53 protein-coding genes and 1 tRNA gene (2 of these 54 running past the window's edge) are annotated in these 57,671 nt (G+C 71.5%); 25 read left to right on the top strand and 29 right to left on the bottom strand.

Features of this window, described 5'->3' with window-relative positions:
* The 19 genes from LV79_RS02685 to LV79_RS02775 all read right to left on the bottom strand — a co-directional run.
* Positions 1-9: the beginning of an AfsR/SARP family transcriptional regulator gene (locus tag LV79_RS02685; protein ID WP_253831661.1), read on the bottom strand. Its footprint begins 2,715 nt before the window's first position; 9 of the gene's 2,724 nt are visible here — the first part of the coding sequence; it begins with the start codon at positions 7-9; the stop codon falls past the left edge of the window.
* A 448-nt stretch (positions 10-457) separates the two neighbouring features.
* On the bottom strand, positions 458-1,372 hold the full coding sequence (gene thpD / locus LV79_RS02690) for an ectoine hydroxylase (RefSeq protein ID WP_253831663.1): 915 nt from the start codon (positions 1,370-1,372) through the stop codon (positions 458-460).
* Positions 1,373-1,401: 29 nt separating this feature from the next.
* Positions 1,402-1,797 carry an ectoine synthase gene (locus tag LV79_RS02695; RefSeq protein WP_253831665.1) on the bottom strand — a complete coding sequence of 132 codons (396 nt, stop codon included), beginning with the start codon at positions 1,795-1,797 and terminating at the stop codon, positions 1,402-1,404.
* Positions 1,798-1,833: 36 nt separating this feature from the next.
* Positions 1,834-3,090 carry a diaminobutyrate--2-oxoglutarate transaminase gene (gene ectB / locus LV79_RS02700; RefSeq protein WP_253831667.1) on the bottom strand — a complete coding sequence of 419 codons (1,257 nt, stop codon included), beginning with the start codon at positions 3,088-3,090 and terminating at the stop codon, positions 1,834-1,836.
* A gap of 56 nt (positions 3,091-3,146) precedes the next feature.
* Positions 3,147-3,665 (bottom strand): diaminobutyrate acetyltransferase, encoded by a 519-nt coding sequence (ectA, locus tag LV79_RS02705; RefSeq protein WP_253831669.1) that lies wholly within the window; start codon positions 3,663-3,665, stop codon positions 3,147-3,149.
* 140 nt (positions 3,666-3,805) lie between these two features.
* Positions 3,806-4,849 carry an L-glyceraldehyde 3-phosphate reductase gene (gene mgrA / locus LV79_RS02710; protein WP_253831671.1) on the bottom strand — a complete coding sequence of 348 codons (1,044 nt, stop codon included), beginning with the start codon at positions 4,847-4,849 and terminating at the stop codon, positions 3,806-3,808.
* Positions 4,850-4,891: 42 nt separating this feature from the next.
* Positions 4,892-5,503 carry a hypothetical protein gene (locus LV79_RS02715; RefSeq protein ID WP_253831673.1) on the bottom strand — a complete coding sequence of 204 codons (612 nt, stop codon included), beginning with the start codon at positions 5,501-5,503 and terminating at the stop codon, positions 4,892-4,894.
* 60 nt (positions 5,504-5,563) lie between these two features.
* Positions 5,564-6,379 (bottom strand): PIG-L family deacetylase, encoded by an 816-nt coding sequence (locus LV79_RS02720; RefSeq protein WP_253831675.1) that lies wholly within the window; start codon positions 6,377-6,379, stop codon positions 5,564-5,566.
* A 52-nt stretch (positions 6,380-6,431) separates the two neighbouring features.
* Positions 6,432-7,796 carry a lysine N(6)-hydroxylase/L-ornithine N(5)-oxygenase family protein gene (locus LV79_RS02725; protein WP_253831677.1) on the bottom strand — a complete coding sequence of 455 codons (1,365 nt, stop codon included), beginning with the start codon at positions 7,794-7,796 and terminating at the stop codon, positions 6,432-6,434.
* 30 nt (positions 7,797-7,826) lie between these two features.
* Positions 7,827-8,666 (bottom strand): condensation domain-containing protein, encoded by an 840-nt coding sequence (locus LV79_RS02730; RefSeq protein WP_253831679.1) that lies wholly within the window; start codon positions 8,664-8,666, stop codon positions 7,827-7,829.
* A gap of 63 nt (positions 8,667-8,729) precedes the next feature.
* Positions 8,730-9,677 carry a methionyl-tRNA formyltransferase gene (locus LV79_RS02735; protein WP_253831681.1) on the bottom strand — a complete coding sequence of 316 codons (948 nt, stop codon included), beginning with the start codon at positions 9,675-9,677 and terminating at the stop codon, positions 8,730-8,732.
* A gap of 27 nt (positions 9,678-9,704) precedes the next feature.
* Entirely contained in the window at positions 9,705-10,247 is a 543-nt protein-coding gene (locus LV79_RS02740; protein WP_253831683.1) for a hypothetical protein, read from the bottom strand.
* Positions 10,248-10,427: 180 nt separating this feature from the next.
* The gene (locus LV79_RS02745) at positions 10,428-12,707 is read right to left on the bottom strand and encodes a transglutaminase TgpA family protein (RefSeq protein ID WP_253831685.1); all 2,280 of its coding nucleotides are present in this window, start codon (positions 12,705-12,707) and stop codon (positions 10,428-10,430) included.
* Positions 12,704-13,888, bottom strand: a complete 1,185-nt coding sequence (locus tag LV79_RS34325) for a DUF58 domain-containing protein (protein WP_253831687.1) — start codon at positions 13,886-13,888, stop codon at positions 12,704-12,706. The genes LV79_RS02745 and LV79_RS34325 overlap by 4 nt, the downstream gene beginning before the upstream one ends.
* 3 nt (positions 13,889-13,891) lie before the next feature.
* Positions 13,892-14,857, bottom strand: a complete 966-nt coding sequence (locus LV79_RS02755; RefSeq protein WP_092779390.1) for an AAA family ATPase — start codon at positions 14,855-14,857, stop codon at positions 13,892-13,894.
* A 67-nt stretch (positions 14,858-14,924) separates the two neighbouring features.
* The gene (locus LV79_RS02760) at positions 14,925-21,116 is read right to left on the bottom strand and encodes an Ig-like domain-containing protein (RefSeq protein ID WP_253831689.1); all 6,192 of its coding nucleotides are present in this window, start codon (positions 21,114-21,116) and stop codon (positions 14,925-14,927) included.
* Between the two features lie 493 nt (positions 21,117-21,609).
* Positions 21,610-22,383: a PP2C family protein-serine/threonine phosphatase gene (locus tag LV79_RS02765; protein WP_253831691.1), complete on the bottom strand. Its 774-nt coding sequence runs from the start codon at positions 22,381-22,383 to the stop codon at positions 21,610-21,612.
* A 92-nt stretch (positions 22,384-22,475) separates the two neighbouring features.
* The gene (locus LV79_RS02770) at positions 22,476-22,949 is read right to left on the bottom strand and encodes a DUF4265 domain-containing protein (RefSeq protein ID WP_253831693.1); all 474 of its coding nucleotides are present in this window, start codon (positions 22,947-22,949) and stop codon (positions 22,476-22,478) included.
* Positions 22,950-23,236: 287 nt separating this feature from the next.
* Positions 23,237-23,312 (bottom strand) — tRNA-Thr (locus tag LV79_RS02775).
* A 111-nt stretch (positions 23,313-23,423) separates the two neighbouring features.
* On the opposite strand from LV79_RS02775, the gene LV79_RS02780 reads away from it, so the two are divergent.
* From LV79_RS02780 to LV79_RS02830, 11 genes are all read left to right on the top strand, one after another.
* Positions 23,424-24,854, top strand: a complete 1,431-nt coding sequence (locus LV79_RS02780; RefSeq protein WP_372495254.1) for a threonine/serine exporter family protein — start codon at positions 23,424-23,426, stop codon at positions 24,852-24,854.
* A gap of 116 nt (positions 24,855-24,970) precedes the next feature.
* On the top strand, positions 24,971-26,401 hold the full coding sequence (locus tag LV79_RS02785; protein WP_253831695.1) for an alpha,alpha-trehalose-phosphate synthase (UDP-forming): 1,431 nt from the start codon (positions 24,971-24,973) through the stop codon (positions 26,399-26,401).
* 35 nt (positions 26,402-26,436) lie between these two features.
* Positions 26,437-28,965, top strand: coding sequence for a trehalose-phosphatase (otsB, locus tag LV79_RS02790; protein ID WP_253831697.1), 2,529 nt, complete (start codon positions 26,437-26,439; stop codon positions 28,963-28,965).
* A 194-nt stretch (positions 28,966-29,159) separates the two neighbouring features.
* Complete coding sequence (locus LV79_RS02795) at positions 29,160-29,585, top strand: hypothetical protein (protein WP_253831699.1); 426 nt, start codon at positions 29,160-29,162, stop codon at positions 29,583-29,585.
* A 1-nt stretch (position 29,586) separates the two neighbouring features.
* Positions 29,587-30,162, top strand: a complete 576-nt coding sequence (locus LV79_RS02800; protein ID WP_253831701.1) for a DUF3558 domain-containing protein — start codon at positions 29,587-29,589, stop codon at positions 30,160-30,162.
* A 3-nt stretch (positions 30,163-30,165) separates the two neighbouring features.
* Positions 30,166-31,176, top strand: a complete 1,011-nt coding sequence (locus LV79_RS02805; RefSeq protein WP_253831703.1) for a hypothetical protein — start codon at positions 30,166-30,168, stop codon at positions 31,174-31,176.
* 328 nt (positions 31,177-31,504) lie between these two features.
* Positions 31,505-32,188 carry an ESX secretion-associated protein EspG gene (locus LV79_RS02810; protein ID WP_253831705.1) on the top strand — a complete coding sequence of 228 codons (684 nt, stop codon included), beginning with the start codon at positions 31,505-31,507 and terminating at the stop codon, positions 32,186-32,188.
* Positions 32,189-32,293: 105 nt separating this feature from the next.
* Entirely contained in the window at positions 32,294-33,379 is a 1,086-nt protein-coding gene (locus tag LV79_RS02815; protein ID WP_253831707.1) for a hypothetical protein, read from the top strand.
* On the top strand, positions 33,376-34,524 hold the full coding sequence (locus LV79_RS02820; RefSeq protein WP_253831709.1) for a toxic anion resistance protein: 1,149 nt from the start codon (positions 33,376-33,378) through the stop codon (positions 34,522-34,524). The genes LV79_RS02815 and LV79_RS02820 overlap by 4 nt, the downstream gene beginning before the upstream one ends.
* Positions 34,521-36,131 (top strand): VWA domain-containing protein, encoded by a 1,611-nt coding sequence (locus LV79_RS02825; RefSeq protein WP_253831711.1) that lies wholly within the window; start codon positions 34,521-34,523, stop codon positions 36,129-36,131. Before LV79_RS02820 ends, LV79_RS02825 begins: the two co-directional genes overlap by 4 nt.
* Entirely contained in the window at positions 36,118-36,723 is a 606-nt protein-coding gene (locus LV79_RS02830; RefSeq protein ID WP_253831713.1) for a hypothetical protein, read from the top strand. The genes LV79_RS02825 and LV79_RS02830 overlap by 14 nt, the downstream gene beginning before the upstream one ends.
* Positions 36,724-36,729: 6 nt before the next feature.
* Here the strand turns inward: LV79_RS02830 and radA are convergent, their stop codons facing one another.
* Complete coding sequence (gene radA, locus LV79_RS02835; RefSeq protein WP_253831715.1) at positions 36,730-38,088, bottom strand: DNA repair protein RadA; 1,359 nt, start codon at positions 38,086-38,088, stop codon at positions 36,730-36,732.
* A gap of 90 nt (positions 38,089-38,178) precedes the next feature.
* Entirely contained in the window at positions 38,179-38,895 is a 717-nt protein-coding gene (locus tag LV79_RS02840; protein WP_253831717.1) for a copper chaperone PCu(A)C domain-containing protein, read from the bottom strand.
* 329 nt (positions 38,896-39,224) lie between these two features.
* Between LV79_RS02840 and LV79_RS02845 the strand changes: the two genes are divergently transcribed.
* The 7 genes from LV79_RS02845 (at position 39,225) to rlmB (ending at position 44,636) form a co-directional block, all read left to right on the top strand.
* Positions 39,225-39,716: a CarD family transcriptional regulator gene (locus LV79_RS02845; protein ID WP_018682461.1), complete on the top strand. Its 492-nt coding sequence runs from the start codon at positions 39,225-39,227 to the stop codon at positions 39,714-39,716.
* A 69-nt stretch (positions 39,717-39,785) separates the two neighbouring features.
* Positions 39,786-40,523, top strand: coding sequence for a 2-C-methyl-D-erythritol 4-phosphate cytidylyltransferase (gene ispD, locus LV79_RS02850; RefSeq protein ID WP_253831719.1), 738 nt, complete (start codon positions 39,786-39,788; stop codon positions 40,521-40,523).
* On the top strand, positions 40,520-41,035 hold the full coding sequence (ispF, locus tag LV79_RS02855) for a 2-C-methyl-D-erythritol 2,4-cyclodiphosphate synthase (RefSeq protein ID WP_253831721.1): 516 nt from the start codon (positions 40,520-40,522) through the stop codon (positions 41,033-41,035). The genes ispD and ispF overlap by 4 nt, the downstream gene beginning before the upstream one ends.
* Positions 41,036-41,069: 34 nt before the next feature.
* Positions 41,070-41,462, top strand: coding sequence for a PPOX class F420-dependent oxidoreductase (locus tag LV79_RS02860; RefSeq protein WP_253831722.1), 393 nt, complete (start codon positions 41,070-41,072; stop codon positions 41,460-41,462).
* Between the two features lie 11 nt (positions 41,463-41,473).
* A complete protein-coding gene (locus LV79_RS02865; RefSeq protein WP_253831724.1) occupies positions 41,474-42,175 on the top strand; it encodes an HAD family hydrolase in 702 nt (233 codons plus the stop codon).
* A 114-nt stretch (positions 42,176-42,289) separates the two neighbouring features.
* Complete coding sequence (cysS, locus tag LV79_RS02870) at positions 42,290-43,681, top strand: cysteine--tRNA ligase (protein ID WP_253831726.1); 1,392 nt, start codon at positions 42,290-42,292, stop codon at positions 43,679-43,681.
* 1 nt (position 43,682) lies between these two features.
* On the top strand, positions 43,683-44,636 hold the full coding sequence (gene rlmB / locus LV79_RS02875) for a 23S rRNA (guanosine(2251)-2'-O)-methyltransferase RlmB (protein ID WP_253831728.1): 954 nt from the start codon (positions 43,683-43,685) through the stop codon (positions 44,634-44,636).
* Positions 44,637-44,808: 172 nt separating this feature from the next.
* Here rlmB and LV79_RS02880 read toward each other — a convergent pair whose 3' ends face one another.
* The 5 genes from LV79_RS02880 to LV79_RS02900 form a co-directional block, all read right to left on the bottom strand.
* Complete coding sequence (locus LV79_RS02880) at positions 44,809-46,044, bottom strand: DUF445 family protein (protein WP_372495255.1); 1,236 nt, start codon at positions 46,042-46,044, stop codon at positions 44,809-44,811.
* A 51-nt stretch (positions 46,045-46,095) separates the two neighbouring features.
* On the bottom strand, positions 46,096-47,325 hold the full coding sequence (locus LV79_RS02885) for a DUF445 family protein (RefSeq protein WP_253831730.1): 1,230 nt from the start codon (positions 47,323-47,325) through the stop codon (positions 46,096-46,098).
* A gap of 149 nt (positions 47,326-47,474) precedes the next feature.
* Positions 47,475-48,320 (bottom strand): metal ABC transporter permease, encoded by an 846-nt coding sequence (locus LV79_RS02890; RefSeq protein ID WP_253831733.1) that lies wholly within the window; start codon positions 48,318-48,320, stop codon positions 47,475-47,477.
* Entirely contained in the window at positions 48,320-49,153 is an 834-nt protein-coding gene (locus LV79_RS02895) for a metal ABC transporter ATP-binding protein (RefSeq protein WP_253831736.1), read from the bottom strand. The genes LV79_RS02890 and LV79_RS02895 overlap by 1 nt, the downstream gene beginning before the upstream one ends.
* Positions 49,150-50,148, bottom strand: a complete 999-nt coding sequence (locus LV79_RS02900; protein WP_253831738.1) for a metal ABC transporter solute-binding protein, Zn/Mn family — start codon at positions 50,146-50,148, stop codon at positions 49,150-49,152. Before LV79_RS02900 ends, LV79_RS02895 begins: the two co-directional genes overlap by 4 nt.
* A gap of 195 nt (positions 50,149-50,343) precedes the next feature.
* On the opposite strand from LV79_RS02900, the gene LV79_RS02905 reads away from it, so the two are divergent.
* Complete coding sequence (locus LV79_RS02905) at positions 50,344-51,444, top strand: LacI family DNA-binding transcriptional regulator (RefSeq protein ID WP_253831740.1); 1,101 nt, start codon at positions 50,344-50,346, stop codon at positions 51,442-51,444.
* A gap of 33 nt (positions 51,445-51,477) precedes the next feature.
* Here the strand turns inward: LV79_RS02905 and LV79_RS02910 are convergent, their stop codons facing one another.
* The gene (locus LV79_RS02910) at positions 51,478-52,164 is read right to left on the bottom strand and encodes a hypothetical protein (protein ID WP_253831742.1); all 687 of its coding nucleotides are present in this window, start codon (positions 52,162-52,164) and stop codon (positions 51,478-51,480) included.
* 173 nt (positions 52,165-52,337) lie between these two features.
* Between LV79_RS02910 and LV79_RS02915 the strand changes: the two genes are divergently transcribed.
* The 3 genes from LV79_RS02915 to LV79_RS02925 are packed head-to-tail and all read left to right on the top strand — an operon-like array spanning position 52,338 to position 54,241.
* Complete coding sequence (locus LV79_RS02915; protein WP_253831744.1) at positions 52,338-52,829, top strand: beta-class carbonic anhydrase; 492 nt, start codon at positions 52,338-52,340, stop codon at positions 52,827-52,829.
* Positions 52,830-52,843: 14 nt separating this feature from the next.
* Positions 52,844-53,713, top strand: coding sequence for an HhH-GPD family protein (locus LV79_RS02920; protein WP_253831746.1), 870 nt, complete (start codon positions 52,844-52,846; stop codon positions 53,711-53,713).
* Positions 53,714-53,734: 21 nt separating this feature from the next.
* Entirely contained in the window at positions 53,735-54,241 is a 507-nt protein-coding gene (locus LV79_RS02925) for a 2'-5' RNA ligase family protein (protein ID WP_253831748.1), read from the top strand.
* Here the strand turns inward: LV79_RS02925 and LV79_RS02930 are convergent.
* A complete protein-coding gene (locus LV79_RS02930; RefSeq protein ID WP_253831750.1) occupies positions 54,203-54,994 on the bottom strand; it encodes an alpha/beta fold hydrolase in 792 nt (263 codons plus the stop codon). The genes LV79_RS02925 and LV79_RS02930 overlap by 39 nt on opposite strands.
* A gap of 82 nt (positions 54,995-55,076) precedes the next feature.
* Here LV79_RS02930 and LV79_RS02935 point away from each other — a divergent pair, with 82 nt between their 5' ends.
* From LV79_RS02935 to LV79_RS02945, 3 genes are read left to right on the top strand one after another with little or no spacing between them, the layout of a single operon-like run.
* Entirely contained in the window at positions 55,077-56,510 is a 1,434-nt protein-coding gene (locus LV79_RS02935) for a M1 family metallopeptidase (protein ID WP_253831752.1), read from the top strand.
* Positions 56,511-56,519: 9 nt separating this feature from the next.
* Entirely contained in the window at positions 56,520-56,834 is a 315-nt protein-coding gene (locus LV79_RS02940) for an antibiotic biosynthesis monooxygenase family protein (RefSeq protein WP_253831754.1), read from the top strand.
* A complete protein-coding gene (locus LV79_RS02945; protein ID WP_253831757.1) occupies positions 56,824-57,621 on the top strand; it encodes an SIR2 family NAD-dependent protein deacylase in 798 nt (265 codons plus the stop codon). The genes LV79_RS02940 and LV79_RS02945 overlap by 11 nt, the downstream gene beginning before the upstream one ends.
* Positions 57,622-57,666: 45 nt before the next feature.
* Here the strand turns inward: LV79_RS02945 and LV79_RS02950 are convergent, their stop codons facing one another.
* A protein-coding gene (locus tag LV79_RS02950) for an ABC transporter permease (RefSeq protein WP_253831759.1) crosses the window boundary here: on the bottom strand, positions 57,667-57,671 show its 3' end. 793 nt of this gene lie beyond the right edge of the window; the window shows 5 of its 798 coding nt (coding positions 794-798); its start codon lies off the right edge, out of view — the gene reads right to left on this strand; it ends in the stop codon at positions 57,667-57,669.

A 57,671-nucleotide genomic window follows, 5' to 3' on the forward strand; every position in this document is an offset into this window, starting at 1 on the left:
CTCCCCCACCAGCGCGCACACCGGGCCCAGTACGCAAAACCGCGGTCCGCCTTGCTCCGGACGCGCGAGCGCGACATGCGCCACTCGGTACCACCCCCCGATCGGACCGACTCCCCTAAAGCCGGTTCCCAGCGCTCCCGGCACAAACCTAGGGCGAAACAGCAGGCGCGGGCGCGGTTGTGGCACTAGTCAACCGGATGGCCTAACCGCGTGTGGGGGTGAAGTGCGCCGGTAGCACCAAAAACGGGCGGGAAAGGACCAGCGACCGGGTGCGGGCATAGGTCGGCCCCGCCGCCACACCGATCCCGACATCGGTGGGCACGGGGCCGTACTCCGCCGCAGTTGGTCCACAGCACGTCGGGTTCACCCCGAGTGGGAACCACGACCAGCTCTTGATCAACCGGTGGCGGAGCGTGCGCTGATGGTAACAGATGGATTACGCATGATCACCGGCGGGTCACCGCACCAGCGGCTCGACCGTGCGCGCGGCGATGAAACCGGGCCGTGGCGCGGCCGCCGCGTACGGGTCGACCAGCGCGTTCTCCACCGAGTTGAACACGACGAAGATGTTCGACCGCGGCAACGGCGTGATGTTGTTCCCCGAGCCGTGCATCAGGTTCGAGTCGAACAGCAGCGCCGACCCGGCCGGGCCGGTGAACTGGTCGATGCCGTGCTCGGCCGCGAGCAGGGAGATCGCGCGCTGGCTCGGGACGCCGATCTCCTGCTCGGTCAGCGAGGCCTTGTAGTGGTCGGCCGGGGTCTCGCCGACGCACGGCACGAAGGTGCGCTGGGAACCGGGCATCACCATCAGCCCGCCGTTGAACGGGTGGTTGTCGGTGAGCGCGATGGACATGCTCACCGCGCGCGGCAGCGGCATCCCGTCCTCGGCGTGCCAGGTCTCGAAGTCGGAGTGCCAGTAGAAGCCCTTGCCCGTGAACCCGGGCATGTAGTTGACCCGGCTCTGGTGCACGTACACCTCGGAGCCGAGCACCTGCCGCGCCCGGTCGAGCACCCTCGGGTCGCGCACGAGCTCGGCGATCAGCTCGCTGCTGCGGTGCACCTCGAAGATCGAGCGCACCTCGGCGGACTCGCGCTCGACGATGGTGCGCTCGTCGGCGCGCACCGCCTCGTCGGTGGCCAGCCGGTCGAGCTCGGCGCGGAAGGCGGCGACCTCGGCCGGGCTGAGCAGGCCGTCGTAGCGGGAGTAGCCGCGGGAGTCGTGCGCGGCCAACGTCGCCGGGTCGATCGGGCCGGTCAGCCCGCCCCAGACGGTCGGCTCGGTGCGGGCGAACGGCGCCAGCGGCTCGGTGGTGCGGGTCGGGTAGCGGTCGGCGCGGGAGACGGTGTTGAGGTGGGTGTCGGTGAGTGTCATCAGCCCTCCTCGGCTGGCCTGCTCGGGGTTCACGACTTGTCTTCGACGACGAGCGGGTAGACCCCGTTCTCGTCGTGCACCTCCCGGCCGGTGACCGGGGGGTTGAACACGCACAGGGTGCGCATGCGGGTGCGCGGGCGCAGCTGGTGGCGCTCGTTGCCGTCGAGCACGTAGATGGACCCCGGCGCGAGCTGGTGGACCTCGCCGGTCTCCTTGTCCAGCAGTTCGCCGTCGCCCTCGACGATGAAGACGGCCTCGATGTGGTTGGCGTACCAGAAGTCGTTGACCGCGCCCGGCTCCAGCACGGTCTCGTGGACGGAGAATCCGACGCCGTCACCGGCGAGCACGATGCGCTTGCTGCGCCAGTGCTCGGTCGTGACGTCGCGGTCGGTGTCGGTGATCTCGGCAAGCGTGCGGACGATCATGGGTCCTCCTCGCGCTCTGGTGGTCAGCGGCAGTGGTCAGCGGCGGGTCAGGGTGGCGGCGACGGCCTCGGTCAGGATGCCCAGGCCCGCGTCCAGCTCGTCGTCGGTGATGGTCAGCGGCGGCATGACCTTGGCGACCTCGCCGTCGGGGCCGGAGGTCTCCACCAGCAGGCCGCGGTCGAAGGCGGCGCGGCACACCGCACCGGCGGTCTCGCCGTCGGCGAAGCGCAGGCCCCTGGCCAGACCACGACCCTTGACCTTGAGCTCGGCGGTCGGGTGCGCCTCGGCGATGCCGTGCATGACCCGCTCCACCTGCTCCCCCTTGGCCAGCGTGCCCTTCTCCAGGGTGTCGTCGGTCCAGTAGGTGCGCAGCGCCTCGGTAGCCGCGACGAACGCCGGGCTGATGCCGCGGAAGGTGCCGTTGTGCTCGCCGGGCTCCCAGACGTCGAGCTCCGGGCGGATCAGGGTGAGCGCGAGCGGCAGGCCGAAGGCGCCGATGGACTTGGACAGGCAGACGATGTCCGGGGTGATGCCCGCGACCTCGAAGCTGAAGAACGGCCCGGTGCGGCCGCAGCCCATCTGCACGTCGTCGACGATGAGCAGGATGCCGTGCCGCTTGCACAGGTCGGCGAGCGCCCGCAGCCACTCCACCCGCGCGGCGTTGATCCCGCCCTCGCCCTGCACGGTCTCGACGATCACCGCGGCGGGCTCGTTGAGGCCGCTGCCGCTGTCGGCGAGCAGCCGCTCGAACCACAGGAAGTCCGGCACCTGGCCGTCGAGGTAGTTGTCGAACGGCATCGGGGTGGCGTGCACCAGCGGGATGCCCGCGCCGCCGCGCTTCATCGAGTTGCCGGTGACCGACAGCGCGCCGAGGGTCATGCCGTGGAAGGCGTTGGTGAAGTTGACCACCGACTGGCGGCCGGTGACCTTGCGGGCCAGCTTCAGCGCCGCCTCGACCGCGTTCGCGCCCGCGGGGCCGGGGAACATCACCTTGTAGTCCAGCTCGCGCGGACCGAGCACGACGTCGCGGAAGGACTCCAGGAAGTCGCGCTTGGCCACGGTGTTCATGTCCAGCGCGTGGGTCACGCCGTCGCGCATGATGTAGTCGACGACGGCCTGTTTGAGCACCGGGTTGTTGTGGCCGTAGTTCAACGCGCCCGCGCCCGCAAAGAAGTCCACATAGGACTTGCCAGACTCGTCGTAGAGGTGGCTGCCGACCGCGCGGTCGAACACGACCGGCCACCCGCGGCTGTAGCTGCGGACCTCGGACTCGAGGGTTTCGAACACACTCATCGTGAAATCTCCCTCCCCAGCGGGAAAGTAGGGCGAACGGGCCAGTGGGACGCGGGTCAGACCCCGACGGCGACGGCAGCCGGGGCGAACGGACCGATGCGGTACAGGTCCTCCGCGGCGTGGTCGTCGGGGAAGTGGTCGGCGGCGAACAGGTCGGCCTGGCGCATCCGCGTCCCCCGCCGCCGGGCCAGTGCGCCGAACAACGCGATGGACGCGGCGTTGTCAGCGGTGATGGTGGTCTCCAGGTGCCGCACACCGCGCGGCGCGAGCCGGTCGAGCAGGTGGTCGAGCAGCCTGCCCGCGAGGCCCTTGCCGCGCTGGCCGCTGTCGACGGCGATCTGCCACACCACAACGGTGTCCGGCTCACTCGGCCGGACGAAACCGATCACGAAGCCGACCGGTCGGCCGTCGACGGTGGCGACGGCGGAGGTGTCGGCGAAGTCGCGGCACCAGAGCAGGTAGGCGTAGGAGGAGTTCAGGTCGAGCGTGCGCGAGTCGCGGGCGATCCGCCACAGCTCGGAGCCGTCCTCTGTGGACGGCTCGGCGATCACCACGTCGTGCGTTTCCCCGGACATACCCAGGGAACGTAACAGCGATGTTTCGACGGTTGTGGACGGGGAGAACCAGCACCCCGCCCGTCACCTTGGGTTTCGGAGGATCACCGGTGAGGAGGACAACACCGGCGTTGTCCTCCGCACCGCGACCGTGTTAAGGATCAGCCCGCCTCGCGCGACTGCGCCCACAGGTCGATCCCGGAATCCACCGCGTACCTGTCGATCTCGGCCAGTTCGGTGTCGGTGAACGGGGGCGCGTCGACGGCGGCCAGGTTGGCCTCCAGCTGGGCGACCGAGCTGGCGCCGATGAGCGCCGAGGTGACCCGCCGGTCGCGCAGCACCCACGCGATCGAGAGCTGGGCCAACGTCTGGCCGCGCTCGCGGGCGACCTGGTTGAGCCCGCGCACCCTGGCCAGGTTCTCCTCGGAGATCAGCTCGGGCGACAGCGACGAGTCGCGGCTGGCCCGGGACCCCTCGGGGATGCCGTCGAGGTACCGGTCGGTGAGCAGGCCCTGCCCGAGCGGGGAGAACGCGATGCAGCCCGCGCCCAGCTCGTCGAGCGTGTCGAGCAGCTCGGGCTCGATCCACCGGTTGAGCAGCGAGTACGACGGCTGGTGGATCAGCAGCGGGACGTTGGCGGCGCGCAGGATCTGCGCGGCCTGCCTGGTCGCCGCCGGGGAGTACGACGACACCCCGACGTAGAGCGCCTTGCCCTGCTGCACCGCCGTGACCAGCGCGCCGATGGTCTCCTCCAGCGGCGTGTCCGGGTCGAAGCGGTGCGAGTAGAAGATGTCGACGTAGTCGAGGCCGAGCCTGGTCAGCGACTGGTCCAAAGAGGACAGCACATACTTGCGGGAACCCCACTCCCCGTACGGACCCGGCCACATGTCGTAGCCCGCCTTGGTGGAGACCACGATCTCGTCGCGGTAGGGCTTGAAGTCGGTGGCCAGCACGCGGCCGAAGTTCTCCTCCGCGCTGCCGTAGGGCGGGCCGTAGTTGTTGGCCAGGTCGAAGTGGGTGACACCGAGGTCGAACGCGCGGCGCAGGATGGCGCGGCCGGTGTCGAGCGGTCGGTCGCCGCCGAAGTTGTGCCACAGGCCGAGCGAGACCGGCGGCAGCCGCAGGCCACTGCGCCCGGACCTGCGGTAGTCGGCGCGGTCGTAGCGGCTCTCCTCGGCGCGGTAGGGCGCGGCTGGGAACGGCATGGGACTCCTCGGGTCGCGGGGGCGCTACCGGGTGATTCTCGCTCAGATCAGCGTGCTGGCGTCCACGTCGGCGCGCCGCGCGTAGAGCACGGCCTCGTTGAGCTCCAGCCCGTTGACCACCCGCAGCGCGGCCACCACGGCGTCCCCGACCAGGTCGGCGGCCACTTCGGGGTAGTCGACGAGCAGCGCGGTCTGGCCGCCGCCGACCGGGGTCCTGGTGATCGTGCCGCGCAAGAAGCCGAACACGGCGACGACCTGGTCGGGCAGCGTCAGGGTGAGCCGGGCGCGGCGGATCGGGGACAGCCCGGTCGGCCCGGTCAGCAGCGTGTGCAGCAGGTCCTTGGCCTCGACGAGCAGCGCCTCGCCGTGCGCGGTGCGCTGGTCGCGGTCGATCAGCTGCCCGGCCGGTGGCGGCGGCCCGACCAGGCAGGCGCTGGTGTCCCAGGCGCCGAACCGGGCGGTGTGCTCGACCAGCCGCTGCTCGTCGAGCTCGACCTGGGTGGGCCGGTACCCGCTGGACGGGGCCACGGTGGCCAGCAGCTGGTCGACCAGCCAGGCCCGCGGCTGGGCCATCAGCTCGGCGCGCAGCACCGCGAGCGCACCCGGCTGCCCCGCCGAGGCCCGGCGGACCATGTCGTCGAAGGCTGCGGACACGCTCGGCAAGGTAAGCCGCCCCGGCGGGCCAGTACCAGCCTCGTCACCCGATGGTGGGCCTCAGAGCCCGGCCATGATGTCGGTCTCGGTGATCCCCGGGCCTGCCCCCTCGCGGATGAACCACTCCACGCCGAACGCCTCGGCGAAGACCGGGTCCGGCATGGACAGGAAGAAGCTCTCCTCGGAGATCTGGCTGGCGTGCGCGCGCATCGCGGCCCGCTTGGCCGCCACATACGCCCGCACGTCCACGCGGGCGGTCAGCTCCTCCAGCGGCTTGCCGATCTCCCACTCCTCCGGCGGGCCGAACGACTCGGGCGCCTCGATGCCCTGCGCGGCGGCTGCCTCGGCGTCAGCGGCCGCGGCGGCGCCCATGTGCTTGCGGACGTCGTCGCGGTTCGCGGTCGCCTGGTACACCCGGGCGGTCCCGGCCAGCTCGGCGGCGCGGCGGCCGACCCGGTGCACCTGGATGTGGTCGGGGTGGCCGTAGCCGCCGTTGTCGTCGTAGGTGGTCAGCACGTCGGCCGACTCCTCGACGAGGATCTTGGCCAGGCGCTCGGCCGCCTCGTCGACCGACGCGGTCCAGAAGGTGCCCGGGGTGTCGTTGGACGGCTCGCCCATCATCCCGGAGTCGGTGTAGCCGAGGAACTCCACACGGGACACACCGAGGATCTCGGCGGCCGCGTGCGTCTCGGCGACCCGGCGGGTGGTCAGGTCCTCGCCGGGGGCCAGGAACCCGTCCTCGACCTCGCCGAGCTCGCCCCTGGTCGCCACCACGAGGACGACGCGGTGGCCCTCGTCGGCGGCTTTGCGCATGACGCCACCGCAGTTGATGCACTCGTCGTCGGGGTGGGCGTGGAAGGTCACCAGTGTTGCCATGGCACCAAAGTACCCACCCCGGCCGACAGACCGGCGGTCGTGGACCGCCGGGTCAGCTGACCGCGACGCGCTCCGGCACGGCGACCTGCTCGACCGGGGTCACCTCGGGGCTGCCGTTGACGATCGAGTCCAGGATCTCGCCGACCCGGACGGCCGTGGTCGACAGGAGTGTCGCGGTGAGACCGTGGCTGTGCTCGGCGCCCTGGAGGTAAACACCAGCCGTCACGTTGGCAGCGGTGCTGACCCGGTAGTCCCGCCCGACGATCGGTAGGCCTGCCTCGTCGCGCTCGCACACAGCGGCAGCGCGGCCGAGGAGGTCGAACAGGTCACCCTGACGGAAGCCGGTGGCGTAAACGACCGCGTCGCACTCAAGAACCTCGGTCTCGCCGGTCGGTAAGAACTCCACGGTCGCGTAGACGGCTTCGTCGGTCTCGCGGGTGTAGGTGACGCGGGAGGCGATGCGGATGTCCAGGCGCTTGCGGCCGGTGACCTTCTCCCGGTACTCGCGGCGGTAGAGCTCCTCGATGAGGTCCATGTCCACCACGGAGTAGTTCGTGTTCCGGTGGTAGTCCAGCAGCATCTGCTTGACCTCGGCCGAGGCCGAGTGGAAGTGGTCGACCGCGCGCGGGTCGAAGATCCGGTTCGCGAACGGGCTGTCGTCGGCGGGGGCGTAGCCGTAGCGGGCGAACACCGCGCACACCTGCGTGTTGGGCAGCGCCGAGTGCAGCTCGGCGACGGTCTCCGCGCCGCTCTGCCCGGACCCGACCACCAGCACCCGGTGCGGCTCGGTCTTGGCCAGGGCGCCGACGCGGTGCATCAGCTCGATGTTGTGCCAGACCCGGTCGGAGGCCACCGCGTCCGCGGGCAGCTTGGGCCGCAGGCCGGTCGCGACGACGACGTTGCGCGCGCGGACCGTGCTGATCAGGCCCTCGGCGTCCTTGGCGATCACGTCGAAGTGGGTGACCTCGCCGTCGACCTCGACCGGGCGCACCGAGACCACCTCGGCGCCGTAGCGGACCTGGTCGTCGACCCTGGCCGCCGCCCACTCGAAGTAGTCGTGGAACTCGGTGCGCAGCGGGAACATCGTCTTGTGGTTGATGAACTCGGCCAGCCGGTCCCGGTCGCGCAGGTAGCACAGGAAGCTGAAGTCGCTGGCCGGGTCGCGCATGGTGACCAGGTCCTTGAGGAAGGACACCTGCATGGTCGCGTCGTCGATCAGCATGCCCCGGTGCCAGCCGAAGGCGGGCTGCCTCTCCAGGAACAGCGCGTCGACCCGCTGCTCGGGGTGGCGCCGGTTGTGCTCGTGCACGGCGATGGCCAGCGCCAGGTTGGACGGCCCGAAGCCGATCCCGACCACATCGCGCACCTCGTGCGGCTGAGCGTCGCTGGTCACCGCGGTCCCTTCGTCGACGAACACGATCCACCCCGGATCAGAGGTAAGGCTAACCTAATTACCGAGCGATGCGGAGTCCATGGCCCGCGGCGAGACGTGGTCTGGATCTCCCGCCAGCTCGGCACGCAGCTCCCGGACCAGGCCGGGCAGGTCGCCGACGAGCAGCGGGTTCGCCGCGATGGTGAGCCGGGTGCGGGCGGCGCCGACGCGGGTGAGTTCGAACTGGACCATGGGCGTCCAGGCCGGGTGGAAGTCGTCCTCGTCAGTGCAGCGCAACGACATGCCCGCGCCCTGGACGGCGAACACAGCACCGTTGACAACGCGTCTACCGGTGGCGAGGTACGGGTACCGGCACGTGACAGCGTCGATCGCCTTGCGCATGGCGTCAGGGCTGACCGAGCCCGGTAAGTCCACCGAGATGCTGTCGCACTCCTGGTCCAGCTCGGTCGGGATCGGACTGATCGTGCGGGCCTGCGCGACCAGCGCGGTCAACGCGTCGGACCACGCGCGCGAGAGCTGGACGACGGCGCGTTCCGTGCGCAGCTCCGCCCGCCACGACCACGTGGACATGACCTGCCCGTCCACCAGTTCGACGACGACGTCCACGACGTTGGTCAGGTCGGGATCGCCCGCCAGGTAGTGGAAGCCGATCGGGGACGGGTCGGTCGCGGCGGTGAGCCTGCGGACGGTGCCCGCCAGCCCGCCACGCGCCTGGACAGTCCCCTGCTCGCCGACGGCGACCACGAGCGCGGCCCGCAGGACGTCGGCGGTGTCGGTGGCGTAGAAGTCGGGGACGTCGGTGAGCAGGGCCGCCGTGAGGTCGGCGGGGAGCAGCCTGCGCAGCTGCGGCCTGGCGACCCGGACCGGTCTCGCCTGCGCTTCCAGGGTGTTCATCGGGTGCGGCCTCCCTCGGCGGTGGGACGGCCACCGGCGGGGTGCCGGTGGCCGTCGACGGGCTCAGGGTCGCGAGGTGAGGTATCCACCCATGTGCTTGAAGTAGTCGTGCGCGGCCAGTTCGGTGCCGTCGGCGGTGCGGACCCGGGTGACCAGCAGCGCGTGGTTGCGGCCGCGGCGCGCCTCGGGACCGGCCACGATCGCCACGCCGTCGCCCTCGCGGTAGAAGATCCGACCGGGGGTGCCGCCGTACTTGGCCTCGGACACCCGGGCCGCGACGATCTCCAGCCGCTTGCCGCGGTGGAAGCAGAACGCGCTCGGGTACGGCGCGGACTGGGCGCGCACCAACCGGTCGAGCTCCTGGGCCGACCAGGTCCAGTCGACCCGCAGGTCCTCCTCGGCGCGCTTGTGGAAGAAGCTGGCGTTGGTGCGGTCCTGCACGGCGAAGTCGGTGCGGCCCGCCTCGATCTCGGCGAGGCCGTCGACGGTGATCGGCCCGAACAGCGCCAGGGTCTTGGCGAACAGGTCGGCCGAGGTGTCGCGCGGGCCGACCGGGACCGCGCGCTGCAGCACGATCGGACCGGCGTCGAGCGTGTCGTCCATCATGTGCGCGGTGACGCCGACCTCGGGCTCGTCGTTGATCAGCGCCCAGATCAGCGGGGAGAAGCCCGCGTAGGCGGGCAGCAGCGAGTCGTGCACGTTGAGGGTGCCGCGCTTGGGCAGGCCGAAGATCCGCGGCGGGATCCAGGTGCGCCAGTTGGTGGCGACGACGACGTCCGGGTCCAGCTCGGTGAGCCGCTCGAACAGCTCGTCGTCGTCGGGGCGCTCGCGGACGATGACCTCGACGCCGTTGGCCTCGGCGAGCTCGGCGACCGAGTCGCTCCAGACCTTCTCGTAGACGCCCTCGCCCGGCGGGTGCGTGACCACCGCGACGACGTCGTGGTGCGACGCCAGCAGCGCCTCAAGGGTGCGGTGCCCCCAGGTCTGGAAACCGAACATCACGACCCGCATGGGTCATCCACCTCCGCTGAACTTTGCTTAGCCTATCCTTATCACGTCGGCCAGCTCGGTTCGAGAGTCCAGGGCCAACACCACGTCCGCGGCCGCGCCGAGCAGGCTCGGGACACTGGCGAACCCGGTCGACACGTGGTGACCGTCCGGCACCGCGAACTCGGTGGCCCCGATGCGGAACGCCGCCACCGGCACGGTGTCGGCGACGGACCGTGACGGTGTGATGTCGGCCATGTGCCGCGGCACGACCAGGTGCAGCAGCGGCTGATCACCCCCGACGAGGTCGGGTCGGCCCGCGATGGCGTGCCGCAGTTCCGGTGCCGCCCAACCGAAGGCGTGCCAGTCCGCGGGGGCCGCGCCGTGCAGCAGGTCGACCACCTGGCGCAGCGGGTCCACCCACGGCTCGACGTCGTCGCCGTCGGGTGTCCACAGGTGCACAGCGTCGCGGTCGACGACGACCTGGGCGAGGCAGCCGGTGGTGAACCACCAGCGGCCGGGTGTGGCCAGGAAGAAGTAGTCCTCCTGAGCAGCGGAGATCAACTCCGCAGGCGTGGTCGAGCAGGTGCGCACGGTACCCCCGATAGGTAAGGCTTACCTAAGTGTAAGGCCTATCCACCGGCGCGCGGTTTATTGCGGCTGGGGACCGCGCTGTCAAGCCGCCATCCGAAGTCGATCTGTACACAGCGTCATCCCCAGCTGGGGATGAACTGGGGTCGAGACCTGTGGACGGACGCGGTTCCTGTGGAGAACTCAGGACCCGCGGACCCGCAGGGTGCTCAGGTTGAGCGCCGCCTTGAGCCTGCGGAACCGGCCGACGCCCGCGCCGAGCTGCTTGCGGACCTCGTCGACCGAGGCCCAGAACCGGGTCGCCGACGCGTCGTTCGGGTCGATCGGGCCGAACACCGTCGCGTCGGCCGCGCGGGCCAACCGCAGCACGCCCTCGTCGCCCAGGACGGTCGCCTGCTCCGGCCGGGTCAGCCCGACCGGGACGGCGGTGCCGAGGTCGCGCGCCCGGTCCATGACCTCCTGCCAACCGGAGGCGACCCGGGTGGCCGGTTCGCCCAACCGGCGGCGCCTGCGCCTGCGCAGCGCCTTGCCACCGATGATCACCGTGCAGACCAGCGCGATCAGCCCGATCGGCGGACCGGCCCAGGTGATGATGGTGAGCAGGTAGCCGGGGATCTCCCAGCCCTCGCCGTCCTTGGCCGAGGCGGAGCGCCCGACGTTCGGGTCGACCCGGCTGGCGTCGGTCAGCGAGCTCGGCGGGTGCACGGTGTTGGGCGGCGGCACGATCGACGCCTCGGTGTTCTCGAACTGCTCCGGCGGGATCTTGTCCGGCTTCTTGGAGCGGTCCGGCATGAACTCGGTGTTCATCACCTTGGCCCACCGGCCGTCGGTGAGGTGGATCTCCACCCAGGCCTGCACGTGTTCGCCGCGCACCACGCCATCGGCGCCCGGCTTGGCGCCGAGCACCACCCTGGCAGGCATGCCGAGCTGGTTGGCCACCAGCGCGAAGACCGCCGCGTACTGCTCGTCGTCGCCGACCGGGCGCTGGGCGTTGAGGAAGCTGGTGAGCCTGCCGACGCTGTGGCCGGGCAGGTACTCGGTCTCCCCCGGCCCGCCGTCGCTGTAGGCGCCGTTGTCGCGCAGGTAGCTCGCGACCGCCTTGAGCTTGCCGCCGAGGTCGGTCGCCTTGCCCGCCCAGGTCCCGGTCTTGGCCGAGACGAACTGGTAGGCCGACTGCTCCAGCGCGGGGCGGCCGAAGGGCTGCGGGTCGGCGGGCACCTCGACGGTGTCGACGATGGTGTCCACCGTGTACCGGTCGCCGGTGCGCAGCCGGTCGGCCACGATGCCGGAGGTGGTGGCCAGGTTGTAGCGGAAGCTGTCGGCGTGACCGGCCGCGGTGTCACCGGCGAAGCGGATCGCGGTCGGCTCGCCGGGGGTCGGCAGCCAGGCGTTCACGTCGTCGGCGGTCGCGTAGGCCGCGCCGATCTCGATCTCGACGGTGGTCCGGTCGCCGGAGGCGGCGGCCGGGATGCGGGACCCGACCCGCTGGAAGCCGTACTTGGGCTGGCCGGGCACGGTCTCCGCGCTGCCGCCGCCCGCGCCCCACACCGTGCCGGTGTAGTCGTCGAGCGTGGCGATGCGCACCAGGCCGCCCTCGGGCAGGCCGGTGACGGTGAACAGCGTCTGGTCGTGGAGCTGGTTGGCATCCTTGGTGTACTTGCGGAACCCGACCAGCGGGCTGGCGTAGGCGTTGAGGTCGAACGGCGGGGTGATGTACTCCCGCAGCACCGTCCGGTCGCCACCGGCGCCGGGCAGGACCGGACCAGCCAGCACGGTGATGGCGGCGATCACGCCGACGAGCCCGGCAGCGGACAGCACCCGGGTCGCTCGCCGAGCGCCGTCGCGCAGCTGGCGGCGCCGACGCCGGGCCCGCACCGAGATCCAGCCGAGGGTGATCGCGGCGAACAGCCCGCCGAGCACCGTCGGCAGCACCGGTGTCGTGGTGCCGAGCAGGATGACCACGATCATCACCAGCGCGGGCGCCGCGACCGGGGCCGCGCTCACGCGCACCCGCCTGGCCAGCGTGAACCCGGCGGCACCGCAGACCAGGCCGAGGATGTACGGGATGACCAGCAGCGGGCCGCTGTCGACCGGCGGCAGCGTGGTCAGCAGCTGCTTCCAGCTGTCCACACTGGACCGGGCGAGGGCGCCGAGCGCGTCGGGTCCGGGCAGGAAACCGGCGACCGCCCGCTCGCGCACCACCACGGCGCCGCCGAGCAGGAAGAACACCGCGACGGTCAGCGCCACCACGGTGATCAGCGGCTGCTTGAGCACGTTGGCCACGTGCCCGACCAGCAGGCCGAGCCCCAGCCCGGCCAACCCGGTCCACAGGAACGACCAACCGGTGTAGCTGGTGGTGAACCCGACCAGGGCCACGGTGAACAGCACCGACAGGTAGGCGGCGTCGGCCAAGTCGGCGCGGGTCGGTAACAACGAGGGCCGGGTAGCGGTCGAACTGGTCATGCCAGCGGCCCTCCAGCGAGCACGGCCCGCAGATCGTCCAGGTCGCGCACGGTCGCGACGGTGAGTCCGACGTTCTCGGTGATCCCCGCGGTCCCCTCGGACGACACGGTGATCGCGGCGCGGCGGATGTCCGACGGGAACTGCCCGCAGGCGCGCAGCAGCTCGGGGAAGGTGCGCGCCGCGCCCGCCACCACCACGACGACGGTGGCGTCGGGGGCGAGCTGGGCGGCGCGGGTGGTCAGGTCGTCGAGGCCCATGCTGACCGGCTTGACCCGGGCCAGCCCGTCCAAAGAGGACTGCGCGTTGGCGTCGAGCACGACCTGGCCGCCTGCGAACAGGGTGAGGTCCAGCTCGTCCTGCACCGCGCGCAGCGCGAGCGAGCCCGCGACCGAGATCGCGGTCTCGAAGTCCTCGTCGCTGGTGTAGGCGGCGCGGTCGCCGTCGACGGCGACCACCAGCCGCGCCCGGCGGGTGTCCAGGTACTGCCGGACCAGGAACTTGCCGTCGGACCCCGAGGCGGCGAGCTTGGCCGACGAGCGCCAGTGGATGTGCCTGCGGTCGTCACCGGGGGCGAACTCGCGCAGCGTGTGGAACGCCAGGTCGCTGGTGGACAGGTCGGTGGTGGTGTAGCCCTCCAGGTCGCGCAGCATGCCCGCGCCCAGCGGGCCGAGCGCCACGGTGACCGGGTGCACGAACAGCTCGCGGGTGCCGCCCCACTCGACCGCGCGGCGCAGCACGCCGAGCGGGTCGCCGCGCACGGTCACCGCAGGACCGACCTCGACGACACCGCGCCGGTCGGTCGGGATCGGGAAGAACTCGCTGTGCACCTGCCCGGACACCAGCCCGGGGACCTCGACCACGTGCACCTCGTCGTCCACCGACAGCTCGAGCTCCATCGCCAGCAGCCGACCACCCGCGCGCTTGCCCGCCACCTCGACGACGCAGGTCGCGGGCTTGCCGCGCACGACCCGCTCCTTGTCCAGGGTGAACCGCACCGCGAGCAGGTTGCGGCCCACGGCCCAGCTCAGGCAGGCCAGGAAGACCAGCACCCCGGCGACCCCGGCGACGACCAGCTCGGTCCAGCCGAGCACGCCGCCCGCGATCCAGGACAGGACCGAGCAGACGGCGACCACCACGCCCATCGGCGTCACCGCGCGGAGCGCCTCCGCAAGGCCGTCCACGGCCTAACCCCTGGCGACGGGCGGTGCGACGTCGGCGAGCAGCTTCTCGACCACGTCGGTCACCGAGACGCCGTCGAACTGGGCCTGGGCGTTGAGCAGCACGCGGTGCCCCAGCACCGGCAGCGCCAGCTCCTTGACGTCCTCGGGGGTGACGAAGTTGCGGCCCTTGGTCATCGCCCAGGTCTTGGCGCACCGCACGTAGGCGAGGCAGCCGCGGACCGAGACACCCAGGCGCACGTGCTCGTGCTCGCGGGACGCCTCGGCGATGCGGGTGACGTAGGACAGCACGGCGGCGTCGACGTGCACCCGGTCGGCGGTCGCGGCCAGCTGGGACACGACCTGCGAGGAGATGACCGGCTGCACGTTGACCGACCGGTCGCGGACCGACGCGGCGGACAGCAGCGCGACGGTCGCGGTGTGGTCGGGGTAGCCGATGCTGGTCTTCATCAGGAACCGGTCGAGCTGCGCCTCGGGCAGCCGGTAGGTGCCCGCCTGCTCGATCGGGTTCTGGGTGGCGATCACCATGAACGGCTTGCCGACCTCGTGGCCGACGCCGTCGACGGTGACCCGGCCCTCCTCCATGACCTCCAGCAGCGCCGACTGGGTCTTGGGCGAGGCGCGGTTGATCTCGTCGGCCAGCACGATCGAGTGGAACACCGGGCCGCGGTGGAACTCGAACTCCTGCTTGCGCTGGTCGTAGATCGTCACACCGGTGACGTCGGAGGGCAGCAGGTCCGGCGTGAACTGGATCCGCGAGTTGGTGCCCTGCACCGACCGCGACAGCGCCTTGGCCAGCATCGTCTTGCCGGTCCCCGGGTAGTCCTCCAGCAGGAGGTGCCCCTCGGAGAGCAGGCAGGTGAGGGCCAGGCGCACGGTGTGCTCCTTGCCCACGATCGCCACGCTCACGTTGGCGACCAACCGGTCGAAGGTCTGCGCGAACAGCTGCGCCTGCTCCGGAGTGGCTGTCATTGCCCGTTCCTGTCCTCTGTGTACCGCATGAGCGGGTGCTGCCTGAGCGTGTGCTGGCGGGGAGCGGTCACCACGTGATCGTCCCGGTGGTGCTCGGTGACCCGGACGACCGGCAGGAGACCGTCACCGTGGTCCCCGGGGAGCCGTAGTAGTTGCGGGTCTGGCGCTCCTCGCCCGAGGTGAAGGTCTCGTTGACGAAGGTGTAGCCCGCGGTCTGCGCGGTGAACGAGCAGGTGATGGTGTTGCCGCGGAAGTTCTCCACCTTCACCTTGATGAAGGCGCAGCTGGCGTCGGTGCACGCCGCGGGCTTGGTGCTGCTGCAGGTCGCCCCGCTGCAGGCCGCGCCCTTGGACACCGCGACCACCGGTGCGGGCGGCTCGGGCCCGGTCGCCTGCGTCGCCTCCTTGGTGAGCGTCGGCCTGCCCTGGCTGGTGACCGTCACGGTGATCTTGACCGTGGTGGCGTAGCCGATGGTCAGGGTGTCCTCGTGGTCCCACACGCCGACCTGGGTGGTCAGGTTCTGGTTGCCGTTCCCCTTGTCGGTCTGGATCCGCACCTGGGCGGGCTTGCCGTTGGGGTTGACGGTGACCTTGTACTCGACCTTGTCCTCGACCGCGGTCGTGGAGATCACCAGGTCCTTCATCGGGCCGTACGCGGTCACCTGCTCGACGGCGGGCGCGTTGCACGCGTCGTTGCCACCGCTGCCGTTGCAGGTCCGCAGGGTGATGCCGACCTGCTGGCCGTTGGGCAGCCCGTTGATCGTGTACTCGTTGTTGTCCTTGCCGTCGACCGGGTACTCCCAGGTGCCGCAGCTGGTGCCGCCGCCCCAGGTGCAGGTGACCGTGTTGGACCGACCGTGCGAGGCGGGCGCGTCGAAGCTGATCTTCGCCTGGCCGTCGACCCCGGTGGCCTCCGCCTTGTACGAGTTGCCGAACGCGTCGGGCTTCGCGCTGGCCTCCATCTCCGCGCCCGGGCTGGGCGGCGAGGTGTGGCCGTCGCCCGGTCCGGAGTTGGTCGCGGTGAGGAAGTAGGTGTAGACGGTGCCGTCGTTGGTGATGCCGTCGTCGGCGCAGCTGAGGTTGCGGACGTTCTCGCAGACGACCTTGTCGCCACCGCCGCCGGTGCGGGTGACCGAGTAGGTCACCGGGCCGGGTCCGTTGGCGTTGACCGGCGGCCACGACACCCGCACCGCACTGCGCCGGGAGTCGGTGGACTGGACCACGGTGAGCGTCGGCGCGGGCGGTCGGTTCGGTGAACCGGCCGACTGCGCGGTCGTGGTCGCCGCCGGGCCGGGGCCGTGCGCGTTCACCGCGATGACGGTGAAGGTGTAGAGGGTGTCGTTGTCCAAATTGGACGGCGTGGCGGTGGTCGCGCCACCGGGCACCGTCATCCGGCCGCCACCGGTCCAGCTGATCTCGTGCCGCTGGATCTCACTGCCCTCGTTGCGGGCGGGGGTCCAGGTCAGCGTCACGCCGCCGTCGCGCGGCTGGGCGGCGGCCAGGCCACCGACCGCGCCGGGTACCTCGTCCGGTGTGGACGTCGACGACGACGGGCTCGGCTTGCTCCAGCCGACCAGGTTGCGCGCCCGGACGGTGAACGAGTACGCGCGGCCGTTGGTGAGCCCGGAGATCGAGCACGGCGACGCGGCGCAGTTCTGCGACCCGCCGTCCCAAGCGACCTCGTAGCCCTCGATCGGCGCGCCGTTGTTGGCCGGGGTGCCCCAGGCCAGCTCCACGACCTTGCTCAGCGTGGTGCGACCGGGGATCGGGATGCTCGGCGCGTCCGGCACGCCCAGCACGCGCAGGGTGATCCGGCCGGGGACCTTGCGGTCGTTGCGGCTGGTGTCGGCCACGTCGGAAACGGTGACCTCGAAGGACATCGTGCCGTGCGACTCGCTGCCCGGCGTGATCCGCACGGACGCGCCCGACGAGCTCGAACTGGCCGACATGCCGTCGATCTGGCGCACCGACACCACCGAGATCACCGGGTCGCGCAGCCGGGACCGGACGTACTGGGCGAGGTTGACCTCCGCGGTCTCCCCCGCCTTGATGCCGTCCACGGCCACCGGCGACACCGACGGCGCGGGCGCGGCGATGACGCGGACCGCGAACGGCGTCGCCGGGGCGGGTGAGCCCTCCACGCCGACCTCGAGCACACCGTTGGCACCCGGCCTGGCCGCACCGGAGGCGGTGAGACGGATGGTGCGCGAGCCGGAGCCCTCGACGTCGACGCCCTGGGCGTCGGTCTTCCAGCGGGCGGTGTACTTCAGGTCGACCGCCGCGCCCGGCTTGGCGGTCCACACGTGGCAGACCGAGGTGATGTCCATGCCGATCGTGGTGCCGCCTGCGATGAGCGTGATGGTGCCGCTCGGGCAGCGCAGGATCGGCACGTCCGGCCCGATCTGCACCGGCACGGTGATGTACGCGGTCTGGCCCTCGGTGACGCTGGGGCCGTTGGTGACCTCGAAGGTGATCGCGGCCGGGCCGTTGTAGCCGGGAACCGCGGTGAGCACCAGCGACTGCTCGCCCTCGTTGCGCACCTGCAGGCCGATCGACGGCGAGGCGAAAATCCGGTCGGACAGGGTCAGCTTCACCGGCTTGGCGGCCGGGTCGACCACGAAGTCGGCGATGGAGACGGTCTTGCTGCCGTCGATCGGCACCTCGATGCTCTGCCCCGGCTTGCCGTACGGGGCGCCGCCGCCGCTGGCGGGCACGTGGATGAGCCCGAGCGCGGTGGCGCCACCGCTGTCCTTGAGCTCGTAGGCCACGGTGCGCGGCTGGTCGAGCACCGGCATGGTGATCTTGCCGCCGGACTCGCTCGCCTTGCTGTCGAACACCTTCGTGATGGTCAGGCCCTCGGACCCGCCGTCGACGTCACCGGCGGCGGCGAGCACGTCGACCTCGACGGTGTCGGCGCCGGGGCGCGGCTCGGCGTAGGTGTCGCCCGCGATGGGCGGCATGTTGTAGTCCTTCTGGCTGCGCACCGTCAGCGTCGCGATCGACGGCTCGCCGAAGCCGCCGATGACGCTGTAGACCACGATCAGCGGCTTGCCGCTGAGGTCCGGCGAGGTCAGCTCGATCAGCCCGTCGGCGTTGAGCGACACGTCGGCTGGCAGGTTCGGGTTGCGCTCCTTGAGCGGCTCCACCTGGGTGGTGTCACCGGGGGCGCGCAGGTCGTTGCCCATCACGTCGATGGCCAGCCGCACCCCGGGCGCGGAGGTGACCACGTCGTCGACCGCGATCGCGGGCTGCGGGTCGCCGGGCGGGGTGATGGCCACCCGGATGTCGGACTCGCTCGTCTTGCCGAACGGGTCGGTGACCAGGTACTTGAAGGTGTCGGTGCCCGCGCTCGACGGGTACGCCTGGTAGGTGATCGAGGTGGCGCCCATGGCGATGATCCGGCCGAGCCCGGCCGCCGAGCCGATGCCGGTGACCGACACCGAGTCACCGTCGGGGTCGAGGCCGCTGGTCGGGATGACGATCTTGATGGTGTCGCCAGCGCTCGCCCTGGCCTCCACCGGCTGCGGGGCGGGCGGCTGGTTGGGCGACTGCGGGGTCGGCGCCGGGGTGACGGTGACGTGCGCCTGCCCGACGGCCTGGTCGCCGTTGGGGTTAACAGCGACGTAGGACACCACGACCTTGACCGGGGCGTCCACTGTGGCCGGTGGGACGTAGCGGACCAGGCTGCCGGTCACGTACGCCTTGCCGACCTGGGTGTCCGGGTCGGTGATGCCGGTGACCGAGAGCTGCCCGCGCGCGGGCGCGCCCTCCACGTTGGCCTGCAACGAGATCGGCGACCCACCGGGGGTGGTGTCGTTGTCCAGCACCGGGATCGCGACCGAGTCACCGGCGCGGACCACGGCGTGGTCGTCCTTGGGCACCGGGGTGTCGTCCTGCGGCGGGCCGAGCTGGGTCACGGTGACCTCACCGGTGACCGCGCCGGTCAGCCCGTTGGTCACGGTGTAGCGCACGACCTGCGGGTTCGGGCTCAGCGTCGGGGTCAGCGCGGTGATCCGCAGCCAGCGGCCCTTGACGATGGCGACCTTGATCTGGTCCTCGACGACCGACTCGGCGGTCTGCACGACCAGCAGCGACCCGGACGGGTCCACGTCGTTGGCCAGCACGTCGACCAGCGTCGGCAGCTGCGCGCGGACCACGGCGCTGTCGGGCACGGCGACCGGCGGCAGCGGCGTGGCGGGCGCGGCGGTGGCGTCCACCCGGATGCCGCCGGTGGCGAACGGGGCGTTGCCGAAGGCGGCCGAGTACTCCAGGAACACCGTGCCCGGCCGGGCGACGGTGACGGTGACCAGGCCGGTCTTGATGTCGGTGACCACGGCGGCACCCGGCGGGGCGGCGAGGTCACCGGCCAGCCGCAGCCGCGCGGCCGGGTCGGTCGGGTCGGAGCCGGGGCGGTCGTTCTCCAGCGGCCGCACGGTGATCGGCTGGCCGACCTGCCCGCGCACCACGTCCGGCTGGGCGATCGCGGCGACGGCGGTGGTCGCCGCCGGGTCCTGCACGGTGACGGTCTCCTTGCCGACGACCTGCTCGCCCCGGCCGTCGGTCACCTCGTACTCGACCACCTGCGGGCCCGCCTTGCGCGGCGCGGTGAAGTCGACGAACCCGGCTGGCGTGGTGGTCACCGAGCCCTCGGCGACCTTCGCGCCCGCCAGCACGATCGGGTCACCGTCGAAGTCGCGCCAGTCGGCGATCGCCGGGATCGACACGAGCCCGGCCGACGGCACGCTCCAGTCGGTGGCCTTGAAGCCCGCGCGCAGCTCCGGCGGCTTGTTCTCGTCGACGGTGCGGCCCTCGACGTTGACCGACGCGGTCGCGCTCAGGCCCTGGCCGTCGTCGATCGTGTACTTGAACCGGGTGTCCACAGCGGACTCCGGCAGGGTGACCTGCACGGTCTGGCCGTCCGGCGCGATCGCCAGCCGCACCGCGGGGTTGTCCGGGGCGGTGACCGCCGAGATGGACAGGATGTTGCCAGCCGGGTCGGAGTCGTTGTCCAGCACGTGCAGCACGGTCGTGCGGCCCGGCCGGGCGCCCAGGGTGTCGTCGACGGCCTTCGGCGGCTTGTCCTTGACCGCGTCGGTGTTCTTGTCGTCCTTGGTCTTGTCGCTGGGGTTCTGCACCGGCGGCGGCTTCACCGCGGACCAGTTGTCGACCTTCTTCTGGGTGCTGAGGTCCCAGACCGCGCCGGTGGCGATGTCGTTGAGCACGATCGAGCCGCGGTTGACCCGGAACACCGGCTTCACCAGGGCGCTCTCGTCGCGCAGGTTGCCGGGGGTCGCCTTGTCGCCGCCGCAGGCGCGCACGTAGCCGGACGGGGTGCCCGCCCACGCGGCGTGGACGCACCCGCCCAAGCGCACCGGGGCCGCCGGGGCGCCGCGACCGGCGTCGGAGAGCAGCGTCGTGCGGCCGTCGGCGATGGAGACGGCGATCAGCGACTTCCGGGTGGCGATGATGACGGCGTCCGAACCGGGACCGGGCTGCTGCAACCGGGTGGTCTCGTCGGCGTCGATGGTGACGTCCTTGCCGTCCGGCAGCACCAGCGTGCCGGTGTCGGTGTCGAGCACGAGCAGGTCGCCGCCGACCGAGGTGACCTGGACGTTGGACAGCGCGTGCGGCAGGTTCGAGTAGTCGGCTTCCTCGAAGGTGTTCTGGCTGACCCGGATCGTGGCGACCTTGCCGCTCTTGGACACCACCCGCACCGTGCCGTCCGGGGCGACGGCGAGCGCGGCGTCCTGGTCGACGGTGGCGATCGGGGCGTTGGCCGGGTCGAGCGTGCCGAGGTTGGTCATGCCGTCGCGGGTGTCGACCCTCGTCGCCCACACCCGGCCGGTCCTGGGCTCCAGCGCGGCGAGCGTGCCGCCCGCCAGCGCGAGCTCGGTGTCCCCGGCGATGGATAAGCCCTGCTCGGGTAAGGCGACCGCGCGGGCGACGTCGACGGGGAAGAGCCTGCCGGTCGCCGAGTCGCGCGCGGCGACCGCGGAGCCGTCCTGGTGCACGTCGAGCTGGTAGGCCTGCTGCGTGCCGCCCGGGGGGTAGAAAGCCGCGTCCAGGGCGCCCGCGGGCTTGTTGAGCCTGCCGAACAGGCCGTCGCGGTCACTGGTGACCCAGATCCCGCCGTCGTCGAGGTCGACCTGCCGCACCGGGTAACCGGTGGATGACAACGCGTACGTGACCAGAGCCGTCGCGCCGATCGCGAGCACGACCGAGGACGCGATGGCGGTCCGGTGTCGCCTGAGAAAACCCACGTGTCCCCTGCCAGAGTCCCCGAGCCGTCAACCGGCCGTATCGTGTCGGGCGGCGACAATGTTGCAGGTTTGTCCGGTCAGCCTCCACACCCGGGTGGCGAGTATGCCGTGGATGCGCTATCGCCGTCAGCCAGAACGACCTATTCCCCTGAGGCGAACTCGGCTGCCCGCGGGGGCGGGATGTCGACCGTGGCGGGGCAGCGGTTCCGGAGCGTGACAGGCCCGAGGTGCGCCGAGCGGAGCCGCCGCTGGCGAACGGCGCCGAGCCGACCACCGCGACGAGGGCTACCGTACCGAGCGTGATCGCCGCCCAGGGCCGCCGAGCGGGCTCGTTCACTGTGTCGGAGGCCACAGTGGGAATTTCCGACACCGGCGGTGGTGTGGACCACGTTGGCGGACTCTTGTCGAGATCCAACCGGTTGGTCCTCGGCGCGGGTCGCCGTAGGCGGTCCGGTAACCGTTACCCATCGTCCTGGACGCGCATTCATCGCGCCTATCTCGGCGCCGTCTCACCGTCAGTGGCGGCAGTGGTCGAGGCGGAGACGTGGTCGACGACGACAGCGGTCACGTTGTCCCGGCCACCGGCGGCCACCGCGTCGCGCACCAGGGAGGCGGCCGCGTCCCTCGGGTCGGGCTGGGCGCCGAGCACGGCGGCGATGGTGTCGTCGTCCAGTTCGCCGGTGAGGCCGTCGGAGCAGACCAGGAACCGGTCGCCCTCGGTCGGCGGGAACACCAGCAGGTCGGGCTCCGGGGCGGTCGGCGACCCGAGCGCCCTCGTCACGACGTTGCGCCGGGGGTCGGTGGCGGCCTCGGCCGGGCTCAGCTTCCCGGCCGCGACCAGCTCGGTGACCTCGGAGTGGTCGACGGTCAGCTGGACCAGCTCGCGCTCGGCGTAGCGGTAGACCCGGGAGTCGCCGACGTTGAACACCACCCAATGCGGTGAGCCCGCGAAGTCGACCAGGCACAGGCCGGTGATGGTGGTGCCCATGCCGAACTGCTCCGGGTTGCGCTCCGCGGCGGCCAGGATGTCGCCGTTGAGCCGCACGATGTGCCTGCGCACGTCGTCGGGGCGCACCACGCCCTCGGTGCCCAGCTGCGCCAGCCCGGCCACCGCCAACCCGCTGGCCACGTCACCCGCGGCGTGCCCGCCCATCCCGTCGGCCACCGCGAACACGGCGGCGGTCACCACGTAGTTGTCCTCGTTGGCCGCTCGGACCAGGCCCACATCGGTTGCGGCCCCAGCCCGAATCGTCGGTTCCCCGGTCACCGGGCACCCCCCACAGCTTCGACACATCGACGACGACATCGTCGCAGCCCAGGCCCGTGTTGCACACCTCGTTCCGGCCGGACAGGGGTCGATCAGGCGGGGTCGGACCTGCGGTGGCCGACCGCGAGGGCCCCCTCCTCCAGCTCGATCCCGGCCTCGGCGCGCAGCCGCAGCAACTCGGCCCGCAACGCCGCGTAGTCGACCTCGGGCGGCACCCCGACCGCCCACAGCAGCCCGGTGTTGTCGATCTCCCACCAGCAGTCCGCCGCGTCGAGCACCGCCTCGACCACCGCCGCGGCCGCGTCGTCGACGATCAGCCGCACCGTCGAGTACCCCGACTCCGCGACCCGCTCGACGAACACCAGCTTCTCCCGCTCCAGGTCCACCTTGATCCGCACGGTGTCCCGGAACGCCACCCCCCGCGCGTAGAACGGCACGTTGCGCAACCGGACCGTGTCCACCCCGACCCGCTCCGCCCACAACCCCTCGGTGGCGTACGGCGGCCACGTCGGCGACCGCTTCGGCAGATCGAAGATCACCTTGAACAGCTGCTCCGGCTCACCCACGCGAACCCCACCAATCACCCAACCCACACCCGGGTCCGAGCGACGGCGGAACACCGCCGACACCCCCATCGTCGCAGCCCAGGACCGGTTCGCGCACCTACCCGAGCCAACCGGGGGACAACACCGGTGACCACTCCCGCACCCACCGCAACAGGGCCCAGGTCACACCGACCCACACCACAACCCCATATTCACCGTATGGCGCCGCCCACACCTCGCGACACCACCACTCCAGGCGGCGTGGGGGCTCCCCGAACAGGGCGATCACAGGCCAGGCTGGTCAGGGGTGGAGCCGGCAGCGGGACTTGAACCCGCAACCTTTCGCTTACAAGGCGAGTGCTCTGCCAATTGAGCTATGCCGGCGTGGCGCCGCGGGGGGCGCCGGGTGCAATGGTACGGCGGTGGGGGCTCGCGGTTGCGGGGCGGCTCATGATCGGCGACGGTCGGTGGACAGGGACTGGTGAGGGGGTTGGGGTGGCGCGGTTCTCGCAGCGGGCCGGGTGGGTGCCGTGGCGTCGGGGGGTGGTGTCCGGGAACGGGCACGCCAACGGGCACGCCGCGGAGCAGCCGGTGCAGGGGCCGCGGTTGCCCGAGGAGCGGACCGTCCACTTGGTGCTCGACCTGGCGCTGCGCATCGGTGAGGTGCAGATGGCCTCGGGTGCCGGTGCCTCGGACGCGACGGCGACGATCATCGCGGTGTCGGCGGCGTACGGGCTGCCGCACTGCGAGGTGGACGTCATCTTCACCTCGATCACCGTGGCCTGCCAGCGCGGGACCGACGAGCCGCCGATCACGTCGTTGCGGGTGGTGCGGTCGCGCGGCCTGGACTACACGCGGTTGGCCGACGTCGAGACGCTGGTCGGGAAGATCACCGCGCACCGGGTCGACGTGCAGGAGGCGCGGGCGGAGTTGGAGCGGATCACCACCGCGCCGCACCCGTACCCGCGCTGGGTGGCCACGCTGGCCTATGCCGGGATGGCGGCCGCGGTGACCGTCCTCATCGGTGGTGCCGCCGACATGGCCGCGTTCGCCGCGATCACCACCGCCGTGGTGGACCGGGTCGGCCGGGTGCTCAACCGCCGGGCGTTGCCGTTCTTCTTCCAGCAGGTGGTCGGCGGGGCGCTGGCGACGGGCGCGGCGCTGGCGCTGTTGGCCAGCCACGTCATCGAGGGCAGGCCGACGGTCCTGGTCGCGGCCGCGATCACCGTGCTGCTGTCCGGTTTGTCGGTCGTTTCCACCGTGCAGGACGCCATCACCGGCTACAACGTGACCGCCGCGGGCCGCACGATGGAGATCTCGCTGATGACCGCGGGGCTGATCGCGGGCGTTGTGCTGGCGCTCAACATCGCCACCGCGCTCGGCATGGCGTACACGCCGCTCGCGGACCCGTTGCCGCCCAACGCTTTCCGACTACCGGTCCAAGCGGTCGCCGGTGCCGTGGGTGCCGCCCTGTTCGCACTGGCCAGCTACGCGAAGCCCCGCGCGCTGCTCGTCGCCGCCGCGGCAGGTGGCGCGGGCACGGCCGTCTACGGCGCCCTCACCCTCACCGGCACCAGCCCGATCTCCGCGTCCGGCGTCGCGGCCGTGGTGATCGGCTTCGCTGGCGGGGTGGTCTCCCGGCGGCTGCGGATGCCGCCGCTGGTGGTCGCCGTGTCCGGTCTCGTCCCGCTGCTGCCCGGCCTGACGACCTACCGCGGGCTCTACGAACTGGCGGCCGAGCGCAGCACGAGCGGCCTGCCGACGTTGATGCTGGCGGCGGCGATCGCACTGGCACTCGCCGCGGGCGTCGTCCTGGGCGAGTACCTCGCGCAGCCCGTCCGGACCGGTCTGAGCAGGTTGGAGCGGCGGCTGTCCGGGCCGAGGATGTCGGGGCCGCTGCGGCCCACCGAGCGCAGGCTGGAGTAAACCCCCCGGTGGCGTGAGAGTCGCCACGCGCGCTCACCCTGGTCGCAGGACGCGGGGAGTGCCCGCAGTGGTTAGCCTCAAACCGGGTATCCCCTGTCTGAGGAGGCACGTCCGGCGTGAGCAGCGAAGACGGTGCGGATTTCATCGTGGCCGCCAACCGGCTGCCGGTCGACCTCGAGCGCCTGCCGGACGGCTCCCAGCGCTGGAAGCACAGCCCCGGTGGTCTGGTCAGCGCGCTGGAGCCGTTCCTGCGCAGCCACAGCGGCGCCTGGGTCGGCTGGCCCGGGGTCCCCGACGTGGACGTGGAGGAGTTCACCGAGGACGGTCTGCGGCTGCACCCGGTGTCGCTGACCGCCGACGAGGTGCGCGACTACTACGAGGGCTTCTCCAACGCGACGCTCTGGCCGCTCTACCACGACGTGGTGGCGTCGCCGGTGTTCGACCGCGGCTGGTGGGACAGCTACGTCAAGGTCAACCACCGCTTCGCCGAGGCGTGCGCGAAGGTGGCCGCGCCGGGTGCGACGGTGTGGATCCAGGACTACCAGCTGCAGCTGGCGCCCGCGATCCTGCGCGAACTCCGGCCCGACCTGCGGATCGGCTTCTTCCTGCACATCCCGTTCCCGCCGACCGAGCTGTTCATGCAGCTGCCCTGGCGCGCGGAGATCGTGCGCGGCCTGCTCGGCGCCGACCTGGTCGGGTTCCACCGGCCCGGCGGCGCGCAGAACTTCCTGTGGCTGGCGCGGCGACTGCTCGGCCTGGAGCCGACCAGGGGCGCGGTCGGCGTGCGCACCAGACCGGGCGTCATCCAGCTCGGCGACCGCGCGGTCCGGGTCGGCGCGTTCCCCATCTCCATCGACTCCGCGGGCCTGGACGCCTTGTCGCGCAAGCGGGAAACGGTCGCGCGCACCCAGCAGATCCGCGCGGACCTGGGCAACCCCAAGAAGGTCATCCTCGGGGTGGACCGGCTGGACTACACCAAGGGCATCGACGTGCGGCTCTACGCGCTGCAGGAGCTGCTCGCCGAGGGCCGGGTCGACCCGACCGAGGTGGCGATGGTGCAGCTGGCCACGCCGAGCCGGGAGCGGGTCGAGCACTACCAGCGGATGCGCGGCGACATCGAGCAGGTGGTGAGCCGGATCAACGGCGAGTTCGGCCGGGTCGGGCGGCCGATCGTGCACTACCTGCACCAGTCGATCGGCCGGGCCGAGCTCTCCGCGTTCTTCTCCGCCGCCGACGTCATGCTGGTGACGCCGCTGCGCGACGGGATGAACCTGGTGTGCAAGGAGTACGTCGCGTGCCGCCACGACCTCGGCGGCGCCCTGGTGCTCTCGGAGTTCGCAGGCGCTGCCGCGGAGCTGACGAGCGCGTTCCTGGTGAACCCGCACGATCTCGACGGTGTCAAGAACGCCATGCACGCGGCCCTCACGATCGATCCAGCAGAAGGTCGCCGTAGGATGCGCGCGCTGCGGCGACAAGTGTTGACCCACGACGTCGACCGGTGGGCGCGCTCGTTCCTCGACGCGCTGGACCCCGAGCACGCCCACTGAGCAGACCCGCCCCGAACCAAGCCAAGGAGAAGGCGTTGACCGCCGAGGCCCTCCCTGCCGAGCTGCGCCGCGCCATCGTGCAGGTAGCCCGCACCCCCCGACTGCTGGTGGCCTGCGACTACGACGGGACACTCGCCCCGATCGTCGAGAACCCCGAGAACGCCCGCCCGCACACCGAGTCGGTCGGCGCGCTGCGCTCGCTGGCCGGGCTGCACGAGACGACCGCGGCGGTGATCTCCGGCCGGGCGCTGCGCGACCTGGCGACGCTGTCGCGGTTGCCCGCGGAGGTGCACCTGGTCGGCAGCCACGGTTCCGAGTTCGACGTGGGCTTCGTGCACGCGCTCGACGCGGACGCCCGCGACCTGCACCGCCGGATCGAGGCGGAGCTGGAGAAGCTGACCGAGGGCGCCGAGGGCGTGCACCTGGAGGTCAAGCCCGCCAGCATCGCGGTGCACGTGCGCCGCGCGCCCGACCACGTGGCCGACGACGTGCTCGGCAAGGTCCGGTCCGGACCGTCCACGTGGACCGGGGTCCAGGTGACCGAGGGCAAGGCGGTGATCGAGCTCGCGGTGGTCCAGACCGACAAGGGCCACGCGCTCGACGTGCTGCGCCACCAGGCAGGTGCCACGGCGGCGATCTTCGTCGGCGACGACGTCACCGACGAGAAGGCGTTCACCCGGCTCGCGGGCCCCGACGTCGGGGTCAAGGTCGGCGACGGCGCGACGCTGGCCGGGTACCGCATCGACGACCCGGGATCGGTCGCCACCATGCTCGCGCTGCTGCTCGAGGAGCGGCGCAACTGGCTCTACGGCGGGCAGGCGCCGCCCATCGAGCGGCTCTCCATGCTGGCCAACGAGCGGTCGGTGGCGCTGGTGACCCCGGACGCGCGGCTGACCTGGCTATGCCACCCGGAACCGGACTCGGCCGCGGTGTTCGCCGACCTGCTCGGCGGGCCGACCGCTGGCCACTTCAGCGTGTCCCCGGAACGCGGCGGATTGCCGCTGGGGCAACGGTATCTGCCCGGCACGATGGCGGTGGAGACGCGCTGGTCGGGTCTGCTGGTGACCGACTACCTCGACCACGACGTGCCCGCGCACCGCACGGACATGACGCGGGTGCTGTCCGGGTCCTCGGCCGCCGTGGTGGAGTTCGCGCCGCGACCGGAGTTCGGGCAGGTGCAGGTCCGGCTGGAAGCCACTGACGACGGCCTGCTGGTGCTGGGCACCTCGGACCCGATCGCGCTGCGCGCGCCCGGCGTCGTCTGGGAGATCACCAGCGACGGCCAGGTCGACTCGGCGCGCGCGGTCGTGCAGCCGACGCCGGAGCAGCCGGTGGTGTTCGAACTGCGCTGCGGCACCAGGGACCTCTCGGCGCACCCGGTCGCGGAGCCCGAGCGCAAGGCGCAGGCGGCGGCGTACTGGACCACCTGGCTCGACACGCTCGTGCTGCCGCCGGTGGAGAAGGACCTGGTCGCCCGCTCGGCGCTGACGCTGCGCGGCCTGTGCCACAGCGAGACCGGCGCGATCATGGCGGCGGCGACCACCTCGCTGCCGGAGGAGATCGGCGGCATCCGCAACTGGGACTACCGCTACTGCTGGCTGCGCGACGCGTCCATGACGGCGAAGGCGCTGGTGTCGCTGGGGTCCACTGTGGAGGCTGAGGCGTTCCTGCGCTGGGTGCACGGCGTGCTGGCCACCATCCCCGGCCCGGAGCGGCTGCACCCGCTCTACACCATCGCGGGCACCACGCTGGGCCCGGAAGCCGTGATCGACACGCTGCCCGGGTACGCCGGGTCGCGGCCGGTGCGGGTCGGCAACCTCGCCAACCAGCAGGTCCAGCTCGACGTGTTCGGCCCGGTCGTCGACCTGGTCGCCGCGCTCGCCGAGGCCAAGGGCTCGCTGTCGGACAGCGACTGGGCGATGGTCGAGGCGATGGCCGAGGCGGTCACCCGGCGCTGGCACGAACCCGACCACGGCATCTGGGAGGAGCGGCACCGCCCGCGCCACCACGTGTACTCGAAGGTCATGTGCTGGTTGACCATCGACCGCGCCATCACCCTGGCCACCGAGCACGGCCGCGCCGTGCACGCCGACTGGCCCGGCCTGCGCGACACCATCGCCACCGACGTGCTGACCAACGGCTGGAACGACGAGGTCCGCTCGTTCACCACCGCCTACGACGGCACCGACCTCGACGCCGCCACCCTGCTGATCGGCATGGTCGGCCTCATCGACCCCACCGACGAGCGCTTCCAGGCCACCGTCACCGCCACCGAGGCCGAACTCCGCAGCGGCTCCACCGTCTACCGCTACCACCGCGACGACGGCCTCCCCGGCGACGAGGGCGGCTTCCACATCTGCGCCGCCTGGATGATCGAGGCCTACCTGCTCACCGGCCGCCGCCCCGAAGCCGAAGACCTCTTCGCCCAGATAGTCAACGCCGCGGGCCCCACCGGCCTGCTCCCCGAGGAATACGACCCCGTCGCGGAACGCTCCCTGGGCAACCACCCCCAGGCCTACTCCCACCTCGGCCTCATCCGCTGCGCCCAACTCCTTTCCGCCTGACCCCTTTTTCCCTGAAAGGCCCGCCAGTTCCCCTGGCGGGCCTTTCACGTTTCTCCTCTTCACCCTCCGTCAAACACCACCAATCCCCTGATGCACCGAACGGTCGATCCTGGTCGAAATCTCGCTGAACGAGACCGACCGACCACCCAGCGTTGCTACCCTGCCCACGCACCTGCACGTGAAGGGGGAATCTGGTGCCGGAAGGCAACGACCAAAGACCGACCGGTCGCAACATCAGCGACCAGTTCATGATCGGCGACAGGCTCGTCGGCGCGCCCGCCACGGGTGCACCGACCACCGGGAGCGGTGGCTACTTCCGGTTCGACAGCCTCGTCGTACTCGACTCGCTGATCGCCCAGTGGACGTCGGTCCTCGACCGGATCACCGCGTGCAACTCCCAACTGCAGCAGGCCATCGACATCGTCGAGCAACCGGCGCAGGATCCGGCGAGCGGCTCCCAAACCGATGCGGCCAGGCGGAGCTTCACGAGAGCGGTCGACCACAACCTGGGCATGCGTGACTACGCCCGCGACTACATCCGCAAGCTCACCGCCACCAGGCAGGCCTATGCGGCCGCTGAGTCGGTCAACGCGGCCTCGCTGCGGTCAAGGGAGAGCTGACATGGGCATGAGGCCGCTCATCTGCTTGGTCGCGCTCGCCGCACTCGTCAGTGCGTGCGCAGAGAGCGGGACGCCAGTCCCCGGAACTTCAACCGCGGCACCGACACCGACAACGGGCAAGTACGGCGCTCCCGGAGTCCAGGACCCAGTCGAGCCGGGTGGATTCCTCAAGGACCCCTGCGAAGTTCTCACCAGGTCACAGGCGGGCGAACTCGGCTGGGAAGCAGAGGGAACTCCGCACGACCTCAGTTCCAACGATCCCTACTGCAGTTGGTCGGACAAGAAGAACCTCGAGAGCTTCGACTTCGGCTGGTTGGCGTCCAACAAGGGCGGGCTGGACGACACCTACCGGGTCTTCAAGGACGACGCGGGGTATTTCGACCCGATCGAGGTCGACGGCTACCCCGGTGTCTTCCACTCCGCCACCGACAACCGCCCCCGGGGGCATTGCAACCTGGTGGTCGGGATCAGGGACGAATTGACCTTCCGGGTCGGTGGCACCGGGGACGGGCCCGAGATCTGCGACAAGTTGCGCGAGATGGCGAGCATGGCGATCACCACCATGAAGGCGGGGTAGTCCGTGACCGAGGTTTCCGGCGAGGGGATCTACGAGAACTTCCACAACGGTGCGGGAACCGCGGGATTGGAGCACGCGGCGGACCTGCTCGCCGCGGTCGCGGACGAGTACGAAACCCTCAAGGCCGACATCACGACCATCGCGGGCCAGATGGGGGACGCGTGGCAGGGCGCGGCCAGTGATGCCGCCCAACGCGGCGTGGCGCCGCTGCTCAACGGCCACACCGCCGCCGCGCCCGCACTGGTCTTGGCCAAGGACGTGACCATGCGACAGGTCGCGCTGTTCCACTCAGCCCGCAGCGCGGTGCAACCGGTTCCACCGGCCCCCGACCAGCCGAGCGTGTGGGACAACGTGATCACCTTTGGCGGCGCGTCGGATTCCTACGAAGCCACACTGGCGAGGCGCAACGCCGCGACCGAGGCGAACATCCACGTGATGCGGATGTACGAGGAGCTCTCCAGCACCCACGCCGCCGCATTGCCCGCCTCGTACGGGGATCTCGCCGCCGACGATGCTAACGCCAAGGTGGGGCAGGAAGACCAAACCCGGCCGCAGGAACGCTCGGTGGTGCAGCCGGTGCGGCGGCCAGTCGCAGCCCGGCGGCCGGACACCCGTACGGCCAGCGCCGTTCAGGAGCGCGGTGCCGTCGAGCAGGTGCAGCGGCGGCAGGAGACGGATCCGAACTGGGTGGCGCCGCCACAGCAGGGGCCAGGGGTGCAACCCGGACCCACCCCGACTCCGGGTCCGACGCCGACGCCTGGGCCTCCTGGGCTGGCGGTGCCGCCCATGCGGCCGCTGGGTGGGCAGTGGCCGCCGGGTGGGGTGGGGCAGTGGCAGCGGCCTGGTAGGCAAGGGGGCCAGGGCGGGCAGAGCGGGCAGGGTGGGCAGAGTGGGCAAGGCGGCCAGGGAGAGCGTGGGCAGCAGGGGGGTTGCGCGCGGTGCTGGTGGTCAGGCGGGGGCTCGGCCGGGTGGGGGCGATGCGGCGGCGCGGGCTGGTGGGTTGCATGGGGCTGAGCAGGGACGTGCGGGGGTTGGGCGGGGGCTTGGGGCGGAAGGGATGCGGAGCGGCGCTGGGCCGGTGGCGGAAGGTGGGCGTGGGTTTGGGCCGGAGGGCACCAGAGGCGCTGGCCGGGCGGGGGCGAACGGGCTTCCGATGGGTGGCGGCGGTGGTGGTGGGGGCGCGCGGGGAGAGGATGACCTTGAGCGGTCGGCTCCCGGGTACTTGGTGGTGCCGGACCCAGAGGCGTTGTTCGGGTCCGACGCGGTCACCGCTCCCCCGGTCATCGGTGAGTAGGCCTTGCTAGACCAGCCGTTGGTGGTGTCCGCGCGCGGGTTGGGGCGGGTGGTTCGCGGGGCGGAGTTGGGTGAGCTGCACATCGCCCTAGCGCAGGCCGCGGTGTGGGTGCCGCAGCATGAGGAGCGGGCTGCGGAAGCCGCGGCGATGGCGGAGTTGGCCGGGTTGGGGAAGGTCGACGGGCGTGGGCGTATCGACCCGGACTTGCTGGCCACGGTGAGCCTGTTGTGCAGGCCGCGGACCGAGTTCTACGGGTGGATCACCAGTGGGGACCGGACGATCGGGATCTTGGCCGCCGCGAGCGGGCGGGACGCGGTGCTGGCCGTGCGGGTCGACGGGTCCATCCACTTGCGACAGATCAGCCCGGACCGGTTGCCCGATGCCTTGGTGGAACAGGTGCCGGATGTCCGGCCGGGCCAAGGGCAGGCGTTCACCGTGTCGCCGCCCGAGCCGTCGGTCAGGCAGTACACCAGCAAGGGTGGCGGCTCGCCGGAAATCGCTTTGGCGCAACGGATCGCGGAGTTGCCCACGACCGGCGGGGGTCAGTTGTCCGTCGCCGTGCGGGACCAGTCCAACCGGCGGTCCGCGGCTCCCCACCCGTTGCGGTACGCCGATTCCACGCGCGGCAGGTGGTTGAACCACACCCTGCCCGGGAGCCGGGTGGTGATCGCCCCGGCGGGCAAGGCCGATCTGGTCAAACGGCTCAAAGACCTGCACCGAGCCCTGATCTGATCCGAGAAGTCGTCCGCCGTTCACGCCGACTTCATGTCGAGTGCGCGCGAAACGGCGTCCTACCCGTGGCCGAGCCGGGATCATCGGTCAGGTGGGGAGGGGCGCATGAAACGTCGGATCAGCATCGGTCTTGCCGTCGTGTTGCTCGCGGCGGTGGTGGTGGCGATCATCTTCGGGTCCGGGGGTGACGAGGCGGAGCCGGGGCAGCAGGCCGCGGTGGTGCGGGGTGTCGGCGGGTCGGAGAAGGCCGCGTTCTTCGCCGATCCCCGGGTAGTCGCGGTGTTCGGCAAGCACGGGCTGAAGGTGGAGTTCGACTCCGCCGGGTCGCGGCAGATCGCGACGACGGTGGACCTGGGGCCGTACGACTTCGCGTTCCCCTCGTCGCGCCCAGCGGCCCAACGGATCAAACAGGACAAGAAGGTCAACAAGGTCTACACGCCGTTCCGGTCCCCGATGGCCGTGGCGACCTTCACGCCGATCGTGGACCTGCTGTCCGCGCAGGGCGTCGTGCACAAGGGCCTCGGCGAGTACCAGGTGCTCGACATCGAGAAGTACCTGGCGCTGACCGGTACCCGCTGGGACCAACTGCCCGGCAACACCGCCTACCCGGTGCGCAAGAACGTCCTCATCACGACCACGGACCCCCGCAACTCCAACTCCGCGGCCATGTACCTGGCGCTGGTGTCGCACGTGCTCAACGGCAACCAGGTCGTCGCCACGCCGGAGGCCGAGGCGAAGGTCCTGCCCCCGGTCGTCAAGCTGTTCATCGACCAGGGGTACACGCAGAGCAGCAGCGAGGGCCCGTTCGAGGACTACCTGGCGGCGGGCATGGGCAAGGCTCCGCTGGTGTTCATCTACGAGTCGCAGTTCCTGGACCGCCAGGTGCGCGGTGACGGCTCGATCCGGCCGGACATGCGGCTGCTCTACCCGCAGCCCACGCTGCTGTCCGAGCACACCCTGGTGCCGCTCAAGGGCCAGGGCGGCCGGGTCGGCGAGCTGCTGAGCACCGATCCGGAGCTCAAGCGCCTCGCCGCCGAGTTCGGGTTCCGCACCGACGACCCCCAGGCGTTCCTCGACCTGCTCGCCGACCGCAAGCTCTCCGCGCCCGCCGACCTGCTCGCCCAGGCCGAAGTGCCCAGCTACGAGACGTTGGAGCGGCTGCTCAACGAGATCGCGAAGTACTACCGGTGACCGAGATCGCGTTGACGCCACCGGATCCCGTCGACCCGGTGCCGCTCGACCGCGCCGCCGGGCTGGTCCCGGTCGACGACCCGACCCGCGAGGCCGCCGAGGGCAGGGCCGACCGGTTCGCCACCGAGCTGGCCGCGCTCGACCCGCGTTCCCCCGACTTCGCCGACAAGGTCGACGAGGTGCTGTCGGTCGGCGAGGCGGACATGCGGGTGGCGGCGGGCATCGCGACCGCGTTGCTCGACCGGTCGGTGGACGCGCTGGCCACCGCGCAGGGCAGGCGGTCCGGTCCGGAGCAGCGGATCACCACCAGCCTCGCCGACCTGCGCCACACGATCGCGGAGCTGGACCCCGGTGCCGCGCCGCGCAAGCTGTTCGGCCTGATCCCGTTGAGCGGCAAGCGTTTGCTCCACCGGTACCAGGCCGCGAACACCCCGATCAACCTGCTCGTCGGCGACCTGCGCACCCGCCAGGACCAGTTGCGCCGGGAGAACGCCTCGATCAAGGGCGAGCGCGCCCGGCTCTGGGCGAACATGGGCCGCTTGGCGGAGGTGGCGGTGTTCGCCGAGGCGTTGGACGGCGCCGTGGACCGGCAGGCCGGGGTGCTCGACTACGCCGACCCGGCGGCGGCGACCTCGCTGCGCGCCGACGTCCTTCTCCCCGTGCGGCAACGACATCAGGACGTCCTGACCCAGCTCGCCGTCTGCGCCCAGGGCTACCTCGCGCTGGACCTGTTGCGCCGCAACAACGACGAGCTGATCCGCGGTGTCGAACGCGCCTGCACGACCACCGTCGCCGCGCTGCGGATCGCGCTGATCGTCAGCGGTGGCCTGGCCAACCAGCGCGCGGTGCTCGACGAGATCGACGCGCTGCGCGGCACCACCGACGAGCTGATGCGGGCCAACGGGACCCTGCTCGAGCAGCACACCGGCGAGATCCAGCGGGCCGCGGGCGATCCGGCGGTCGGGGTCGCCACCATCCGCACCTCGTTCGACCAGATCCTGCACGCCATCGACGCGGTGGACGAGTTCCGGGCGGGGGCCACCAAGAACATGGCGACCACCGTCGCCGCGCTCACCGGGGAACTGCACCGCTCGCGGGACCACCTGCGCCGCTCGCACGACACCGAGACCGGGGGAGAATCATGAAGCGGGTCATCGCCACCGTCCTGGCCGTCGCGGCGGTCGTGTCCGGCTGTTCGTCGGACCCGGAGGAGAAACCGGCCAGCCCGGCGGAAGCGGGGAAGCTGCGGGTGCTCGCGGGCAGTGAACTGGCCGACTTGAAGCCGGTGCTCGACAAAGCCGCGCAGGTGACCGGTGTGCGGGTCGAGTTCACCTTCAGCGGCACCATCGAGGGTTCGGAGACCATCGCCAGCGGCAAGGCGGACGGCCGGTACGACGCGGTCTGGTTCTCCGCGAACCGCTACCCGCAGGCGATCCCCGACGCCGCGCGCAGGCTCGGCGCCCAGGCGAAGATCATGACTTCGCCGGTGGTGCTCGGGTTGGCCAAGTCGAAGGCGACCGAACTCGGCTGGGTGGACAAGCCGGTCTCGTGGAGCGACATCGCGAAGGCGGCGGCGGAGAAGCGGTTCAGCTACGGCATGACCGACCCGTCCGCGTCCAACTCGGGCTTCTCCGCCCTGGTCGGCGTCGCGTCCGCGTTGGCTGGCACCGGGTCGGCGATCAGCGCGGCCGAGGTCGGCGCGGTGAAGCCGCAGCTGAAGGGCTTCTTCGCGGCCCAGGCGATGAGCGCGGGGTCCTCGGGCTGGCTCTCGGAGGCCTACCAGCGGCGGGCCACCGGCGAGGACCCGGGCGCCAAGATCGACGGCCTGATCAACTACGAGTCGGTGCTGCTCTCGCTCAACGCGGGCGGCAAGCTGCCCGAGCCGCTGGCGCTGATCTACCCCAGCGACGGCGTCGTCACCGCCGACTACCCGTTGACCGCCCTCAAGGACGCCCCCGAGCACGCGCGCGCCGACCACAAGAAGCTCACCGAGTACCTGCGCACCCCGGACGTCCAGCGCGACATCATGTCCCGAACCCACCGCAGGCCTGCGGTCCCGGGCGTCGAACTCGGCAAGGACTTCACCGCGCAGACCCTGGTCGAGCTCCCGTTCCCGGCCACCGAGCAGGCCTTCGACGCGCTGCTGATGGCCTACTTCGACGAGATCCGCCGCCCGGCGCGCACGGTCTACGTGCTCGACGTGTCCGGCTCGATGGAGGGCGAGCGGATCGAGAAGCTGCGCGGCGCGCTGGTCGGCCTCACAGGTGCGAACAACGACCTGGTCGGCCGGTACCGGCGCTTCCACGGCCGCGAGGAGGTCACGTTCATCCCGTTCAGCGGCGAACCGCAGCAGCCCGTCACCTTCACCCTGCCGGAGACGAACCAGCAGGCCGAGCTCGACCGGATCAAGCAGACCGCCGAGGGCCTGGAGACCGAGGGCGGCACGGCGATCTACTCCAGCCTGGAGCGCGCCTACCAGCACCTGGGCGCCCAGCCGGACGACGGCCGGTTCACCTCGATCGTGCTGATGACCGACGGCGAGAACAACAGCGGGCTCGACCACGCCGGGTTCCAGCGGGCGCAGCAGCAGCGGTCGGGGCGGCTCAAGGGGGTGCCGGTGTTCCCGGTGCTGTTCGGCGAGGGCAACAAGGGCGAGATGGAGGACGTGGCCAAGCGCACCGGCGGCAAGGTGTTCGACGCGCGCGACACCGACCTGCAGAAGGTGTTCCGGGAGATCCGTGGCTATCAGTGACGGTGTCGTCCGCTACCTCGGCTCGACCAAGAACCTGGTCGGCTGCGTCGCTGGGCTCGGCGGGGTCGGCCTGCACCTGACCGGTTTCGCGGGCGCCTACTGGCTGCCGGTCATCGGCGGGCTGTACCTGGTCGGCGCGCTGGCGGCGCCACCGGAACGGGTGCGCCTCGCGGTCGACCCGGCCATCGCGGCGTCACGGCTGCGGTCGGACCTGGCCGCGCTGCTGGCGAAGGTGCGGGCCGAGGCCAAGCGGATGCCCGACGGCGCGCTCGACCGGCTCGACCACATCGGCGAGGTGCTCGACGCCGTGCTCCAGCGGCCGGAGGAGTTGGCGGCCGACCCGGAGACCTCCCACGGGGTGACCCGGCTGGTGCGCGTCGACGTCCCGCTGGCAGTCGAGACGTACCTGAACCTGCCGTGGTGGATCGGCGTGGCCAAGCGGTCCGGCGCACGATCGGCCGCCGGGGAACTGGCGGCGCAACTGGAACTGCTCGAGGTGGACGCCGAGAACGTGGCATCCCGCTTCTTCGCCGACGACCTGCGCAGGCAGTCCGATCACACCCGGTACCTGGAGGACCGCGCGGAGGACTAGCACCGGCTAGCCGCGGAGCACCTGCAGGTTGTTCATCGCCGAGGCGAGGTCGCCGACGACTCGCGCCTCGATCCCCTCCGGTAGCTCGCCGGAGTCGGGTGGGATCAGCGCCTTGGTGAACCCCAGCCGCATCGCCTCGGCCAGTCGGGCGCGGACCCCGGAGACCCGCCGGACCTCCCCGGCCAGCCCGACCTCGCCGAGCACGACCAGGTCGGGTGGCAGCGCCACGTCCCTGGCGGCGGTCGCGACCGACAGGGCGATGGCGAGGTCGGCCGCGGGTTCGGCGATCTTCATGCCGCCGACGGTCGCGGTGAACACGTCCGCGTCGCCGAGCCGGATGCCGCCGCGCCGCTCCAGCACAGCCAGCACCATCGCGACCCGCGCGGAGTCCAACCCGGACACCGCGCGGCGCGGCGTGCCCAGGTGCGACTTGGCCACCAGCGACTGGACCTCGCCGAGCAGCGGCCGCTTGCCCTCGACCGCGACCGTCACCGCGGTACCGGCGACCCCGGTGTCGCGCCGGTTGAGGAACAGCCCCGACGGGTCCGGGACGCCGACGATGCCGCTCTCCACCAGCTCGAAGCAGCCGACCTCGTCGGCGGGTCCGAACCGGTTCTTGACCCCGCGCAGCAGCCGCAGCATGGAGTGCCGGTCGCCCTCGAAGTGCAGCACGACGTCCACCAAGTGCTCCAACACCCGGGGACCGGCGATCGAGCCCTCCTTGGTGACGTGCCCGACCAGCAGCACCGGCAGCCCGCGCTCCTTGGCCAGCGCCACCAGGGCGGCCGTCACCGCGCGCACCTGCGTGACCCCACCTGGCGCGCTGTCCACCGCGGGCGAGGACATCGTCTGCACCGAGTCGACCACCAGCAGCCCCGGCCGAACCGCGTCCACGTGCCCGAGCAGCGCCGAGATGTCGCTCTCGGCGGCCAGGAACATCGACTGGTGCACGTTGCCGGTGCGCTCGGCCCGCAACCGGACCTGACCAGCGGACTCCTCACCGGTCACGTACAGGGTCGGGCCGTACTCGCCGTCACGCGCGGCCCAGCGGTAGGCGACCTCCAGCAGCAGCGTCGACTTGCCGACGCCGGGCTCACCGGCCAGCAGCACCACGGCACCGGGCACCAAGCCGCCACCGAGCACCCGGTCCAACTCCGGGACGCCGGTCTGGCGGGCCTTCGCCGCCTCGATGTCGACCTCGGCGATCGGCCGGGCGGGCGAGCTGGGGGCACCCGCGGCCACCTTGACCCGAGGTGCGCCGACCTCTTCCAGGCTGCCCCAGGTCTGGCACTCCGGGCAGCGGCCGAACCACTTGGCCACCGTGTGCCCGCAGTCGGCACACCGGTAGCTGGACTTGCTCACCACGGGGAGATCACCACGGCCCGCAGGCTAGCGCCGCGCACCGACAAGTACCGCCGCGCACCGACAAACACCGCCGCGCGACAAGCGCCGGGATCAGTGCTCGCCCGCGTGCTCCTCGCGCGGCCCGTTCGGGGCGGCGATGGGCAGGTTGACGGTGACCGGACCGGCCTTCTCGAACACGAAGGTCACCGGCACGTTCTTGCCCGGGTACAGCTTCTCCGACGCGCCCTTGAGCACGATCTCGAGCGTGCCGAGCGCCAGCTTCGTGGTGGTCGTGGTCGGCGTCACCGAGGTGGGCGCGACCGAGGCAGACGTGCTGCTCGGGGCACCGGAGGTGGGCTTGGCCGCCGAGGTGGCCGAGGTCGGCGCGGCCGAGCTGGTCGAGGTCGGCGTCGGGGTGGTCGGCGCGCTGGACTTCTTGCCTGCGGTCTCCTCACCGGCCTTGCCGACGACGAGCGCGAACCCGCCGGGCAGGTTGGTGTCCCCCGCGACCTCGACGTCGGCCGCCAGCGGGCTGGTGACCTCGAGGAGCTTGTCCGCGGTGCCGCCGACGTTGACGATCGTCAGCGACAGCGGCGCGTCGGCGCCCTCGGCGTAGTAGCCGGACTTGGGGTAGGCGAGCACGGCGTCGCGCACCGCGATCTGGCCGGTCTGCGCGAGCGCGCCGTTGACGGCGGGCAGCTGCGAGTCGGTCTGGGTGATCTGGCCCGAGCTGCAGCCCGCGGTCACCAGTACCGCTGCGACGCCGAGGCCCAACACGGCCGGGGCGAGGCGCGGCCTGCCGGTCGGGTTCTGCTGTGCACGGCTCACGGGTGCTCCTGCGTCGCTAGCGGACTTTCACCTACCGGCTCAGGAGCCTAGCCGGGGCGCGGTCCCCGGTTGCGGCGTGGGCGGACAATCACCCCCGGGTGTCACCACCGTCACGTCCGCGCCCCGGTCCACAGTGGAACAGGCGGCCCGCCGAGATCGACTTGCGCGCCCACCGCGCCCCGCCACCCGGCTGAGTACGCGCCACCCGCGCTTGTCAACCCCCGGCCGTTCCCTGATGTGGCCCTTGACCTGCACAGACGTTCAGCGCCTCATCTCCTGGTCAGTGGGACTCGTGTTAAGCTGGGAGCAGCGAAAGGGGCAGAGGACACATGGTTTTCAAGGTCGGAGAGACCGTCGTCTACCCGCACCACGGTGCCGCACTCATCGAAGCGATCGAGACCCGGGTGATCAAGGGCGAGGAGAAGAAGTACCTCGTCCTCAAGGTCGCGCAGGGTGACCTCACCGTCCGCGTCCCCGCAGACAACGCCGAGATCGTCGGTGTGCGGGACGTCGTCGGTCAAGAGGGCCTCAACCGCGTGTTCGACGTGCTGCGCGCACCGCACACCGAGGAGCCGACCAACTGGTCGCGTCGGTACAAGGCCAACCTTGAGAAGCTCGCCTCCGGCGATGTGAACAAGGTGGCCGAAGTGGTGCGAGACCTCTGGCGGCGGGAGAAGGATCGCGGCCTGTCCGCTGGTGAGAAGCGGATGCTGGCCAAGGCGCGGCAGATACTGGTCAGCGAGTTGGCGCTGGCCGAGGGCACCGACGAGGACAAGGCCGAGGTCCTGCTGGACGAGGTTCTGGCCACCGCCACCGTCTAGCCCCCTGGCAGGTTCGACAACAGCACGTCCCGACCGGGCCGTCCGGCGGATCGCCCGACTGAGACATGCATGACACCCCCACCGGACAGCAGCGACCCGACCGCCCTCCCCGAGCAGGCTCGCGCCGTGGCCATCGTGCCCGCCGCGGGTCGAGGCGAACGCCTCGGCTTCGGGGTGCCCAAGGCGTTGGTCCCGGTGCGCGGGACCGCTCTGCTCACCCATGCCGTGCGTGGCCTGCTCAACGCGGGCTGCGTGCGGCATGTCGTGGTCGCGGCCCCGCCGAGCGAGGTCGAGTCGACCGCCGCGCTGCTGCGCACCGAGGGCCTGGCGGCGGACGTAGTGCCTGGTGGGGCCGACCGCACGGAGTCCGTCCGGCTCGCCCTGCGGCACGCTACCAAGGTCATCCCGGACGCCCGCGTGGTGCTGGTGCACGACGCCGCCCGCTCGTTCACCCCGGCCGAGGTCATCCGCGCGGTGGTCGCGGCCGTTGCGGCGGGGGCACCGGCCGTGGTGCCGGTCCTGCCCATGGCCGACACGGTCAAACAGGTTGATTTCGGGGGTACGGTGCTCGCCACCCCTGATCGAGCCGCGCTGCGCGTGGTGCAAACCCCGCAGGGCTTCGACCTGGATACCCTGACCAGGGCGTATGCCGAGGCGGGCGATTCCGCGACGGACGACGCGGGCCTGGTCGAGAAGATCGGCATACCCGTGGCGACCGTCCCGGGACACGCTTATGCGATGAAAATCACAACCCCCTTTGACCTGGCGATTGCCGAATTCATCTTGTCCCGGGAAGAGGCGCAGTGAGGGTCGGGATTGGTACCGATGTTCACCCGATCGACGTAGACCGCGAGTGCTGGATCGCGGGTCTGCACTGGCCCGGTGTGCCCGGCTGCGTCGGTGACTCCGACGGCGACGTCGCCGCGCACGCCCTGTGCGACGCGCTGCTCTCGGCCGCCGGGCTCGGCGACCTGGGCGCGGTGTTCGGCACCGGCGACCCGCGCTGGGCGGGTGCGCACGGGACCACGCTGCTGGCCGAGGTGCGGTCCAGGGTCGAGGCGGCCGGGTGGCGGGTGGGCAACGCGGCGGTCCAGGTGATCGGCACCGAGCCCAAGGTCGGCAAGCGCCGGGCCGAGGCGCAGGACGCGCTGTCGGCGGCCGTCGGCGGGCCGGTGTCGGTGTCGGGCACCACGACCGACGGGCTCGGGCTGACCGGGCGGGGTGAGGGCGTCGCCGCGGTGGCGACCGCGCTGCTCCTGCCCGTCGAGGTCATACCCGCTGAGGCCGTACCCGCTGATCAGGGCGTTCCCGCGGGTTGAGCGGACTTCGGCCACCGCACGTAAGTTCCCTGGCATGGGATCACCTCTGTCCGAGGGCGCCAAGGCCCTCCTCGACGGCGCGAACTTCGCCACCCTCGCCACGCTGAACCCCGACGGCAGCCCGCAGACCTCGGTGCTGTGGATCCGCCGCGACGGCGACGACGTGCTGCTGTCCACGGTGGCGGGCAGGCAGAAGGAGAAGAACCTGCGCCGCGACCCCCGGGTCAGCGTCACGGTCTACGCCAAGGACAACCCGTACAGCTACATCGAGGTCCGCGGCGCCGCCGAGCTCACCACCGAGGGCGGCGACGACCTGATCAACGAGCTGTCCGAGAAGTACACCGGCAAGCCCTACTCCGGGGACAGCCCGGACACCGTGCGGGTCGTGGTGCGCATCACACCGGAGCGGGTGACAGGCCACGCCTAGCGACCTCTAGCGTGGACGCCGTGGTCATCCGCGGCGTCCTGCTGGACTTCTCCGGGACTCTGTTCCGCCTGGAACCGGGTCCCGGCGCTGTCGACGGCCTGCGCACCAGCGACGGCGGCGCGCTGACCGCCGAGCGCTACGCGGACCTGCTCGCGCTGATGACCGTCCCGACCGGCGTCCCCGCGCACCTGCCCGCCGACCTGCACGACTCCTGGCACCGCCGCGACCTCGACCCCGAGGTGCACCGCGCCGCCTACCAGGCCTCCCTCGCGCACCCCGAGCTCGGACTCGCCGAGGGTGTCGCCACCCGGCTCTACGACCTGATGCTCGCGCCGTCGTCGTGGCGGCCGTACCCGGACACCGCCGCCGCGCTGCGCCTGCTGCGCGCGAGGGGCATCCCGGTGGCCGTGGTCAGCAACATCGCCTGGGACCTGCGGGAGACGTTCGCGCACTGGGACCTGGCTGACCTGGTCGACGAGTTCGTGCTGTCCTACGCCGTCGGCGTGGTGAAGCCCGACGCCAAGACCTTCGAGATCGCCTGCGAGCGGCTCTCGGTCACACCCGCCGACGCGCTGATGGTCGGCGACAGCGCGGAGGCCGACGGCGGCGCCGCGCGGACCGGTTGTCGGTTCGAGCGGGTGGAGCCGCAGGCGACCGCGACCCGCCACGACGCGCTGCTCGGCGCGTTGCGCGCACACGGGATCACGGACTAGCGCCAAGCCAGAACACCCCGGTCACCACCGGTGAGGCAAACCGGGCACGGGTGAGCTGTGCGTTACCCGTACCATTTCCCCCAGTCAACGCTGTGCTCCCACCAGGAGATAGTCGTGTCCCTGCACATCTACGACAGCGCGAGTCGCACCTCGCGCCCGTTCGCGCCGCTGGTACCCGGGATCGCCTCGATCTACGTCTGCGGTGCGACGGTGCAGGGCGTCCCGCACATCGGGCACGTGCGCAGCGGCCTCAACTTCGACGTGGTGCGCCGCTGGCTGGCGCACGGCGGTCTCGACGTGCGGCTGGTCCGCAACGTCACCGACATCGACGACAAGGTCCTGACCAAGGCGGGCGACGCGGGCAGGCCGTGGTGGGAGTGGGCGGCCACGCACGAGCGGGCCTTCGACTCCGCCTACGACGCGCTCGGCTGCCTGCCGCCGTCGGTGTCGCCGCGCGCGACCGGGCACGTGACGCAGATGGTCGAGCTCATGCAGCGGCTCATCGACGGTGGTCACGCCTACGCGGCGGGCGGTGACGTGTACTTCTCCGTCGCCTCCTACCCCGCCTACGGCGAGCTGTCCGGCATCAAGGTCGACGAGGTCCAGCAGGGCGAGTCGGCGGCGCAGGGCAAGGCGGACCCGCGCGACTTCACGCTGTGGAAGTCCGCGAAGCCGGGCGAGCCGTCGTGGCCGACGCCGTGGGGTGCCGGGCGGCCGGGCTGGCACCTGGAGTGCTCCGCGATGGCGCACACGTACCTGGGCGCGGCGTTCGACATCCACGGCGGCGGCATCGACCTGGTGTTCCCGCACCACGAGAACGAGCAGGCGCAGTCGCGGGCGGCTGGCGACGGGTTCGCGTCCTACTGGATGCACAACGCGTGGGTCACCATGAGCGGCGAGAAGATGTCGAAGTCGCTGGGCAACGTGGTGTCCATCCCGGAGATGCTCAACCGGGTCCGCGCGCAGGAGCTGCGGTACTACCTGGTCGGCCCGCACTACCGGTCGACCATCGAGTACTCGGAGACCGCGCTGGAGGAGTCGGTGCGCGCCTACCAGCGGGTGGAGACGTTCCTGCGCAAGGTCGCGCAGCGCACCGGTGTCGTGGCGCCCGGCGGGGTGAGCGCGGAGTTCGCTGGCGCGCTCGACGACGACCTGGCCACCCCCGCCGCGCTCGCGGCGGTGCACAACCTGGTGCGGCAGGGCAATACCGCGTTGGACGCGGGCGACGACACCGGGGCGCGCGAGGCCGCGGCGTCGATCCGGGCGATGACCGGGGTGCTCGGGCTCGACCCGCTCTCGCCCCGGTGGGTCGATGGCGCCACGGCCGACACCGGTCTGCGCCAAGCGCTCGACGCGCTGGTGTCGGACCTGCTCGAGGACCGGGCGCGGGCGCGCAGCGAGCGGGACTTCGCGCGCAGCGACGCGATCCGGGACCGCCTGCTGAGCGCGGGCGTCGCCGTCGAGGACACCCCCGGCGGTCCACAATGGACATTGAAGGACGGCTGAGGTGGCTGGCAATTCCCAGCGCAAGGGCGCGATGCGCAAACCGGGCAGCAAGAAGGGCGCTGTGGTCGGTTCCGGCGGGCAGCGGCGCAGGGCGCTCGAGGGCAAGGGTCCGACGCCCAAGGCGGAGAACCGGCCCGGCCACGTCGCCAACCGGCGGGCAGCCGCCATCGCCAAGCGCGCGGCCAAGACCCAGGACAAGGGCGGCAACGAGCTCGTCGCGGGCCGCAACCCGGTGGTGGAGCTGCTGCGGTCGCAGGCCCCGGCGACCGGCCTGTACGTCGCGATCGGCATCGAGGCCGACGACCGGGTCGCCGAGTCGGTCCGCCTCGCGGCCGACCGGGGCATCTCGGTGCTGGAGGTCTCCCGCCCCGAACTCGACCGGCTGACCGCGGGCGCCATGCACCAGGGCCTGGCCCTGCAGGTGCCGCCGTTCGAGTACTCCCACCCGGAGGACCTGCTCGACGCGGCCAGGGCCACCGGCGAGCCCGCGCTCATCGTGGCGCTCGACGGCGTGACCGACCCGCGCAACCTGGGCGCCGTCATCCGCTCCGCCGCCGCCTTCGGCGCCAACGGCGTGCTGCTGCCGCAACGCCGCAGCGCGGGCATGACAGCGGTCGCCTGGCGCACCTCCGCCGGTACCGCCGCCAAGCTCCCGGTCGCCGTCGCGGTCAACCTCACCCGCCAACTGCGCGCGTTCGCCGAAGCAGGCCTGATGATCGTCGGCCTCGACGCCGACGGCACCATGGAACTCGACGAACTCGAACTCGCCACCTCCCCCCTGGTCGTCGTGGTCGGCTCCGAAGGCCGCGGCCTCACCCGCCTGGTCCGCGAAGCCTGCGACGCCACCGTCTCCATCCCGATGGCAGCCGGTGTCGAATCGCTCAACGCCTCGGTGGCCGCGGGGGTCGTGCTGGCCGAGGTGGCGCGCCGCCGCCGCGCGGCAGGCCGGATCTAGCCCTAGCTCTAACCCACAAAGGACCCCGCCCTGCTCTGGGCGGGGTCCTTTGTGTTGGCCTGAGCGTCCAGGGGCCTGCGATCAGCTCAACATCAGCACCGCCTGCAAGTGACCAACCAGAGCACCGATGACAGCGCCGACTGCGAATTGGGCACCGCATTCGTCCTGGCGCTCAGCTCAACATCAGCACCGCCTGCAGGTGACCAACCAGGGCGCCGATTACCGCGCCCACGGCGATCAGCTTCCACTCGTCCTGGCGGAACGCGGGGCGGAGGAGGCCTTCATATTCGACGCGGGTGAGTTGGTTCATCTTGGCGGCGATGGTGTTGCCGATGTCGAGGGCCTTGGTGGCGTAGGGCTCGGCTTGCAGCGCGGTGCTGTCGAGGTAGGCCATGGCCTTGTCGGCGGCGGCGTACTTCATCTCCTGGAACCGGCGGGTGCCGACGGCGACCGCGACGAATGGTTTGGCGATGCTGGCCTGGTCGTCGACCGACTTGCGGACGAGTTGTTGGATCATCTCCAGCAGCCGGTCCGAGCGGGGGCCGCGCAGGACGCCTTCGACGATGTTGGGCACGGTCATCACCTCGCGGGCGATCAGGTCGCCGTACTGGCGGGCGACCTCGGCCCTGCGCCGCTGGAACACGCCCTGGAAGGTGAGCAGTCCGAGGAACCTGGTGGGCTCGCGGGGGAAGAACACCAGTTTGATGGCGAGCCAGTCGGTGAACCAGCCGATGGCCGCGCCGAAGATCGGCAGCACCAGCGGTTCCCTGGTCAGCGCCCACACGATCGTCTGCACGACGCCGAGGGTGAAGCCGAAGTAGATGCCGCAGCGGGCGATGAACGCCATCTCGGGCCGGGAGATGTCGCGCACCAGCCGGACCAGCAGTTCCTTGTCCCGCTCCAGCGCGGTCACCGCGACCTGGCCGACGTCGAGCACGTCGCCGATGTTGGCCCGGACCTCGGCCATGACCTTGCCGACCAGCGCGGGGGCGCCCGCCTGCACCTGCTTGATGATCATGTCCTGGGCCAGCACCGGCAGCAGCTCCCACAGCTGCGGGTGGTGCTTCTCCAGCACCTCGCGGGCGATGCGGTCGATGGTGAGCAGCAGCGGGCCCTGGATCTGGCGGGCCACCTCGTCCGGGTCGAGCCGCTCGACCACCTCGCGCGGGTCGACCAGCCTGCTGGTGATCAGCTCGGCCGAGGTCCTGATCATCCGCGCCGAGTTGCGCGGCACCACGCCCTGCCAGCCCAGCCACGGTTCGGCGACGCCGACGAAGCGCAGCGGGCGGAACATCATCTCGATGGCCACCCGCTTGGTCACGTAGCCGATCACCGCGGCCACGAACGGCATCGACAGGTAGACCGGCCAGTGCCGGGCGAGGTCATCGAGGATGCTGTCGACGCCCACTCCCGGCCCTCCCGTTGTTGACTCGCGAGTAGATTAGCTCCGGAGAGTACGTCAGTGCAGGAGCACCAGGAGCTGCAGTTCGCCGACCAGGAAACCGATCACGGCGCCCACGGTGATCAGCTTCCACTCGTCCTGGCGGAACGCGGGCCGCAGCAGCCCCTCGTACTGCACCGGGTTCAGGCCCTGGATCTGCCGCACGATGGTGGCCCGGATGTCGAGCGCGCCGGTCGCGTAGCCCTCGATGTGGCGCACGGTCTCGGGCACGTGCTCGATCGCCCTGCGCGCGGCGGCCGCCTTCATCTCCTGGTAGCGGCGCGACCCGACGGCGGCCACGACCAGCGGCTTGGCCAGGCTCGCCTGCTCGTCGATGGACCGGCGCACCTCGCGCTCGACCATCCGGTGCAGCCGGTCGGCGCCCGGCCCGGTCAGCACGGCCTCCAGCACGTTGGCCACGGTGAGGATCTCGCCCGCGATCAGCTCGCCGTAGTCGCGGGCCACCGCCATCCGCCTGCGCTGGAACATGCCCTGCCAGGTGACCAGCCCGAGGAACCGCCTCGGCAGCCGCGGGAAGAAGATCATCTTCAGCGCCAGCCAGTCGGTCAGCCAGCCGGTGATGCCGCCGAAGACCGGCAGCACCCACGGGTTCTTGGTCAGCGCCCAGGTCACCAGCTGCACGACCCCGATGACCAGCCCGAACCAGATCCCGGACCGGGCGATGAACCGCATCTCCGGTGCCGCGGTGCCCCGGATCAGCCGGTTGAGCACCGCCTTGTCGCGCACCAGCGCCCGCACCGCCATCGCCTTGACGTCGAGCAGCGCCTCGATGTCCTGGGCGACCTCGCGCATCAGCCGCTCGACCACCGCGGGCGCCTCCCGGCGGATCCGCCCCAGCACCCGGTCCTGCGCCTGCCTGGGCAGCAGCTCCCACAGGTTCGGCTGGTACTCGGCGAGCACGTCGCGGGCGATCTCGTCGACGGCCCGCTCGATCGGCCCGCGCAGCTCGTCGGCCACCCGCTTGGGGTCCAGCCGCCCGAACACCTCGCGCGGCGCGATCAGGTTGGTGGTCATCAACTCCATCGCCACCGTGGCCATCCGCTCGGCGTTGCGCGGGATGACCCCCTGCCAGCCGAGCCGCCACACCCCGACGAACTCCAGCGGTCGGAACATCATCTCGATCGCGGCCCGCTTGGTGACGTACCCGATCACCGCGGCGACCACCGGCATGGACAGGTAGACCAGCCAGTGCTCCCGCAGATCGGCGCCGATCGCCGCCCAGTCCACCCCGTCCACCTCCCCACCGGAGGTGATCCTCCATACAGGACCAGCCGAGTCTCGCACGCCCCCCGGCCGGTGCCCCGCTCACGCGCGACATCTCCCCGAGATCTCCAGAGCGTGAAGAACTGGCGCAGGAGAGCGGGCCGTGCCGGGGCTCAGGCCGGGGCGGTGCTGGTGCGGCGGGTGCGGCTGACGACCCAGCAGACCAGGTAGATCAGGAAGGAGATGGCGGTGACGAAGGCGCTGACCGGGGTGCCGGGTGCCAGCGACAGCACGATGCCGCCGACCGCGGAGATCTCGGCGAAGAGCACCGCGAGCAGGGTCGCCTTGAGCGGGCTGGCGGTGACGCGGCAGGCGGCTGCGGCTGGGGTGACCATCAGCGCCAGCACCAGCAGCGACCCGACCGTGCGCACGCCGAGCGCGGTGGCGGCGCCGACCATGACCGCGAACACCACCGCGAGCCCGGTGACCGGGATGCCGCGCGCCTTGGCGACCTCCGGGTCGACGCTGGCGAACAGCAGCGGCCGGTAGAGCGCGGCGAGCAGGCCGAGCACCACGATCGCGCACCCGCTCAGCAGCGCGACGCTGGCGAAGTCCTGGCCGACGATCTGGCCGGTGAGCAGGCCGAACTTGTTCGACGACCGGCCCTTGTAGAGCCACAGCATGAGCACGCCGAGGCCGAGGCCGAAGGCGAGGACGACGCCGATCACCGAGTCGTAGTCGGAACTGCGCCGGGAGAGCAGGCCGAGCACCAGCGCGGCCACGATCGCCCCGGCCAGCGCGCCGTTGCCGATGTCCCAGCCCAGCAGCAGCGCGGCCGCTCCCCCGGTCAGCGCCAGCTCGGCGGTGCCGTGCACGGAGAAGGCCATGTTGCGGCTGACAATCAGCGGGCCGAGCACGCCCGCGAGCAGGCCGAGCACGGCGGCGACGACCAGCGCGGTCACCACGAACGGCAGCTCGAGGAGCTTGAGGGTCAGCTCGACGTCGAACAGCTTGTCCATCAGCGCTCCGCCAGCTGCTCGGTGTGGTGCGCGCCGTCCTCGCACAGGTCGCTGTGCGCGCCGACGATGTGGATCTGGCCGCGCACCCGGACCACGGCGATCTCGGTGCCGTAGAGCTCCGAGAGCGTCTCCGAGGTCATCACCTGCTCGGGCGGGCCGATCCGGAACCGGCCGTCGACCAGGTAGAGCACCCGGTCGACCAGCGGCAGCACCGGGTTGATCTCGTGCGTGACGAACAGGACCGCGCTGCCAGCGTCCCGGCGGCGGGCGTCGATCAGGGTGCTGACGGCGCGCTGGTGGGCCAGGTCCAGGGAGAGCAGCGGCTCGTCGCAGAGCAGCACCTCGGGGTCGCCGACCAGGGCTTGCGCGACCCGCAGGCGCTGCTGCTCGCCACCGGAGAGCAGGCCGACCGGGCGGTCCGCGTACGCGGTGGCACCGACGGCGGCCAGGGCGGCGTCGACCCGTTGGCGGCGTTCCCGCATGCCGCCGATGCCCAGGCCCCAGCGGTGCCCGTCGTAGCCGAGGCCCACCAGGTCGCGACCACGAACAGCGACCGTCGGGTCCAGCGCGCGCTGCTGCGGGATGTAACCGATGTGCCGGTTCCCCCTACCGGGCGCCGCACCAGCGACGCGCACGGTGCCCGCGCTGAGCTTCTGCTGCCCGAGCAGGACCCGCATCAGGCTGGTCTTGCCGGAGCCGTTCGGCCCCAGCACCGCCACGAACTCACCCGGTTGGACGTCCAGGTCGAGCCCGTCCCAGAGGGTCCGGTCGCCATAGGACAGCCGGGCCCCGGAGAGCGACACCGCCGGGGTGCCGCCACGTGCCTCGGTCATGCCGCCGCCACAGCACCGGCGAGCGCGTCGACCTGCTTGGTCATCCAGTCAAGGTATCCGGTCACGCCCGGTGGCAGCGTCTCGGTCACACCGACGACCGGGACGCCCGCCGCGCCCGCCTGCTCCTTGAGCCGCTTGGTCACCGGGATCTCGGTCTGGCTGTTGTAGACGAGCGCGACGACCTGCTTGCCGGTCACCAGGGCCTCGGCGTCGGCGACCGCGGCGGCGGACGGGTCGGACTCCTCTTCCACGGCCTCGGCGAACTCGGCCGGGGTGACGTCGTCGAGCCCGGCGGTGCGCAACAGGTACGCGGCGACCGGCTCGGTGGACAGGACCTTCGCGCCCGGCTTGCGCTGCCCGATCTCGGCGGCCTTGACGGTCAACTCCTGGACGGACTTGTCGAAGTTCGCGGCGTTCGCGCGGAAGGTCTCGGCCTTGTCCGGCGCGACGGCGGCGAGTTCCTCGGCGACCTTGCCCGCGACCTTGCGGACGGTCTCCATGTCGTACCAGACGTGCTCGTTCTCGGCGTGGCTGTGCTCACCGTGGGAGTGGGCGGTGTCGCCGGGGATGGGCTCGGCGTCGTGGTCGTTGGCGTCCGGGTCGGCGAGGTCGACGGCGACGATGCGCCGGACGTCGACGCCGGAGGAGTCGACCAGGGTGGTGAAGAAGTCGTCGTAGCCGCCGCCGTTGGACAGGACGACGTCAGCGCCCGCGAACGCGGTGGCGTCCGACGGCTTGGCTTCGTAGCCGTGCGGGTCGGCGCTGGGGTCGCTGAGGATCGCGGTGACGGTGACGTCGTCGCCGCCGATGGCCGTGGCCACGCTGGCCCAGACGTTGGTGGAGGCGACCACGGTGACCCGCCCGTCGGCCGCCGGCTGCCCCTGTGAGTCCCCACACGCGGTCGCGGTGAGCGCGACCAGCCCGGCGATGGCGGCGGCGGTGCGCAGCGGTCGGCGTCCGGACCCCGTCGCGGCGGGGGTCAGGCGGTGGGTCATGGAGCACTCCTGGGCCTGTCGGGTGTGCCTTCATCCGACCCCGGGGCGGCGACGACACGAGAATGGAAACCGTTGTCGGTTTGAGCGTACGCCACCACCCGGCCCGGGTGTAACTCGACCGGGTGAGACCCGTTCGGCGGCCTCCCCCCGTTAGTCGGGCTTCTGCAATTGGTTCTGAACCGTTACGGTCAGTCCATGGCGCGGTCAACACATGTGCGACGCCCGGCGACCCTCGCGTCGTTGGCGGCGGAACTGGGGGTCTCCCGGACCACCGTGTCCAACGCGTACAACCGGCCTGACCAGCTCTCACCCGAGCTGCGCAGGCGCGTGCTGGAGACCGCCAGGCGGCTGGGCTACCCCGGCCCGGACCCGGTCGCGCGATCACTGCGCACCCGCAAGGCGGGGGCCGTCGGACTGCTGCTGACAGAGAACCTCTCTTACGCGTTCCGCGACCCCGCGGCCCTCGGTTTCCTGGAGGGCTTGGCGCTGGCGTGCGAGGGCGCGGGGCAGGGTCTGCACCTGGTCCCGGTGAACCCCGAACGCGAGGACGTCGCCGCCGTGCACCGCGCGGGGGTGGACGGTTTCGTCGTCTACTCCGTGCCCGACGACGACCCGCACCTGGCGGCCGTCCTGTCGCGACCGGTGCCGACGGTGGTCGCCGACCAGCCGCACGTGGAGGGCGTCGACCGGGTCGGCATCGACGACCGGGCCGCGATCACCGCACTGGCCAAGCGCCTCATCGCCCTCGGCCACCGCCGCGTCGGCGTCCTGTGCATGCGCCTCACCCGCGACCGCAACGACGGCTTCGTCTCCACCGACCGCGCCGAGACCGCCACCTTCCACGTCCAGCGCGCCCGCCTCGCGGGCCTCACCGACGCCTTCAGCGCCGTCGGCGTCGACTGGGGCCGCGTCCCCGTCGTCGAGCGCTTCGACCACAGCATCTCCAGCGGCGCCTCCGCGGCAGCCCAACTCCTCGACGCCGACCCCCACGTCACCGCGCTGATCTGCACCTCCGACATCCTCGCCCTAGGCGCCCTCGCCGAAGCCCGCCGCCGCGGCCTGCGCGTCCCCCAGGACCTGACCGTCACCGGCTTCGACGGCATCGCCGACGCCGACCGCGCGGGCCTCACCACCGTCCGCCAACCCGTCCTGGAAAAAGGCCGAGCCGCGGGCAAACTCTTACTGGCCTCCGTGGACCCGACCCGCCCCCGCGAGATCACCCTCAACACGGAGCTGGTCCCCGGCGCCACCGCCGCCCCACCCCGCACCGCCGAAGAACGCTGGTTCGGCCCCTGACCGTCTGTCCACAACCCCTGAGCGCCAAGCGGGTCAGGGGTTGATGGTGAAGGTGAGGGGCGGGCCTGCCACGGGGCCTACTCGGGCGGTCAGGGTGTAGGTGCCGGGTTGGACTGTGGTGCGTTGGGTGGGGCAGCCGGGGGCGGAGGTTCGGCCTGCCCATTTGACCTCGAAGGTCGTGCGCTGCCCCGGGGCGAGGATGGTGGGTTCGGCGCCGTCTGATGGGGTGCAGTCGTTGCTGGACCAGAGGCGGGTGGGGCCCGCGGTGATGATGAGTTCGCGTTGGGCTCGGCCGATGTCGCGGGTGCAGGGGACGGGGCCGGTGTTGGTGATGACGACGCGGAGTTCGGGGCGGCTGCCGGGGCGGAACGCGATCGGGTCCATTTCGGCGGCGATGGCGATCACCGGGTCGGGGCAGGGCAGGTTGGGGTCCGGCGGCGGTGGAGGCGGTGGAGGCGGCGGCGCGGCGGGGGCAGCCGGGGCAGCAGCAGCCGCCGAGGAAGTAGCCGGAGCAGCGGAGGACGACGGGGCCGTGGTGCTGGTCGTCGGCGGGGCGCTGGACGGGGGTGCGGCGAGGCCGAGGGGGTCGACGGCGTCGTCGCCGAGCAGGCCGGTGATGAGCCAGGTGAGCAGCAGGACCGAGGCGACCGCCGCGCCCACGGCGATCACCCGTCGGCGCAGGTAGACGGATCGCGGGAGGGGCTCGTCGGTGTCGATCACCCCGGGAACGGTAACGCCGGACGGGTGTCCTCCTCTTCGGACACTCCTGCCCTATCGGGCGATGTCGCGCACGCTGGAAGACACGATCAGTGAGGTTTCTCAAAGTCCCTTGTCTGGCAACTGGGAAACGAGTTCCAATGGGTGGCCTGGAATGTCCGAATCCGGAGGTTGCCGTGACCGCCATCGACGACCTGCTCCAACGCCACATCGACGGACCCGACCACGGTGCCCCCGAGGTGCCGACACCGGTGCCCGGGTTGCACCTGGCGGTCGTGACCTGCATGGACGCCCGCATCAAGGTGTTCGACGTGTTCGGCCTGCGCCACGGCGAGGCGCACATCATGCGCAACGCGGGCGGGATCGTCACCGACGACGTGGTGCGGTCGCTGTCGATCAGCCAGCGCAAGCTGCAGACCCGCGAGGTCATCGTCATGCAGCACACCTCGTGCGGCCTCTCGACCTTCACCGACGACGAGTTCCGCGAGGAGCTCGAGGGCGACACCGGTCTGCGCCCGACCTGGGCGGTCGAGGCGTTCCGCGAGGTCAAGGACTCGGTGCGGCAGTCGGTGGAGCGGGTGCGGCGCAGCCCCTTCATCCCGCACACCGGCAACGTGCGCGGCTTCGTGTACGACGTGCGGACCGCCGCGCTCACCGAGGTGCTCTAACTACACTGCTCGGCGTGATCGACACCCTGCTGGACTGGTTCGACGAGAACGCCCGCGACCTGCCGTGGCGGCACCGGGGCACCACCGGTTGGGGTGTGCTGGTCAGCGAGATCATGCTGCAGCAGACGCCGGTGGCGCGGGTCGAGCCGATCTGGTTGTCCTGGATGGCGCGGTGGCCGGTGCCCTCGGCGCTGGCCGCCGAGACCCAGGGCGAGGTCGTGCGGGCGTGGGGCAAGCTCGGCTACCCGAGGCGGGCGCTGCGGTTGCACGCCGCCGCCGGGGTGATCGCCGACGAGCACGGGGACGTCGTACCGTCCGATGTGGACACCTTGCTCGCGTTGCCCGGCATCGGCGCCTACACCGCCCGCGCGGTGGCCGCGTTCGCCTACGGTCAGCGCTGCCCGGTGGTCGACACGAACGTCCGCAGGGTCGTCGCGCGAGCGGTCAACGGCGCGGGCGACGCGGGTCCGCCGTCGACGACCAGGGACATGGCCGAGACCGAGGTACTCCTACCTGAGCAGCCCGCGCGTGCGGCTAAGGCGTCGGCCGCGTTGATGGAGTTAGGCGCTGTCATCTGCACTGCCCGTGCGCCTCGCTGCGTGGACTGCCCTGTCATCGCCAGTTGTGCGTGGGTGCTCGCCGGTAGGCCTGCCTACGACGGTCCGGCCAAGGCGGTGCAGAAGTTCGCGGGCACCGACCGCCAGGTTCGCGGCCTGCTGCTCGACGTCCTGCGCGGCAGCAGCGAACCCGCCGAGAAGACCCGACTGGACGTCGTGTGGGGTGACGCGGGCCAGCGGGACCGGTGCCTGCACTCGCTGCTGGTGGACGGCCTGGTCGAGCAGACCGCGGACGGCCGGTTCGCCCTGCCCGGCGAGCACCGCTGACCGGGGTGGGAGGCTGACCGCATGGCACAGGCAGTTGTGGTCCTGTTCGACGACCGGGCCAACGCGGCGGTCACCAGGCTGCTCGACCGGCTCGACGCCGCCGGGGTGCCCGGTGCGCGGCGCTTCCCGCCGCACGTCACCTTCGCCATGGCCTCCGACATCCCGGCGAAGACCCGCGCGGCTCTCAAGGCCGACCTGCGGGTCCTGTCGGTGCCGAACCTCTGGCTCTACACGCTGTCCGCCTTCGCCAACACCGAGAACGTCCTGATGCTCGGCGCCGTGGTGGACACCGAACTGCTGGCCGTCCACTCCGCCGTGCACGACGTGTTGGCGGGCAAGGTGAAGAACCCCAACAGCTACTACCTGCCCGGGTCCTGGGTCCCGCATTGCACGCTCGCCAACGGGGTGTCCGACGAGCAGGCCGCGACCGCCTTCCGGACCCTGTTCCCCGTGGAGCCGGTGCAGGCCAAGGTCGCCGGGGTCGCGATCCTAGACACGGTCACCGGTGACCTCGACGTCCTCGTGTAGGACCCACGACAGGAACGCCTCCACCGCGCCCTGGTACGTCCTAGGTGCGGAGTCATGCACCAGGTGGCCCGCGCCTTCGACCACGAGGTGCGTTCCCCCGCCGGGCACGCGAGCCGCGATCTCAGCCTGCTGACCGGCAGGCATGACCGTGTGCTCGGCCTCGATCACCAGCACCGGGCAGCGGACGCGGTCGACGAGGTCCCAGTACGCGTGCTCGCCCCACTCGGCGGCGATGTCGACCAGCTCGTGCGGTCCCGCGACCAGGTGGTACCCGTCGGCGCGTTCCTCGACGCACTCGCTGAAGTAGTCGGCTGCCGGGCCGAAGAACTCCCGCACGTGCCGCATCGACGCGAACGGGACCGGCCAGGCGTCGAACAGGGCGCGCCAGTCGTCGACGGTGCGACCGCGCAGGTCGACACCGACGTCCTCGAGCACGAGGCCGCGCACCAGGTCCGGGTGCTGGGCGGCGAGCGCGATGCCGTGCAGACCGCCCATCGAGTGTCCGATCACGACAGCCGGTGCGCCGAGGCCCGCCACCAGTTCGGCCGCGTCGGCCACGAAGTCCGGTGTGCGCCACTGTCCACCCCGGTGCGGACTGCGACCGTGCCCGCGCGCGTCGACGCCGATCACGCTGCCGTGCCGGGTCAGCCATGGCGCGACCGACCACCAGGTGGCCGCGCGGCCCATGAGCGCGTGCAGCAGCAGGATCGGCGGGCCGTCGCCGCCGAAGGTGACCACGTCAGGCCTGCTCATGCGGGTGAGTCTGCCGGAGTCGACACCGGCGGTGCCCGCGACGGGCCATGATGGAGGCATCCCCCTAGTGCTTGGAGTCGCTGTGGTCCGTGCCCGAGTTGTCTGCGTGCTGCTCGCCGCGAGCGCGTTGGCGGCGTGCACCACCCCCACTCGGCAGGAGGAGCCGCAGCCGCCCGAGCCGTCGGAGCAGGCCAAAGTGCCTGGTGCGGCGGGTATCGGCGACCCGTACTACCCCGACGACGGCAACGGCGGCTACGACGTCACCGGCTACGAGGTGGCCATCAGCTACGACCCGGCGACCAAGCGGCTCGAGGGCGACACCACGGTCGCGGCGACGGCGGACGCGGCGCTGGCCCGGTTCAACCTGGACCTCACCGGCTACGACGTGTCCGCTGTGGAGGTCGACGGCACCGAGGCGCGGTTCAGCCGGGAGGGCGCGCACGAGCTGGTGATCACCCCGGCCGCGCCGGTCGCGGCAGGCGCGGTGTTCCGCACCAGGGTCACCTACGCGGGCAAGCCCAAGGTCGAGAAGGACGCGACGCTGGGGGTCAGCGGCTGGCAGATCTCCGCGTCCGGGGGCGCGTTCGTCGCGGGCGAGCCGCACTCGGCGTCGAGTTGGTTCCCGGTGAACGACCACCCGCTGGACAAGGCCACCTTCCGGCTGACCGCGCGGGTGCCGGAGGGCTGGTCGGTGGTCTCCAACGGCCGCGAGGAGTCGACCGGCACCGAGGGCGGCTGGACGACGTCGACCTGGGTGGAGCCGAACCGGATCGCCCCGTACCTGACCACCGTCGGCATCGACAAGTGGACCTTCGACCGGTCGGCGCTGCCCGACGGCACCCCGGTGGTCGACGCCTACGCCCCCGGGGTGGTGGCCAAGCGGTCCGTCGAGTCGCGGCTGCCCCAGGTGCTGGCGTTCCTGGCTGGCAAGTTCGGCCCGTACCCGCAGAGCGCGGCTGGCGGGATCTTCCTCAACGAGGGCATCTCCTTCTCGCTGGAGACCCAGACCAGGCCGATCTACGCCAAGTGGGCGGAGCTGGACGTGGTCGTGCACGAGCAGGCCCACCAGTGGTTCGGCAACAGCGTGTCGCTGGAGCGCTGGTCGGACGTGTGCCTCAACGAGTGCTTCGCCTCCTACGCGCAGTGGCTGTGGGACGAGGGGGAGAACGGCGTCGACCTGGACAGGCTCTACCGCACCACGGTGGCCCGCAAGACCGACTCGTACTGGGACCGCAAGCTGGTCGACATGGGCGCGGGCAAGGAGTTCACCGCGGTCTACGACAAGGGCCAGCTCGCGGTGCACGCGCTGCGCCGCAAGCTCGGCGAGGAGAAGTTCGACACCCTGCTCAAGCGCTGGACCAGCACGCACCGCGACGGCAACGCTTCCTGGGCCGACTTCGAGGCACTGGTCGACGAGGTCGCGGGCACCGACCTGCGGCCGTTCCTGGACGCCTGGTTCCGCCGAGCGGGCAAACCGGGCGACGACGACCTCTACCCCGGGAGCCTGCGCAAGTAGGCTGTGCGCATGGCAATCGTGAAGATCAACGCGATCGAGGTCCCCGACGGCTCCGGCCCCGAGCTGGAGAAGCGGTTCGCCGCCCGGCTCGGCGCGGTCGACGGGCAGCCCGGCTTCCTCGGCTTCGAGCTGCTGCGCCCGACCGGCGGCGAGACCCGCTACTTCGTCTACACCCGCTGGGAGACCGAGGAGCACTTCCAGGCGTGGATGGGCGGCTCGGCCAAGGAGGCGCACGCGGGCGAGCGGGCCAAGCCGGTCGGCACCGGGTCGAGCCTGCTGGAGTTCGAGGTCGTGCAGTCGGCGGGTCCGAAGGGTGACGGCTGAGCTCGACCGCGCCGCCGAGGCCATCGCCACGGCAGGCGCGGTGCTGGTGTGCGCGGGGGCGGGCATGGGGGTCGACTCCGGGTTGCCCGACTTCCGCGGCACCGAGGGCTTCTGGCGGGCGTACCCGCCCTACCAGCGCTTGGGGTTGCGGTTCGAGGAACTGGCCGACCCGGTGCACTTCGCCGACGACCCGGAACTGGCGTGGGGCTTCTACGGCCACCGGCTGGCGCTGTACCGGACGACCGTGCCGCACAGCGGGTTCAAGGTCCTGCTCGACTGGGGCGCCCGGGTGTTCACATCCAATGTGGACGGACAGTTCCAACTGGCCGGGTTCACCGACGTGGCCGAGGTGCACGGTTCCATCCACCACCTCCAGTGCACGCTGCCGTGCCGCAGCGACGTCTGGGCGGCCGAGGTGGACGTGGCCATCGACCCGGAGACCATGCGCGCGGTCGGCGAGTTGCCCGCGTGCCCGACCTGCGGAGCCCTTGCCCGGCCGAACATCCTGATGTTCGGCGACTCCTGGTGGGTGCCGGACCGCAGCCAGTCCGTTGTGGACGACCTGGCGCGGTGGCGGCGGGCGGTCCGCGACCTGGCCGTGGTGGAGATCGGTGCGGGACAAGCGGTCCCGACGGTGCGGCGGTACTCGGAACTGGCCAGCGCGGCCTCCGGTCGGCTGATCCGGATCAACCCGCGCGAGCCGGAAGTCCGGCACGGCAGGGGGATCTCGCTGCCGATGCCCGCCGCGGAAGCGCTCGCCGAGATCCAGGCGCGCGTCAACAGCTGAGAAGGCGCGGCAGGGAATCCCTGCCGCGCCTCTTCGTGGTAGGACTCAGC

This window comes from Actinokineospora globicatena (assembly GCF_024171945.1).
Taxonomy (GTDB): domain Bacteria; phylum Actinomycetota; class Actinomycetes; order Mycobacteriales; family Pseudonocardiaceae; genus Actinokineospora; species Actinokineospora globicatena.

Excerpts from the sequence above, each read along its gene's own strand:
- thpD (WP_253831663.1), bottom strand. The coding sequence starts at position 1,372 with ATGACACTCACCGACACCCACCTCAACACCGTCTCCCGCGCCGACCGC.
- LV79_RS02695 (WP_253831665.1), bottom strand. The coding sequence starts at position 1,797 with ATGATCGTCCGCACGCTTGCCGAGATCACCGACACCGACCGCGACGTC.
- ectB (WP_253831667.1), bottom strand. The coding sequence starts at position 3,090 with ATGAGTGTGTTCGAAACCCTCGAGTCCGAGGTCCGCAGCTACAGCCGC.
- ectA (WP_253831669.1), bottom strand. The coding sequence starts at position 3,665 with ATGTCCGGGGAAACGCACGACGTGGTGATCGCCGAGCCGTCCACAGAG.
- mgrA (WP_253831671.1), bottom strand. The coding sequence starts at position 4,849 with ATGCCGTTCCCAGCCGCGCCCTACCGCGCCGAGGAGAGCCGCTACGAC.
- LV79_RS02720 (WP_253831675.1), bottom strand. The coding sequence starts at position 6,379 with ATGGCAACACTGGTGACCTTCCACGCCCACCCCGACGACGAGTGCATC.
- LV79_RS02730 (WP_253831679.1), bottom strand. The coding sequence starts at position 8,666 with ATGAACACCCTGGAAGCGCAGGCGAGACCGGTCCGGGTCGCCAGGCCG.
- LV79_RS02735 (WP_253831681.1), bottom strand. The coding sequence starts at position 9,677 with ATGCGGGTCGTGATGTTCGGTTTCCAGACCTGGGGGCACCGCACCCTT.
- LV79_RS02745 (WP_253831685.1), bottom strand. The coding sequence starts at position 12,707 with ATGACCAGTTCGACCGCTACCCGGCCCTCGTTGTTACCGACCCGCGCC.
- LV79_RS02755 (WP_092779390.1), bottom strand. The coding sequence starts at position 14,857 with ATGACAGCCACTCCGGAGCAGGCGCAGCTGTTCGCGCAGACCTTCGAC.
- LV79_RS02800 (WP_253831701.1), top strand. The coding sequence starts at position 29,587 with ATGGGCATGAGGCCGCTCATCTGCTTGGTCGCGCTCGCCGCACTCGTC.
- LV79_RS02815 (WP_253831707.1), top strand. The coding sequence starts at position 32,294 with ATGAAACGTCGGATCAGCATCGGTCTTGCCGTCGTGTTGCTCGCGGCG.
- LV79_RS02825 (WP_253831711.1), top strand. The coding sequence starts at position 34,521 with ATGAAGCGGGTCATCGCCACCGTCCTGGCCGTCGCGGCGGTCGTGTCC.
- LV79_RS02845 (WP_018682461.1), top strand. The coding sequence starts at position 39,225 with ATGGTTTTCAAGGTCGGAGAGACCGTCGTCTACCCGCACCACGGTGCC.
- ispD (WP_253831719.1), top strand. The coding sequence starts at position 39,786 with ATGACACCCCCACCGGACAGCAGCGACCCGACCGCCCTCCCCGAGCAG.
- LV79_RS02860 (WP_253831722.1), top strand. The coding sequence starts at position 41,070 with ATGGGATCACCTCTGTCCGAGGGCGCCAAGGCCCTCCTCGACGGCGCG.
- LV79_RS02890 (WP_253831733.1), bottom strand. The coding sequence starts at position 48,320 with ATGGACAAGCTGTTCGACGTCGAGCTGACCCTCAAGCTCCTCGAGCTG.
- LV79_RS02895 (WP_253831736.1), bottom strand. The coding sequence starts at position 49,153 with ATGACCGAGGCACGTGGCGGCACCCCGGCGGTGTCGCTCTCCGGGGCC.
- LV79_RS02900 (WP_253831738.1), bottom strand. The coding sequence starts at position 50,148 with ATGACCCACCGCCTGACCCCCGCCGCGACGGGGTCCGGACGCCGACCG.
- LV79_RS02905 (WP_253831740.1), top strand. The coding sequence starts at position 50,344 with ATGGCGCGGTCAACACATGTGCGACGCCCGGCGACCCTCGCGTCGTTG.
- LV79_RS02925 (WP_253831748.1), top strand. The coding sequence starts at position 53,735 with ATGGCACAGGCAGTTGTGGTCCTGTTCGACGACCGGGCCAACGCGGCG.
- LV79_RS02930 (WP_253831750.1), bottom strand. The coding sequence starts at position 54,994 with ATGAGCAGGCCTGACGTGGTCACCTTCGGCGGCGACGGCCCGCCGATC.
- LV79_RS02940 (WP_253831754.1), top strand. The coding sequence starts at position 56,520 with ATGGCAATCGTGAAGATCAACGCGATCGAGGTCCCCGACGGCTCCGGC.